We start from the raw sequence: 57,671 nt of genomic DNA on the forward strand, positions 1-57,671 counted from the left end.
ACCAGTCGGCGCGCGAGCTCGAGGTGACTCTCCACCTCGCTTGTCGACCCGATGGCATAGGCCAGAAAGCGTGCATTCTGCGCCGACGTCTCCTGCCTGGCCCCCTCGGCGATGTTGGCCGGAATGGATGATGCCGCGCGGCAGAGCTGATTCCTGAGCCCCGGGGCCCGGGCGGCGGGGAGCGCCCGCGTGATCAGGTGCACTCGCACCGCGACATCCATGGCGCGGTGCCACACCTGCAGGTCGTGGTAATCGTGCATGGCGCAGCGTAGCGCCGTCTGATCGTGGTCGCGTAACCGGATTGCCGCGGCGCGGGCTCAATTGACGCACGGGGGGAGGCGGGGGGCGGTCGGTACGTGGCAGAGGGGGAACCGTACACCTCACACTGCACACCTCAGACGGCAGACGGCAGACGGCAGGAACCACAGTGCGCAGACAGCAGGCATTTGGAAGAGGCGGGCGCGCCCGCTGCGCGGCGCGCCCGATGTCCTTGGCAGTCAGGAGATCGGCGGCGGCGCGCAGCGCCTGCCGCCGCGTTGTTCTTCCGCATCCCTGCCCACTGCCCACTGTGGTTCCTGCCGTCTGCGATCTGCAGTTCGTATCGCGCGGGCAGCAGACGCAGACGGCAGACGGCAGACGGCAGGAACCACAGTACGCAGACAGCAGTCATTTGGAAGAGGCGGGCGCGACCGCTGTGCGGCGCGCCCGATGTCCTTGGCAGTCAGGAGATCGGCGGCGGCGCGCAGCGCCGGCCGCCGCGGTGTTCTTCCGCATCCCTGCCCACTGCCCACTGTGGTTCCTGCCGTCTGCCGTCTGCTGGTCGCACCCCGCAAGCAGCAGGCAGCAGGCAGCAGGCAGCGGGCAGCAAGCAGCAGGCAGCAAGCAGCAGGCAGCAAGCAGCAGGCAGCAAGCAGCAGGCAGCAGGCTGCTGCCTGCCTGCCGCAGACTACACCGCCCCCTATCCCTCCCCCAACGCCTGCACCACCTCGCGGATGATGGTGGGGTCCGTGCCGCGCGCGTGCACCTGATGCACCGTCGAGCGCTGCACCAGCTCCCGCACATGCGGGCCGCGAACGCCGCCACCGGCGAGGATCGTCAGCCGGTCGCCGGCGCGCTGCCGGAGCGCCGACAGGGTGGCGGCGCCATCGAGCGCCGTGGCCGCCTGGCCGCTGGTCAGCACATGCGTCACCCCGGCGTGCATGAGCGTGTGCAGCGCCGCGAAGGGGTCGGGGGTGCGGTCGAATGCGCGATGGAAGGCCACGGCCATGGGGCGCGCCAGCTGCGTGAGCGTCACGAGGTGCTGCAGGTGCACCGTGTCGTCGCGCTGGAGCGGCCCCAGCACCACGCCGTCCATGCCCAGCGTGCGGGCGGTCACGATGTCGTTCGCCATCACGTCGAGCTCGTCGTCGTGATACACGAAGTCGCGTGAATGCGGCCGGATCATGACATGCAGTGGCACGCGGAGGACATCGCGACAGCGCGCCATGAGTCCCAGCGACGGCGTCGTCCCACCGTCACCGGGGCCGCACAACTCGATGCGTCCGGCTCCCGCCTCCTGCGCGGCCACCGCCGTGTAGACGGAGTCGCAGCACGCTTCCACCAGCACGGTGCCGAAGGACGGGACGGGGGGAGGGGGAGGGGGAGCCGGGTGAGAGGGCGTGGCGGACATGGGGGCGCACTCAGTGCGCGGAGGCGGTGGCGGACTTGGGCGATGCCGACGGGCGGAACAGGACGAGGAAGACGGCGAAGACCACGAGGGCACCGATGGCGGCCGTCTGCCAGATCTGCAGCCAGTCGTGCGACGGTGCCCCCGCGGCGGTGGTCGTGGCGTACCGGTTCACCACGCTGCCCGACACCGACGCGCCCACGAAGTACCCCACGCCGTTGGTCACCAGGTTGAGGAACCCCTGCGCGGCGGCGCGAATCGTGGGGCCGGCGCGCTCATCGGTGTAAATCTGCCCCGCCACGAAGAAGAAGTCGTAGCAGATGCCGTGCAGCAGGATGCCGATGTACACGAGGGGCATCACCGGTGTGCCGCCGCCCGTGCCGTAGCCGAAGGCGAAATAGCGCAGCCCCCAGGCCAGCATGCCCACGAGCATGATCCACTTGATGCCCAGCTTCCGCAGCGCGAACGGCAGCAGCAGCATGAAGCCGATCTCGCTCATCTGCCCGAACGTCTGGATGAAGGCCGGCTCCGGGGCGCCGATCTCGTTGAGATACGGATTGGCGAAGGCGTAGTAGAACTGCAGCGGGATGCAGAGGAAGAACGAGCCCAGCGTGAAGATGAGGAAGTCGCGGTGCCGGAGCAGCTGCAAGGCGTCCAGCCCCAACGCGTCGCGCACGCTGAACGGGGCGCCCGCGGCGCGCGGTGGCGTCGGGGGAAGCAGGAAGGCGAAGAGACCGAGCGCCACGGAGCCACCCGCGGCCAGCAGCATGGGCAGGTTCGACTTGTCCGCCTGCAGGACCTTGCCCACCATGATGCCCGCCGCAATCCACCCGATGGTGCCCAGCACCCGGATGAGCGGGAAGTCGCGCGCGGAGTCGGTGATGTGGTGGAAGGAGATGGAGTTGGTGAGCGACAACGTGGGCATGTAGCAGAACGCGTAGGCAAGCAGGAACAGGTAGAACCCGCTCCACTCGGTCTGCTGCGCCATGAGGTACATCATGCCGCCGCCGACGAGGTGCAGCATGGCGAGCAGTTTCTCCGAGGAGAAGAAGCGATCGGCCACGATGCCCATGAAGAAGGGCGAGACCACCGCGGCGATGGCCGTCGCGCCGTACGCCGCCCCGATGTTGGTGTCGGAGAACCCGCGGGTCTGCCCGAGGTACGTGCCCATGGTGACGAACCAGGAGCCCCAGACGAAATACTGGAGGAACATCATGACCGACAACCGTGCCTTCGTGCTCATCTACGACAGCTCCCGGATACGAACGTTGCGGATCGGTGCCTGGGTACCGTGCGCCGGCGTGGCGGGCACGACGTGGCGGGCACGACGTGGTGCTCACGGCGGGGTGAGCGGGGCGGGCTGTGGGCAATGCTATGTCCCGTACCGGGAAGGCGGAAGGCGTCACACGGCCGACCCGCCGGGGTACGGTCGGCACCCGCGGACCGGACCCCTGTTTCGGGTCCGGTGTCCGGCCGGTAATTTTCCGGAATGACTCCGTCACTACCATCCGACCCCAGCTATCCCATTGGCCGCTTCGTGCGGCGGGACGTGTATGCCGACGCCGACCGTGCGGCACACGTGGCGCGCATTGCCGCGCAGCCGGGCACGCTGGCCGCCATGCTCGACGGGTTGGATGAGCACGACTTCGCCGCGCCCTATCGCCCCGGCGGCTGGACGGTGGGGCAATTGGTGCACCATCTCGCCGACAGTCACCTCAACGCCTACATCCGCGTGAAGCTGGGGCTTACCGAGCAGGAGCCCACCATCAAGCCGTACGATCAGGACGCGTGGGTGCAGCTCGCCGACGCGTCCACGTTGTCACCGCACGTCTCCGTCGCGCTTTTTGCCGCCACCCACATTCGCCTGCACACCGTGCTGGTGTCCATGCGGGCCGAGCAGTTCGCGCGCCGCCTCGTGCATCCCGAGAATGGCGTCATGACGCTCGACCAGGTTGCGGCCATGTATGCGTGGCATGGTGACCACCATCTGGCGCACCTCGAGCAGTATCGCACGTACTACCGCGCCGCGCGCGGCTGACGACGGCGGCCAGGCGCACGACGGCTGCGCACCGCTCCGGCAATGCGCGCGGGCTCAGTTCGGTGATTCGAAAATGCGCCCGACGTCGCCCACCGCGGCCACGCCGCGCGAGCCCGGCACCCCGAAGAGCGCGTAGATGATGCTGCGCCACGGTGCCGCGAGCGGGCGCCACTGCACGCCGTTGTAGCGCAGCACGGTGCCACTGTCGCCCACCGCATACACGTCGGTGGGACCGCGCCCCCAGAGCGCCCGCAGATCGCGCGCGGTGGGTTTGGGAAAGGCGCGCCATGCCACGCCATCGAAGCGCAACGCCACGCCCGAGTCGCCCACCGCGAACACGTCGTTGGCGGCTGTGCCCCACACGGCGCGCAGGCGACTCTGCGTGGGCACGGCCACACTCTGCCACCGCCCACCATCGAAGCGCAGCATCGTCCCCGAATCGCCCACGACCCACACGTTGGCCGGGTCGGTGCCCCATGCCGCGCGCAGGAAGCGCAGCGTGCCACTCTGCTGCGGCGTCCACCCACTGCCGTTCGAGCGCAGGATGGTGCCGCGCTCCCCCACGATCACATGCTGACCGCCGCCGCTCCACACGCTGCGCAGCACGCCGCGCGTGGGCGACTCGTCCACGCGCCAGGCCGACCCGTTGTAGCGCAGAATCGTCCCGGTGTCCCCCACCGCCACGATGTCGGACGCGCTGTTGCCACTGATGCCGTACAGGTCGAATGCGGAGGGGACGCGTTCGGGGCGCCACGCCGTGCCCTGCCGCCGCAGGACGGTGCCGCCGAAGCCCACGGCGAACATCGTCTCGCCGGCACCATACACGCCGAGCAGCGGCGGGTCATTGTTGTCCACCGTCGCCGTGGCACTGGCTCCCACGCCGCGCAGCGTGACGATTGCGCCGTACCAGCCTGCCAGTCGCAGCGCGCCATCACCGCGCCGGGTGATGGCGCGCCAGTTGGCACCAAGCCCCACCGACAGGGCGCGCCAGCTGGTGCCGTCGAAGTGCCAGGTGGTGCCGTTGTTCCCCACCGCATACACATCGTTGAAGGCGCGGCCCCGCAGGGCGAACAGGTTGGCGCTGCCAGGGGTGGGCATACGCTGCCACTGCACGCCGTCGAAGCGCACGACGGTGCCCTGCGTGCCCACGGCAAACACGTTGCCGGCACTCGTGCCCCACACATCGAAGAACGGCACCGACTCCGGCACCGCTTGCCGCAACCAGCTCGTGCCATTCCAGCGCAGAATGGTGCCGTTGTTGCCGGCGACGAACACGGTGGTGCTGTTGGCACCCCAGATCCCCCACAGCTCGTCGGTCACACCACTGGCCATGGCATCCAGCCGCGTCCCGTTCCACCGCAGGATGGTCCCACGGTCGCCGGTGATGAAGATCTCGGTCTCGCTCAGCCCCCACACCTCGAGCAACGTCGAGGTGACCCCCGTGTCGAGCCGCCGGAACGTGGTCCCGTCGCTGCGCAGCACCACGCCGTTGCTCCCCACGAACCAGAGATCGGTGGGCGAACTCCCCCACACGCCCACCAGCGTTTCGGTGATCCCGGCGTCCACCTGCTCCCACGGGCCGTCGTGGCGGGAGCGCAGGATGCCACCGTTCTGCCCCACGGCCCACGTGGTGCCCGCACCGTCGTCCCACACCCCCAGGAAGGTCACATCCGACACACCGGCGCGCGCCGCGCGCCACGTGGTGATGTCGGGCTGCTCGCTGGTCACCGAGACCGACACCAGCGCCGACAGCGGGCCGTTCACCCCCCGCACGTTGGCGGTGATGCGCGCACTGCCAGGCGCCACGGCGCGCACCACGCCGGTGGCGTCGACCGAGGCCACCGCCGGGGCATCGCTTCGCCAGTCCACCGCCGGCGCGTCCACCAGCACGCCGGCCGCATCGCGCGCCTCCAGCTGCAGCGGCTGTGTCACCCCGGCCGGCAGGTTGAGCGATGCCGGAGACACGAGCAGCGAGGCCACACGCCCATCGCGCGGGGCCGATTCGGTGGGGGCACCATCGCACGCGCCCAGCAGCACCAGCAGGCACAGCTGCCACCACACGGAGCCCCACTCGCCAGCTGGCCATCGAGCGAACGACGTGCGACGGCGCCGCCACCGGGCATGGCGCAGGCGCTGTGAAATGGAAACGGCGTGCATGTCGGGAGCCTACTCGCAGCGCCCCAGCGGGCGCAACGCCCGGCGGGTATGCTTCCTGATTGTCCCATCGCGTGTCTCCCCACCTCCTGCCCCGCGCACCCATGCTCCGGTCCATCCTCCACACCGGTTGCGGTGCCGTCCTGCTCGCCGGGGCGGCCGGCCCGCTTGCCGCGCAACCCGGCGTGCCGCGCACCTCACCCCCGGCGCCGTCGTCGGAGATCTTCCTGGTGCCGCTGACGGGGAGGGGGGCGGCGCTGGCCGCCGGTGCCCCGCGCAACATCACGAACCGCGACGGCTACGACAATCAGCCGGCCTTCTCGCACGACGGGCGCGCCCTCTTCTACACGTCGACCCGCGACGATGCGCAGGCCGACATCTACCGGTTCGACATCGCCAGCGGCCGCAGCGTCCGCGTCACGCGCACCGCGCCGGAAAGCGAGTACTCCGCCGCTCCCACGCCCGATGGCCGCGCCCTTCTCGTCATTCGGGTGGAGCGCGACTCGACGCAACGGCTGTGGCGGGTGCCTCTCGATGGCAGCGCCGAGCAGGTGCTCTTCCCGGAAACCCGCCCGGTGGGGTACTTCGCCCAACCGACCGACTCCACCTGGGTCCTGTTCGTGCTCGGCACGCCGGTCACGCTGCACCTTGGCGCGAAGGGCACCGGCCGTACCGAGGTGGTGGCACGCAACATCGGCCGTTCGCTGCATCGCATCCCCGGCACGTCGCTGGCCAGCGTCGTGCAGAAAGGCACACCGCCGTGGCAGCTGATGGAGTTCGATCCGGTGGCGCGCACCTTCACCGCACTCGTGACCCTTCCACCTGGGAGCGAAGATGTGGCCTGGATCGATGGCCGCACCGTGCTGGTCGGTAGCGGCAGCAGGCTGTGGCGCTGGACGCGCGGTGATCGTGGGTGGACCGCGTTGGCGGACTACGCCGGGAGCGGACTCGGCCACATCACGCGGCTTGCGGTGAGCCCCGACGGATCCCTGTTGGCGCTCGTCGCCGATCCGGCGAAGTAGTCGTCGCGCGGCGGTGCCTCGTGGGCCTCAGCGCGCGCGCGCTGGAGCCTGCCAGCGGCAATCGCCGGCGTCGAAGGCGGCGCGCAGCTCCTCGCGCGGCACCCAGCCGGGCGACGGCGTGCATCGGCCACGCGGATCGATGGCGAGGTCGAGCGGCAATGGGGGCGCGGTGATCGTCCCCGCGGCAATGGGCTCGCGGGCGCCGGTGGCCTCCACGCTCCACAAGCCGTCATGGTACACCCGCAGCCGCAGCGTTTCGCGCCGCTGCATCGCCAGCGTTCGCGCACTGTCCACGACAGCGGTCATGTCATGCGCGCTGGCCGCGCGTTGGGTACCGCGACGTGTGACCTGACGCGAGAGGAGCAGGGCCCCGGCAATCGCCACGATTGCCACGGCCACCAGCACCTCGGTCAGCGTCAGGCCAGCACGCCGGGCCCTGTGCACTTACTTCTTGATCAGCGGCTGCACGGCCGCCGGCACGGCCACGGCTTCGTTCGTCACCGTGTTGAACTCGGCGCTCTTCACCGTGAGAATCATCTTCTGCGGGCCGGTCGTCATCTCGGTGCGCGTGGCCACCTTGAGCGGGCCGAACTGCTTGTAGTCGGCAATGATCGAGCTCGTGGACATCTTCCCCATCTCCGAGTCGAGCGTGGCTTCGGCGCCGATCTGCAGCCCGCTGGCCAGCGAGAAGTAGTTCCACGACTCGTTCCCGGTGTCCTTGCGCACCAGCTTGATCTTGTAGGCCTTCTCGCCCGCGAAGTCGACCACGCCTTCGTTGGTCATCGCGCTGAACCGGTCAGGCGAATAGAGCATGCTGGCCACGAAGTCGGCCTGCTCCTTGGCCTGCGCGAGCTCCTTGCCTTCCAGCAGGCGCGCGCCCTGCATGGGGTTCACCGACCACGCCACGGTGCCGTCGGTCCCCGAGAGAATCTCGCCCAGGCCGGCAAGGCTCATCTTCATGGACTGCTTGTTGGGCGCCATCACGTACATCTCGAGATCGGCCGTCATGCCCGCCGCCGTGATCTCCATGGCCCCCACCTGCTTCATGGACGTGATCTTCATGATGGCATCGCGGCCACCGATCGCGGCCACGTGCTTGGCCAGCACGTCGGCGGCCGGTGGGAGCGGCTGGGCCTGAACGGCGGGCGCCGCGAAGAGCAGCGCGGCGGTGGTGATGGTGCGAACCGCTGACTGAAGGAACATTCGGGAATTCTCCGAGGTGAGCGCCTGTCGGCGACAAGAGGGATGGCGGTGGGTGGGGTGATCATGCGTGCGTTGAACGCATGAACTATATCAAGGCACCGGCCGCCGCGGTGCCTGACGGGTAACCCACGTGATGGCGGCATCGAGCGCCGGGTCTCGGCCGTCGAGCAGGGCCCGCCGATCGGGGGAAACGAGCTGGTTTGGTGTCACCCCGTCTCCCTCCACCGGTTTCCCGTTGGCGCCAATGAAGTTGGCGATGGCGTGATACAGGATGTCCCCGTTGGGTAGCCGTTCCGGAACGGAGGGGAGTGCCTGTCCGGCCGACTGCGTGCCGAAGACGCTGGCCCGCCCGAGCCCCTGCAGCCCGCCGGCGAAGATCTCCGTGGTGCTGGCCGACAGGGGGTCCACGACGAGCGCGAGCGGACCGCGAAACGGCGTCACGGCACGAAGCCGCGTGTCCACACGGCGGGGGTTCGCCATGAAACGCATGGTGCCGCCGCGCTGCACCATCTCCCCGATCGCCACCGCGCTATCGAGGAAGTGCCCGGCGAAGCCCATGGACATGCCGCCCACCCCTCCCGGGTTGCCCCGCACATCCAGCACGATCGCGTCTGCACCGCGCAGCGAGTCCACCGCCGCGTCGAACTGCGCGGCCAGCACGGGCATCCAGATGTTGAAGCGGATCACGCCGATCGTCCGGCCGTCGCGCTGCACCCGATGCCAGTCGAGCGCCGCGGCAAGCGGCGGCAGGTTGCCGAACTTGGTGATCGTGCCGCGCTCCGCCCCGTACGTCAGGGTGAGCGGGCGCGCGGTGGAGCGCGCGTCGCGGAACCCCACCGTGATGGTGTCGCCCGCCTGACCGCCGAGCGCCATGGTGGTGCCCTGCCAGGCAAACAGGGCGCGACGCCGCGGCTCGAGGCTTTCCGGCAACAGCGCCAGCCGAGCCGCTGACGGGCACCCGCGAACCGACTCGACTTCCCACCCGGTGCGGACCCCCGCCTGCCACGCCGGTCCGCCGGTGTCGATCGACGTGACCAGCATGGCCGACCCCACCAGGCGCGTATCGAAGCCCAGCGAGCCGCTGGCCCCCTGCCGCGCGGCGCCGTCACCACGGCCCATGGTCGCGTCCGACACCTCCTGCGGGATGATGGAGAAGTGCGACTGCCGCAGACGCGACACCATGTCGGCCAGCACGAGCCGCAATTCGCCGCGCGTGCGCGCCGCCGCGGCCCGGGGACGCAGCTCGTCGCGAACCGCCTGCCAGTTCACCCCGTTGTAGGTGGTGTCCCAGTGGGTGCGCCGGATGATCGTCCAGGCACTGTCGAAGGTGACCAGCGCGTCCGCCGCCGGCGCGGAGGCCAGCGACGAACCGTCGGTTGCTGCCCCGCCTCCGCACGAGGCGGGCAGGGCGGCCGCGCCGCCGGCCGACCGCCCGGCGCCCACGCAGCCGGTCGCCAGCACGAGCACCAGCGAGCAGAACAAGAAAGTCTTCACGAAAGTGGAAATGGGTGTGGGGTGTAACCGTCTATTTTCAGAAACAACCGGCCGCTGCTCTCGCCGCCGCCATGTGCAGCACATTACCATGCATAGCTGCCCCTCCTCTTCACGCGCCTTCTCCGGTTCCCATGTCCGCTCGCCTGCACGCGCTGCACGCCGCTGGTCAGTCCCTGTGGCTCGACTATATCGACCGCACCATGCTTTCCAACGGGGATCTGGCCCGCCGGATTGCCGAGGATGCCCTCACCGGCATGACCTCGAACCCCACCATCTTCGAGAAGGCGCTGGCCGAGGGTGCCGCGTACGACGCCCAGCTGGCCACCTTGCCCTCCGCGCTGTCCGACCGCGACGCCTTTTTTGAAGTGGCGGCCACGGATGTGCGTCAGGCCTGTGATGCCTTCCGCACGGTCTACGACCGGACGCAGGGACTAGACGGATTCGTCTCGCTGGAGGTTTCACCGGATCTCGCGCGCGACACCGCCGGAACGGTCGCCGAAGCGCGCCGGTTGTGGGCCAGCGTGGACCGCCCCAACCTCATGATCAAGGTGCCGGGCACGCCAGAAGGCGCCGAGGCCATCCGGCAGCTCATTGCCGACGGCATCAACGTGAATGTCACGTTGCTCTTCTCGATCGAGGCGCATGCGCGCGTCATCGAGGCCTACCTGGCCGGCCTGGAAGCCCGCGCCGCCGCCGGCCTGCCCATCGACCGCATCGGTTCCGTGGCCAGCTTCTTCGTGAGCCGCGTCGACTCGGCCATCGACAAGCAGTTGGGCGTCCTGGCCGCCGCCGCCCCCGAGCGCGCCGAGGCGCTGCTGGCCCTGCAGGGCAAGGCCGCCATTGCCAACGCCAAGCTCGCCTATCGTCTGTTTCAGGCGTCGTTCTCTGGCGCGCGGTGGGCCGCGCTCAGCAGCCGCGGTGCGCGCGTGCAGCGTCCGCTGTGGGCCTCCACCAGCACCAAGAACCCGGCGTATCGCGATGTGATCTACGTGGAGGAGCTCATCGGTCCCGACACGGTCAACACGCTCCCGCCCGCCACGCTCGAGGCGTTCCGTGATCACGGCGAAGTGCGGGCATCGGTGACGGAGTCGGTGGCCGAAGCGGAGCGGTCGCTGGCGGCGCTCGAGGCGCACGGGGTGTCGCTCCAGTCGGTGACCGACACGCTGCTCGCTGAGGGGCTCGCCTCCTTCGAGCAGTCGTTCGTGACGTTGCTGGCCGGACTGGCCCGCAAGCGCGCGGCGCTCGCGCCGGCCGCCTCCTGATCTCCCCACTCCCCCGGTTCCCTTGGCCACCACCACGCCCGACATGTCCATCTCCCGCACCGGCCCCGAACGCGCCGCCTCGCCTGCGGATGACCACGAGACGATGACCAGCACCTTTCAGCGTGCGCACGTGCCGCGCACCAAGATCGTCGGCACACTCGGTCCGGCCAGCAACACGGCCGAGGCCATCCGGACGCTGGTCGACGCCGGCCTCGATGTGGCCCGCATCAACTTCTCGCACGGCACGCACGAGCAGCACGCGCGCACGATCGCCATGGTGCGCGCGGTGTCGGACGCCGCCGGACGCCCGGTGGCCATTCTTGGCGATCTGCAGGGGCCGCGCATTCGCATCGGCGCGCTGCCCGCTCCCCGGGAGCTGGAAGTGGGCGGCACCGTCGTGCTCGTGCCCGAGGAGGTGGCCGCGGGAGACGAAATCCCCATCACCTACGCCGATCTGTGCCATGATGTGAACACCGGCAACCGCGTGCTCATCAACGATGGGCTTTTCGAGCTCGTCGTCACGCGCGTCGAGACGCCGCGCGTGTGGTGCACCGTGGTGCACGGGGGAACGCTCACCAGCAACAAGGGCATGAACCTGCCCGGCATTGCCGTGTCGGCTCCGTCGCTGACCGACAAGGATCGCGCCGATCTGGCCTTCGCCGTGGCCAACGACCTTGACATGGTGGCGCTCAGCTTCGTGCGGCGCGCGCAGGACATCGATGAGCTGCGCGCGCTCATTCCCAGGACGATGCTGGTGGTGGCGAAGATCGAGAAGGATGTGGCGCTCGAGAACATCGAGGAGATCATGCGGTCCACCGACGCCGTCATGGTGGCGCGCGGCGACCTGGGGGTGGAACTCCCGTTCGAGGAAGTGCCCATTGCCCAGAAGCACATCATCGCCACGGCCAACCGCATGGGGCGTCCGGTGATCACCGCCACGCAGATGCTCGAGTCGATGATCGAGAATCCGCGTCCCACGCGCGCGGAAGCCAGCGATGTGGCCAATGCCATCCTCGATGGCACGGACGCCGTGATGCTGTCGGCGGAAACGGCGGCGGGGCATTACCCGCGCCTCGCCGTGGAAGCGATGCGCCGCATCATCCGGGAAATCGAGACCAGGCCGCGCCCGGGCGCCAGCGCGCGGCTCGAGCGGCGCGTCGTCAGCGGCGTGAACATCGAGGAAGCGATCGCCGCGGCCACCGTGGCGGCCGTGCGCATGCTCGATGCGCCGCTGGTGGTGGTGTTCACGAAGAGCGGCTTCACCGCCCGCATCGTGTCCTCGCACCGTCCCAGCGTGCCCATCCTCGCGCTCACCGACGAACCACGCGTGTGCCGCCAGCTGGCGCTCGTGTGGGGCGTGGTGCCGCGTCTCGTGCCCACGGCACGCGGGTACGATCACATGGTGGCCATGGCCCTGCGCGAGGCGCTCGACCTCAATCTGGTGACCAAGGGCGACCGCGTGCTCGTGACCGCGGGCGTGCCGTTCGACGTGCCCGGCACGACCAACCTGCTGAAGGTCGAAACGGTCTGACCTGACGTCGCGACCGGCGACCGGCGTGCGCCTCACGTTCCTCGGCACCGGCACGAGCTTCGGCGTGCCGCAGGTGGGCTGCGAGTGTGCCGTGTGTACGTCCACCGACCCGCGCGACCGGCGCACGCGCTGCGGGGTGGTCATCGAGGCGGCCAACGGCACGCGCCTGCTGGTGGACACGCCGCCCGAGCTGCGATTGCAGCTCGTGGCGGTCGGCATCGCCACCGTCGATGCCGTGCTCTTCACGCACGAGCACGCCGACCACATTCACGGCATCGACGATCTGCGCGCCATCACGATCCGACGCGGGGCCCCGCTCCCCTTCTACGCGGAGCCTCCCACCTTCGCCACGCTGCAGGCGCGCTTCCCGTACATCTTCGATGCGGCCTTTCGTCCGCTCCTCGGCACGACGCGTCCGGAGGGGGTGCTCCACCCCATCACCCCCGGGACGGCCTTTCGGGTGAATGGCACGTCGGTGCTGCCCATCGCCGTGCCGCACGGACGCGCCTCGGTGGTGGGTTTCCGCGTGGGCAATCTGGCCTACATCACCGACGCCAAAACGCTCCCCGACGAGGCGCTGGCCAGTCTTGTCGGCGTGCAGGTGCTCGTGCTCAACGCCCTGCTGCGGACGCCGCATCCCACGCACCTTTCGATCGCCGAAGCGGTGGACATGGCGCAGCGCGTCGGCGCCGCCCGCACCTACTTCACGCATCTCACGCACGACAACTTCCACGCGCAGCTTGCCGCCGAACTGCCTCCCGGAATCGCTCCGGCGCACGATGGTTTGGTGGTGGACCTGCCGGAGCCTTGATCATGGCACTCTCCTTCGATTTCACGAACATGATGGCCGGCGTGCTGCCGCACGGTGCCGGCATTGCCGAACGCGAGTGGCACGATGCCGCGGCCACCTTTGCGCGCGCGCACGCCGCCGTGCATGCGCGCACGGGCGACCTCGGCTTTCTCACCCTTGCCACCAACGAGCCGCTCCTGGCGTCGTCGCTCGCGGTGGCCGAGCGGGTGCAGGGCCGGTTCGACGATGTCCTCCTGCTGGGCATTGGCGGGTCGGCGCTGGGGCCCATCGCCTTGCGCACCGCGCTCTGTCCGCCGCGCTGGAACGAACTCACCGCGGCGCAGCGCGGGGGGCGCCCGCGGCTGCACGTATTGGACAACGTCGACCCGGCGACCATTGGGGCCACACTCGATCGGCTCGATCTCACGCGTACGCTCGTGCTCGTGGTGTCGAAGTCGGGCGGCACGGTCGAAACCATGGCGCAGTATCTCATCGTGCGCGACGCCCTGGCGCAGGCCGTGGGCGAGGAGGCGGCGCGCGAACATCTGGTGCTGGTGACCGATCCGCAGGTGGGCGCGCTGCGACGCATCGCCCGTGACGAGGGGATCGCGGCGGTGGAGATCCCGGCCAACGTGGGCGGCCGTTTCTCGGTGCTCTCGCCCGTGGGCATTCTGCCGGCGGCGCTCATTGGCGTCGACGTGCGGGCGCTGCTGGCCGGTGCGGCGCACATCACGGCCCAGGCGCAGGGCACCGAGCTCGCCGGCAACCTCCCCGGCGCCTTTGCCGTCCTGCAGTGGCTGGCCGACACGCGGCACGGACGATCGGTCCAGGTGCTCATGCCCTACGCGGATCCGCTGCGCGATCTCGCGCTCTGGTTCGTGCAGCTCTGGGCCGAATCGCTGGGCAAGATCCGCCCCGATGGCACCTCGGTGGGCCCCACGCCGCTACCGGCACTCGGGGCCACCGACCAGCACTCGCAGGTGCAGCTCTTCATGGAGGGGCCGCCGGACAAGACGGTCACCTTCGTGGCTGTCAGCGGGCGCACCAACGACGGTCGCATTCCGGCGCGCCACGCCGATATCCCCGAACTCGGCTACCTGGGCGGGCACACGCTGGGCGAACTCATCGATATCGAACAGCGGGCCACGGCGGGGGCGCTCGCGGCGCGCGGCCGCTTCAATGCCACCATCCACATCGACCGCATCGACGCCTGGCACCTCGGCGCACTCATGCAGCTCTTTGCCCTTGCCACCGCGTACGCGGGTGAACTGTACGGGGTCAATGCGTTCGACCAGCCCGGGGTGGAGCTGGGCAAGCAATTCGCCTACGCCATGCTGGGGCGAACCGGGAGCGAGGCGGCGCGCTCGGAGTGGGATGCGCTCCCCAAACCCGACCCGCGCTTCATGATCACGCCGGCCGTGTAACGCCGGCGTCGGCGCACACCCGGACGAGGCCCGGACGCCCTCGCCCGCGGGAAACACGATGGCAACTCCGGCATCGGGCTTGCCGGCACCGTTCATAGAGTGGGAACTTACAGCGGACCCCAGTTCAGCATTTCCACCCCCGACGATCGCTCATGTCCGATTCGACGATGACCCCGGCTTCGCTGCTCGGCGGCGCCCTGACGGTTTCCGACGGTGTACTGCGGGTGCATGACGCCGCCGTGCTGGCCACCTCCCAGTTCGACACCCTGGTACACGAGGCGGTGTTCGGTGCCACCGAAGCCGAGCGCGATTTCGCCCGCTGGGTGATCTGGGAGATCGGTCAGCAGGTGGGCGTGCGGCCGGCGTCCATCCACGAACTGTACGTGGCGCGCGGGGCGGGCAAGTGCGGCGGGTTCACCGTGCCGGCCATGAACATCCGCGCCATGTCGTACGATACGGCGCGCGCCGTCTTCCGCACGGCCATCAGGCTCGAGGCGGGGGCCTTCATCCTCGAAATCGCCCGCTCGGAAATCGCCTACACCGAACAGCGTCCGGCCGAGTACGTCACGGTCATGCTCGCCGCGGCGCTGCGGGAAGGGTTCCGCGGGCCGGTGTTCATCCAGGGCGATCACTTCCAGGTGAACCACAAGAAGTACGCCGTTGATCCGGTCACCGAGGTGAACGCCGTGAAGGCGCTCGTCACCGAGGCCGTCGCCGCCGGCTTCTACAACATCGACGTGGATACGTCCACGCTCGTCGACCTGAGCAAGCCCACGCTCACCGAACAGCAGCGCCTCAATTACGAAGTGTGCGTGGACATCACGCGCTTCGTGCGCGCGGCGGAGCCGGCTGGCGTGACCATCTCCATTGGTGGCGAGATCGGTGAAGTCGGGACGGAGAACAGCACGCCCGAAGAGCTCGAGGCCTTCATGGAAGGGTTCAACGCCACGCTCGCGGCGCAGGCGCCCGGCATGGCGGGGCTGAGCAAGATCTCCGTGCAGTCGGGCACGTCGCACGGCGGGGTCGTGCTCGCCGACGGCACCATCGCCGATGTGGCGCTCGATCTCGACACGCTCGAGGTGCTCTCGAAGCTGGGGCGTGACCGGTACGGCATGGCGGGCGCGGTGCAGCACGGCGCGTCCACCCTCCCGGACGCGGCGTTCAGCAACTTCCCCAAGCGCGAAACGGCGGAGATTCACCTCGCGACGAACTTCCAGACCATGATGTTCGATCACCTGCCGCCGGAGCTGCTGCAGGAGATCTACGCGTGGCTCGACGTGAACGCGAAGGACGAGCGCAAGGCCACCGACAGCGACGCGCAGTTCTACTACAAGACGCGCAAGAAGGCGATCGGCCCCTTCAAGAAGACGCTGTGGGCGCTGCCGGTCGAATTGCGCGAGAAGCTCGGCGCCGCGTACGACGCCAAGTTCACGTTCCTCTTCACCCAGCTGGGTATCGCCGGCACGAAGACGTACGTGGAGCAGTTCGTCACCATGCCGGAACAGCACCGTCCGCTCCCCACGGGAGCGTCCACGATCATCGCGGCGCCGGACGATGCGGATCTTTCCGACTGAGTGACCGGTACGGACTGGGGGGCCGCAGGCAGCACGGGCTGCCTGCGGACAGCCTACGGAGCCCGGGCGGGGCTCCTCACTCGCTGGAGGTCATATGGCTCGTGATTACGACGACGACCGCGTGGTCGTGATTGAGAAGGACAGCAACAACGGCGTCGGACTCCTGCTGCTTGGGCTCGCGCTTGGCGCCGGGGCGGCGTTGCTCTTTGCTCCGGCCAGTGGTCGCGAGACCCGCGAGCGCATTTCGCGGGAGGCGCGGCGCGCCGCGCGTCGTGCAAAGGACGTGACCGACGAGTTCGGCGACAAGCTGGCGGGCCAGGTGGAGCGTGCCCGTTCAGGGGTGGATGAGCGCCTGGGGCGCGCCCGTAACGCGGTGAACAGCCGTGTCGATGCCGTGAACGAGGCGGTGTCGGCCAGCCGCGATGCGGCACGTGAGGCGCGGGCCGACATCGAGCGGGCGGTGGCCAACAGCAAGCGTGCCTACGCCGACGGTCGTCGCGCGTATTCGGAACGGGCCTCGCGCTCCGGCATGTCGGGGGAACCCGGCCCCATGGCCGACGATCGCGCCCCGCGCGGCGGCGCGGAGGGCCATGCAGACGGGTCTGCCGACGACGCTTGAGTCGTGGTGGGACATCCTCCGCCGCGTCTGGAATCAGGCGGCGGAGGACAACGTCCCGTTTCTCGCGGGCGGGCTGGCGTTCAACATCCTGCTCGCCCTCGTGCCGTTCGTGCTGCTGCTCATTTCGGGGCTCTCCTTCCTGCTGGGCAGCGAGCCGGCAGAGGCCGCCGTCACCGTGACGCGGCTCATCGAACAGCTGCTCCCCAATGAAGCGCCGAGCGCCGGCGACCTGCTGCGCGGCGTCGTGACGGAAGTCCTGAGTACCCGTGGCACCGTCACCATCTACTCGGCCATCATCTTCGCCTGGTTTTCCACGCGCCTTTTCGGCTCGTTGCGCAGCGTCCTGGCCCTCATCTTCGACGGGACCGACCGCAGCATCGTGGCCGGCAAGCTGTTCGACTTCCTCGCCACCATCGTGGCCACGGTGGCGGTGGTGGTGTACGTGGTCTTCTCGGCCTATCTCGACCTGGCCACGACCCGGGGCTTTGCGTTCCTGCGCACCGTGGGCCTGCAGCGCGACGCCATGTCGGGGCTCGAGTACGTGGTGGGACGCCTGCTGGCCGTATTGCTCGTGTTCGCGCTCTTCTACGCGTTCTATCGCGGTTTGCCGCGCCGGCGTCCCAGCGTGCAGGTGGCTGCGGTGGCCGCGCTCACCGCGTCCATTCTGTTCGAGATCGCGCGACACGTCTTCGCCCTGGCCGTGGGGGCCGCGAATCCCGCCTCGCTGTACACCGGGACCATCGCCGCCATCGTGGCCGTCGTCTTCTGGACCTACTACAGCGCGTTCCTCTTCCTCCTTGGCGGCGAAGTGGCGCAGGCCTACGATCTGCGTCGCGCCGAGCTGGCGGCGCTGCGCGACGGCGACGCACGCGCCACTCGCGTCCGCCCCCGGTAAGCGCGCCGATCCCTCTCACCATGCCGATGTCCGTCCTCGTATCTCCCGCCACACCGCTCGACCTGCGCAGCGACACCGTCACGCGTCCCAGCACGGCCATGCGGCAGGCCATGGCCCTCGCCGAGGTGGGCGACGATGTGCTCGACGGTGACCCTACCACGGCGGCGCTCGAAGCGTGGACGGCGGCCGCACTGGGCAAGGAGCGCGCGCTCTTCTTTCCCAGCGGCAGCATGGCCAACCAGGCGGCCATCTGGGTGCACACCACGCCAGGTACCGAGGTGCTGTGCGACGCCGAGTCGCATGTGTATCACTGGGAGATCGCCGGCGCGGCGGCGCTGTGCGGCGTCCAGTGCCGACCCGTGCGCGGCGAGTCCGCGGTGTTCCGGGCGGCCGATCTGCGCGCGCACATCCGCACCCCCAGCATTCACGCGCCGGAGCCGTCGCTGGTCTGCCTCGAGAACACGCACAACGGGGCGGGGGGCGTGGTGACGTCGGTCGAGGAGATGCGGGACATCCAGGCCGTCGCCCGGGAGCACGCCCTGCCCGTGCACCTCGATGGCGCACGCCTCTGGAACGCGGCCACTGCGCTGCAGCGCCCACTCGCGCACCTCGCGGCGTGCGCCGATTCGGTCATGGTGAGTTTCTCGAAGGGGCTGGGCGCTCCCGTGGGAGCCTGCCTCGCCGGCAGCGCCGACTTCATCACCCGCGCCCATCGCGTGCGGAAGCGCTTCGGCGGGGGCATGCGGCAGAGCGGCGTTCTCGCGGCCGCCGCCCTGCACGCCGCGCAGCATCACTACGACCGCCTGGCCGAAGATCATGCCAGCGCCCGCTACCTGGCGCAGGTGGTTGACGGCGCGGGGCGCGCGCGGGTGGTGGCGCCCGATACCAACATCGTGATGATCGACCTGCCGCAGCCGCGGGCCGCCGCCGTGGTGGCACGCGCGCGTGAGCGTGGCGTGCGCCTTACCGAGTGGCACCCGGCCCGCATCAGGGCGGTCACGCATCTGGACGCACCGGCGGGCGCGGTAGCCGAAGCGGCGGCGCTGCTGCGGCAGACCCTCGAAGAGGTGCTGGCCTAGTACCATTTGGCGTGCGTGTCGGCTAACTTCTACGGGCTCCGGGTCCCGGAGGGCGCCAGGCCGCCAAATCGGTCAGGACCCCGAAGGTAGCAGCCGCACGTGGATTCTGACGTCGCTTCGTCAGGCCCGGAGCACTGCGCGCAGGAGGATTCGCTGGTCACCAGCGGACCTCCTGCGCGTTTTCGTCGGGGGGAGCCGTGCCGTCGCGCCGGGCCGGTACCGCTTAGATTGCGGCCATGTCCCTCGCTCTCGCCCGCAAGTACCGACCGCGGAATTTCGCGACCGTGGCGGTGCAGTCGCACGTCGCCAACACCCTCAAGGGGGCCATCGCGCGCGGGCGTGTTGCCCATGGCTACCTGTTGTGCGGGCCGCGCGGCACGGGCAAGACCACCCTGGCGCGCGTCCTGGCCATGGCGCTCAACTGTGAGCGCCGCGGGGAGCCCGAACTGCAGGGCGAACCCTGTGGGCAGTGTGCCAGTTGCCAGCGCATCTGGAGCGGCGCGGCCTCTCTCGATGTGGTCGAAATCGACGCCGCCTCGAATGGTGGTGTCGCCGACGCCCGCGACCTGCGCGAGCGGGCCATGTACGCGCCGTCGGGTGACGACCGGTACAAGGTCTATATCGTCGACGAAGCGCACATGCTGTCGCGCGATGCCTGGAACGCGCTGCTCAAGGTGCTCGAAGAACCGCCGCCGCGCGTGGTGTTCGTCTTCGCCACCACCGAGTCGCAGAAGGTGCTCGGTACCGTCGTGTCCCGCCTGCAGCGATTCGACCTCAAGCGCATCGGGGCCACCGAGATCCGTGAGCGGCTCGCGGCCGTGCTCACCGAAGAGGGCGTGCGCTTCGAGGACGAAGCGCTCGGCATGATTGCGCGCGCCGCCGACGGTGGATTGCGCGATGCCCTGTCACTCACCGACCAGGTGCTGTCGCTCGGCGAAACCGCCGAGGTGACCGCCGACCGCGTCACGGTGGCGTTGGGGCTGGTGCCCGACGACGAATACGTGGCGCTACTCGACCTCATCCTCGAGCGCCGTGCCGGCGACATCTTCGCGGCCGTGCAGCGCCAGGCCGACGCCGGCGTGGATTTCGTGCTGCTGCTGGCCGGTTTGGGACGCACGCTGCGCGCCCTGCTCGCGATGACCATGGGCGGGGCACTTCCCGACATGTCCGAACGGCTGCGGGCGGCCCTGCAGGCGCGCACGGGGCGCGTCTCGGCGGGTGATCTCGTGCGCATGCTGCACGCCCTGCTCGAAATCGAACCCATGTATCGCAAGAGTGGCCAGCCTCAGTTGCTGCTCGAAACGCTGCTGGTGCGCTTCGCCCTGCTCGATCGCACGGTCGAGCTGGAGGAAGTGCTGAAGGGCTTCGGCGCAGGTGGCGGTGACGACCCGCCGCCGCGGCGCGTGGCGCATGACGCACGGGTCGCGTCGGCGTATGCCATGCCCCCGTCTCCACCCCCGGCCGTTGCGCCGGCGCTGGCGCCTGCGCCCGCGTTCATTCCCCCGGCGCCGTCACAAACGGCCACGCAGCATGCGGCGGCCGCGGCGGCGGCGGCCCAGCAGGAGGCGGCGCAGCGCGCCCCCGCCGCGACGGTGCGGCGAGCGCAGGGTGGCGCGCCCACGGTGGAGCAGGTCAAGGCCACCTGGCCGCAGGTGACGACCGCAGTCCGCAGCAGCGGGCGCGGCATGGTGGCCGAAGCCCTGCAGCGCCTCGTGCCCGTGGCCGTAACTGCCGATGGCGTGGTCACGCTGTCTCATGCGGCGGGCGATGACACCTTCGCGATGCCCGTGGAGCGCGCGCGCGCCGATGTGCTGGCCGCATTGCAGGCACAGCTGCCGGGGGTGCACGGCTTCACGTTGCAGCCAACGGCGCCCGTTGCGCCAAGTGGTGCCCCAGCGCCGCGCGCCGCTGCCAAGCGCCTGACCGCGCACGACGTGCAGCAGCAGCGCACGGAACAGATCGCCGCCAAGGATCCCTTGCTCGAGGCGGCGGTGAAGGCCCTGGACCTCGAGCTGTTGGACTGATTTCAAGGCAGGGAGCAGGGAGAAGGGTGTCAGGATGAAGGGAGCAGGAGCCTTCATCCGTCCCCTGAGACCCTTCCCCCTGCTCCCTCCCGTGTCATAGAAACCTCTCCGAGTACCCCGATGGATATCTTCAAGATGCTGGGCCAGTTCAAGGACATGCAGGCCCGCATGCAGACGATGCAGGACGAGATGGCGCAGCGCACGTTCAGCGCACTCGCCGGCGGTGGCATGGTGACCGCCGATGTCGACGGCAAGATGCAACTCAAGCGTATCCAGATCGATCCCGCCATCATGGCGGACAAGGACATGGTCGAGGATCTGATCGTCGTGGCCGTGGCCGAGGCGCAGAAGAAGGCGGCCGACGCCATGCAAATGGAGCTGCAGAAGGTAACGGGCGGCATCGACCTGCCGTTCAAGCTGCCGTTCTGATTCGCCTCGCGTGTCCGTCATCGACGAGCTGACCAGCGAGCTGGCGCGGCTGCCCGGCATTGGACGCAAGACGGCCTTGCGCCTCACGTACCACCTGCTGCGGCAGCCGGCCGCGCAGAGCCGCCGTCTGGCCGAGACCCTCGTGGCGCTGACGGAGCGGGTGCGCCCCTGCGACCGGTGCTTCAACCTCACGGAACAGCCGCTCTGTCCGCTCTGCGCCGATCCCCGCCGCGAAGCGACGGTCCTCTGCGTGGTCGAGGAGGCGAGCGACATTGCCTCCATCGAACGGGCCGGGGAGTTCCGTGGCCTGTACCACGTCCTGGGGGGGCGGCTGTCGCCCCTCGATGGCGTGGGTCCGGATGACCTGTCCATTGGCGCGCTGCTGGCACGCCTCGGGCCGGAAGGGGTACAGGAGGTCATTCTGGCCACCAACCCCTCCCTGGAAGGGGAGGCCACGGCCCTGTACGTCCAGCGCCAGCTGGCCGGTGGGGCGGTTCGGGTCACCCGCATCGCCCGGGGGCTCCCGGTGGGCGGCGATCTGGAATACGCCGACGGGGTGACCATTGCGCAGGCGCTCGCCGCGCGGCGGGAAATGCTCTAGAACCGGGCGGGCACCGCCCATCACCACGTCAACACCCCCGGGACCCGGGGGGCACAGGGGAAGCGCCGATCGTGCGTTCGCAGCGAGACAGCGGGTGGCAGGCCGCCGGCAAGGTGGGAATCGGGCTGGTCGTAGGGGCCGCCGTGGGGCTGGTCGGGTGGAGTCTGGCCCAGCGCCGTCACCGCCGGAGCCTCTTCCATCCCGACAAGCTGAAACGGCTCGCCGCCCTCGGTTACCTGCGGGCTCACCCAAGCGTTGATAGTGCGCGGCTCCTCCGCGATTACCTCCAGTGGGAGCCCCACCCGTTGCTGCGGCGTCGCGCCCGTGGGGTTCTGCTCCGGACGGAGCGGGCGTTACGTTCCTAGAAGCGCAGTCTCGGATTTTCGGTCGGGCATGCCATATTCATGTCACGTACCCGGCAACTCGTCTCCTGGTCACCGGCAACTCCTGCATTCATGCCCATTGGCGCCGCCACCTGGTCGTTCACCGAGGACGACTTCGGGGCCATCACGATCACCCTGCAGCGTTTCCTGTACGACGCGAAAGCGCGCTGCGCGCTGCTCGTCGACCGCAGCGGGCAACTCGTCGCCACCGTTGGCGAACCCCCCAACTTCGATGCGACCGCTTTCGCGACGCTGACCGCCGCCGACTTCAGCGCCAACGACCAGCTCGCGCGTCTGATCGGCGAAAGCGATTTCAACGTGCTCTTCCATCAGGGGGAGCGCGAATCGATGTATCTCGCCGACATCGCGCGCCGCGTCATCCTGGTGGTGCTCTTCGACAACCGGACCACTCTCGGCCTGGTGCGGTTGCGCATGAAGGGCGCCGTGGACGAACTCACGCGCATTTTCGAGGGGGTCTTCGCGCGCGGGAACGCGCGTGATGCGGCGCCCCCCGGCTTCCTCGCCGGTGCCGAAGACGAGATCGACCGCTTGTTTCAGTAAAGGGGCAAGCTCATGTCGATGATCAACTATGCGTCCCGCGAGATCAACTGCAAGATCGTGTTCTACGGTCCCGGTCTCGGCGGCAAGACGACCAATCTCGAGTACGTCTACGGCAAGGTGTCGCCAAGCACGCGCGGCAAGCTCATCTCGCTGGCCACGGAAACCGAGCGTACGCTGTTTTTCGATTTCCTGCCGGTCGACCTGGGAACGATTCGTGGCTTCAAGACCCGCTTTCACCTCTATACGGTGCCAGGGCAGGTCTACTACAATGCGTCACGCAAGCTCATCTTGAAGGGCGTGGACGGGGTGGTGTTCGTCGCCGACTCACAGACCGAGCGTGCCGAAGCCAATCTCGAGTCCATGCAGAACCTGTATGACAACATGGCGGCCTACGGGTACGACCTCACCCGCATGCCGTTCGTCATCCAGTACAACAAGCGCGATCTTCCCAACGCGGCGTCGCTGGCCGATCTGCAGGCCATGCTGAATCCTGGCTGGGAGGTCACGGATCCGTCGCGGATGCGTCCGCTGGCGGATCCATTCCGCCCGGGTGAGTATCTGGTGGGCCAGTTGCCCACCGGGGAATGGGTGGAGCGTGTACCGTACTTCGAAGCGGTCGCCGTTACCGGCGATGGCGTCTTCGACACTCTCAAAGCCGTTTCCAAGCTGGTGCTGAAGACGCTCGCCTGATCATCCACGGCGAGCGCTGCGTGCGCCGGCGTCCCGGTGACGGATTCCCGCCAACCCGACCGTCGAGTGAACCTTCCCAACGCAATCACCGTGGGCCGCATCGCCCTGACGCCGCTGATTGCGTGGTTGCCGTTCACGACCTCGTGGTCCGCCCGGTTGTTTGCGTTCGTGCTGTTCCTCATTGCCGCCGTCACCGACTACTGGGACGGCCACCTGGCACGGTCACGCAACCTCGTCACCGACCTCGGCCGCCTGCTCGATCCGCTCGCCGACAAGATGCTGCTGCTGGCGACGCTCATTCCCATGTACCTGCTGCAGCGCCACCACGCCTTCGTGGAAGCGAGCGACGCGGTGTCGAGTCCGTTTCTCTTCGAACTGCCCTTCGGCAGGGTGTCATTGCCGCTGTGGATCGTGCTCGTGGTGCTGGGGCGCGAAGCCTTCATGACGGTGTTCCGGCAGATTGCCGCCCGCCGCGGGCTGGTCATTGCCGCCATCGGTCCGGCCAAGTGGAAGACCACCTTCCAGAGCATCTGGCTCGGTGCGGCGTACTTCTGGTTCTTCGCGAGCACGCTCGCCGAGCATCGCGGATGGCTCGCCGATGGCGCCTGGCGCGCCTTCGCCCTGTTCAACGGCTTCGTGGGCGTGCTCAGCATGGTCGGTGCCGTGGCGCTGACGCTCTACTCCCTGTGGCTGTACATGCGCCGCTACGGTTGGCAGGTGCTCCGCGCGGCCTAGGGCCGCGGGAGGCGCGGAGCAGGGGAGACACTGCTCGTCGGAGGCGCGGAGCCGCGGAGGCACGGAGTGCTACGGGACGGTGTGGGTGTTGATCACGCGGTCGATGCCTTCCTTCATGGTCGAGAGGCCGAAGTTGAGGACGAGCCCCACCTCGAGCCGGGTGAAGCGCAGATAGGTCAGCAGCTGCCGTCGAAACATCGCCGAGTGTCGCTCGCAGGCCTTTACCTCCACGACGACGGCGCGATCGATGAGCAGGTCGATTCGGAAGGCCTGATCGATTCGACGTGAGCGATAGGTCAGCGGGAGCACAACCTGCCTGGCGACCGTGTGGCCGCGTCGTTCAAGCTCGTCCGCCAAGAGCATCTCGTATGTCGATTCGAACATCCCAGGGCCGACATCCCGATGCAGTCGTACGGCCGAGTCGACGATGGATGCCGTGACCCCCACATGATGGATGATCGCTGCCATGCCGCACGCTATGGCAAGGCGTCAGTCTGGCGTCAGTCTCCGTGCCTCCGGGGCTCCGTGCCTCCGACGAGCGATTCCCCGCCCTTCACGCCAGCAGTTCAACGACCCGGCGGTCGCTAGATTTCGGCCATGAATCTGGAGATCGTCACTATCGGCGACGAGCTGCTGCTCGGCTTCACCATCGACACCAACGCCGCGCAGCTGGCGCGTGAACTGGCGGCGCTTGGCGTGCGCATCGTGCGGCGCACGACCTGCGGCGACGATGCGGAGAGCATTCGGCAGGCGGTCAGCGATGCCCTGGGGCGCACCGGGGCGGTCATTACGACAGGCGGGCTCGGGCCCACGGCCGACGACATGACGAAGCCGGCCATTGCCGCGATCTTCGGCAAGGGGATGCGCTTGGACACCGGCATCCTCACCGCGCTGCGTGAACGCTGGCGGAAGCGCTTCGGCCATGACCTGCCGGTGAGCAACGAGCAGCAAGCCATGGTGCCGGAGGGGTGCACCATTCTCCCCAATCGGCATGGCAGTGCCCCCGGGATCTGGCTCGAAGATGCCCAGGGCCGGTGGGTGATCATGCTCCCTGGCGTTCCGCGGGAGATGCGCGGAATGCTGGCCGACACCGTCGTGCCCACGCTCCGCGATCGGCTCCCGGTGGGCGGCCCGGTCATTCGCAGTCGAACGTTGCGCACCGCCAACATTGCCGAGTCGGCGCTGGCCGACCGGCTGGGCGAACTGGCGCGTGGCGTCAACGGTCTGTCGCTCGCCTATCTGCCGGGGGCGGACGGCGTGGACCTCCGCCTCACCAGCTGGGACCGCGACGCGCGGGCCACCACGGTGGCGCTCGATGAGGCCGCCGCCCTCGTGCGGAGCAAGGTGTCACGCTATGTGTACGGCGAGAACGACGACGATCTGGCGGCCATCATGCTGGCCGAGTGTGCCGCCCGGAATGCCACCGTGGCCGTGGCGGAGAGCTGCACGGGGGGCATGCTCGGCATGCGGCTTACCGCGGTCCCCGGTTCCAGCCGTACGGTGCTGGGGGGAACCATTGCCTATGCCAACGCGGTAAAAACCCGTGAACTCGGGGTGTCGGCGGCACTCATCGACGAACAGGGCGCGGTGAGTGAGCCGGTGGCGCGAGCCATGGCCACCGGCGTGCGGCTGCGCTTCGGCAGTACCATCGGCCTGGGCATTACGGGCATCGCGGGGCCGGACGGCGGCACGCCGGAGAAACCGGTCGGGACCGTATGGGTCGCGGTCGATCTGGATGGTGACGTCCACGCCGTGCGCGCCGTGCTGCCGGGAGACCGGCACGAAATCCGCTGGAGAGCGGCACAGCTGGCGCTGGACCGGCTGCGCAAGGCATTCCTGCGGGAGCAGCAGTCCGAAGGCTGGACCGCCCGCGGGTGACATCCACACATTCCATCATCACCGGATCACCGGTTTCCGCAACTTCGGGCAGGCCCATGCGTAGAGCCTGCACCGCCGCGCCGGCCACCGCCGCCGCGGAGCACCCTCGCTGCATCTTCCGACCATGACCGATCCCATGTCGACCGCTGACGAGAATCTGGATGCCACGCTCGATCCCCATGCGCCCGCTGCGGCGTCGGCCGAGCCCATGGACGACCGGCAGCGCGAGATCGAAGAGCTGAAGGACAAGCATCTGCGGCTGGCCGCCGAGTACGACAACTTCCGTCGCCGTGCCGTGAAGGAGCGGCAGGAAGCCGGTTGGCGGGCGCAGGGGGAGGTGGTGCGTGGGCTCATCGACGCACTCGATGACCTGACCCGCTTCGCCAACGTCGATCCAACCACCGTCGATGCCACCACGGTGGTGAACGGTGTCATCCTCGTCGAAAAGAAGATCTTCAAGTCGCTCGCCGGCCACGGATTCGAGGTCCTCGATCCCACGGGGCATGCGTTCGATCCGGCGCTGCACGAAGCGGTGAGCACGGCCCCCGCCGCGCGAGCCGAGGAGGACGGGCAGGTGGCCGTATGCTTCCAGTCCGGCTACGTGATCAACGGTCACGTGCTGCGCCCCGCGCGCGTCGTCGTGAAGCAGTGGACCGGCGCGTAAGCTGATCGCGTGCGCTGATCGCGTCCGCGATCGCGCGCGCTCTTCTCAGGCCTCAACGTACAGCATGGCCAACGGCACCGATTTCTACGCAGTCCTCGGGGTCTCGTCTTCCGCCACGGCGGACGAGATCAAGAAGCAGTACCGGCGACTCGCGAAGCAGTACCATCCCGACACCAACCAGAACGATCCCAAGGCCGCCGATCGCTTCAAGGAGATCTCCGAGGCGTACAACGTGCTTGGCGACGCCGAGAAGCGGAAAGAGTACGACGACATGCGTCGGCTGGGTGCCTTCGGCGGCGTGGGGTTCGGGGGCGCGCGTGCGTCGCGACCGGGCGCCGGCGGAGCCTCGCGCGGTCCGGGTCAGGCGGGTGCCGGCACCTTCACCGATTTCGATGTGGGGGGCATTGGCGGCCTCGGCGATCTCTTCTCGTCGATGTTCGGCGGCGCGGCGGGCGCACGCAACGCCCGCTCCCGCAGCAGCGAAAAGGGGCAGACCATCGAGCAGACGGTCGAGGTCCCCTTTCGTATCGCCGCGGCCGGCGGCAAGGTACCCGTCGAACTCGAGGTGAACGAAGAGTGCGCCATGTGCCGCGGCAGCGGTGCGGCCCCCGGCGCCCAGATCAAGCCGTGTGGCGAGTGCAGCGGTCGCGGCGTGATTTCCTTCGGACAGGGGAGCTTTGCCGTGAATCGCCCCTGTCCGGTGTGCATGGGGCGCGGCAGCGTGCCCACGGAACGCTGCGGGACCTGCCGTGGTACTGGAGAGGCACGGGCGCGTCGCACGGTCAACATTACCGTGCCGGCGGGAGCGGAAAGCGGCAGCAAGGTGCGCTTGCGCGGGCAGGGGGGCAAAGGCGCGGCTGGCGGACAGGCCGGTGATCTGGTGATCACCTTCTCGGTGCTTCCCGATCGCTTCTACAAGCGCGATGGGCTCGATCTCATCGCCACGGTGCCCATCAACATCGCGCAGGCCACGCTGGGCTCGCGCGTGAGCGTGAAGACCCTCGACGGGAAGAAGGTGGCCATCCGCATTCCCGCCGGCACCTCGGCGGGGCGCCGCTTCAAGATCGGCGGTCAGGGGATCGAGAAGGAGGGGAGGAAAGGCGACCTGCTGGTGGAAGTGACCATCACCGTACCGGAGAGCCTCACGGAGGCCCAGGAGAAGGCGATGCGCGATTTCGCGGAAGCGAGCGGGATGAAGTACTGATGCGCTCCTCGTGCGCCGTAGCCCTGGTGGTGCTGTGTGCCGCTGCGGCGCCGGTCGTGTACGCGCAGGAGATGCCGGCTCCCGTGGCTCCGGTGCGCGAGACCCCGAGCGCCTCGGGTACGCGCTGGCAGTTCGACCAGTGCATGGGCGGCGTTACCTACGGCGCGCCACTCAAGTGGGCGTTGAGCTACGGCATGGGGTGGGTGCGCGAAAGTGAACAGCGCACCTGGTGCTTCCTGGGCGCGGGGAAGGTGGGGTTTGGCGGGGCCAGCTTCAACGTGGGGCTGGCCAACTCCATGGGCCACCTCGGGAGCGGCGTGGCCATCACCGGCGGGGTCCTCCGCACCTTCAACGATCCCATGGGCGCGCTCGCCAGGCGCACGTATGTTGGCGGGAGTGTGCATCTGTGGCCGCTGCTCGCGCTGGGGGGGGAGGTGGGCTACTACACCCGCGTGGGCACCGACCCGGCCGGGACGACCCGCCGGCGCGGCCTCATCACCTGGTCCACCGGGTTCGGGTTCTAGGGTGCTGGTGGCCGAGGCACATCATCGCCCAGGCCACGCCGATCTCGGCCCTCCGCCCCTGATTGGCGCCGGATAGCGCGCCACCGTAGGTTGGCGCCCATGTCGGACACCCGCCCTTCTCCGCTCCGGTCCACCGGCGTCCAGGTGTCGCTGGGCCTTGTCGCCGGGCTCACGCTGGGTTTGCTCCTTTCCCGCGAGAGCGCCCCGACGACGTTCCTCAGCGGCTTGCTGGCCACGCTCGACGTGGTCGGCACCGCATGGATCAACGCCGTGCGCATGACGGTGATTCCGCTGGTGGTCCCGCTGCTGATCGTGGGAGTGGCCGGTGGCGACGACCTGAAATCGACCGGTGCCGTTGGTGCCAAGGCCTTCGGGTGGATGCTGCTCCTGCTCGTGGCCTGCGCACTCTTTTCGGCCACGGTGTCGAGTCTGTGGTTCGAATCGCTGGTCCTCGATCCGGCGGCCACCACGCGCCTGCGGGAATCCGCCAGGATCGATGTGCCAACGGCCGATGCGCTGTCGGTCCGTACGTTCCTCCTGTCGCTCATTCCGCTCAATCCGATCAAGGCGGCGGCTGATGGGACGCTGCTGCCGGTGGTGCTCTTCACCCTGCTGTATGCGTTCGCCCTTGGCCGGGTCGGTGAGGCGCCGCGCGCGGCGCAGCTCGCCTTCTTTCGTGGCATGTCGGACACCATGCTCGTGGTGGTGCGCTGGATCCTTGCCCTGGGCGGCATCGGCATCTTCGCCCTGGCCACCGTGCTGGGGCAGAAGCTGGGCACCAATGTGCTGGGCGCCATCGGCTTCTACTTCATGGTGAACATCGCCCTGCACCTCGTGGCCACGGCCGGGATCTACGTGATCATTGCCGTCACGCGCCGAGTCCCGTGGCGTGATTTCGCGCGGGCCATGGTTCCGGCGAGCGTCGTGGGCATGGGCACGCGCAGTTCGCTCGCGAGTCTCCCGGCCATGGTGAAGGGAGCAACCGACGTGCTCAGGTTGCCGCCCACCGCCACCGGCTTCGTGCTGCCGCTCTGCGCCAGCGTGTTCAAGCTCACGAGTGCCATCTACTGGGTGGTGGGCGCCCTGTTCATCGCCAAGCTGTACGGCATCGATCTCAGCACGGCGAATCTCGCGCTCGTTGCGGCGTCGAGTGTGGTGCTCAACTTCAGCACCCCCGGCATCCCCAGCGGTGGCATGCTGCTGCAGGTGCCGCTCTACTCGAGCATCGGGCTGCCCGTGGAGGGGATCGGCATTCTCATCGCGCTCGATACGCTGCCGGACATGTTCAAGACGTTGCTGAACGTCACGAGCGACATGTTCGTGGCGGTCATGACCACGCCGCGGGAACAGCCGAAGGACTCGCGCGCCTGACGGCGCGCGTTTGGTTCACACGGGTGGAAGCAGGAGGAAGGCCGTCAGGAGGAGGGAGGACGCGCCTTCTCCCCGCCCCCTGATCCCCTTCCTCCTGCTCCCTTCCTTGCAAGACAAAGGGCGCGCCACCGGCGCGCCCAAATCATCCCGCAAGCAGCGGTAACCGCCGGCTCGGCGCCGCGCGCATGCCGCGCTCGATCACCCCGCCGCCAAGCACGAGGTCGCCGTCGTAGATCACGAGCGACTGCCCCGGCGAAATGGCCTGAATGGGTTCGTCGAGCGCCAACTCCACGCTGCCGCGGTCGAGTCGCACGATGGTGGCCGGCGAAGGCGCAGCCCGGTTGCGCACCTGCACCTGCACGGTGCTTCCCTCGGCCGGCGCATCGTACAGCCAGTTGAGCTCGCGCGCCTCGAGACCGCGTCCCAGCAACGCCTCGCGCGGGCCGATCACCACCGCGCGCTCGGCGGGCACTATCTCCACCACGAACATGGGCGCGCCGAAGCCACCGGGCAGTCCCTTGCGCTGGCCGATCGTGAACTTCGCGAAGCCATCGTGTTCGCCCACCACCTCGCCACTGGCGAGGCGAATGGGACCACGCTGCAGCGCCGGCGCGTCGCTGCCGAGGTGCTCGCGGATCACCCGCACATGATCACCATCGGGCACGAAGCAGATGTCCTGACTTTCGATCTTCTCGGCGGTGCGCAGGCCGAAGCGACGCGCAATCTCCCGGGTCTCGGCTTTCGACTGACCGCCAATCGGCAGCACGAGCCGGTCGAGTACCCCACGGTCGATCCCCCACAGGAAATAGCTCTGGTCCTTCGACGGGTCCATGCCACGCCGCATCACGGCACCGTCACCCAGACGACCCATGCGCGCGTAGTGGCCGGTGGCCAGCCAGCGCGCATCGATGGCGTCGGCCTTGTCGAGCAGGTCACGGAACTTCGTGAACGTGTTGCAGCGCACGCACGGGATGGGGGTGTGTCCGCGTGCGTACTCCTGCACGAAGTCGTCGAGCACATCGTGCCCGAAGTGGTCGACGAGATTGGTGACGTAGTGCGGGATGCCCAGCGTCTCGCACACGCGTCGCGCGTCACTGGTGGCATCGAGCGAGCAGCACGGCCGGTCGGGCACGTCGGCCCCGTCGCCGTGCAGCTTCATCGTCACGCCCACCACGTCGCATCCGGCATCCACAAGCAACGCGGCGGCCACGCTCGAATCCACGCCGCCGCTCATGGCCACGAGGACGCGGTCGCCCTTCTGGGGCACGAGCGGGGGAGTCAGGGACGTGTTCATCGACTGTTGGAGGACGCGCCCACACGGAGCTCGCCGAGGATGGTGAGGGCACAGAGCGCCACACTGCTTGATCTTGAACTCCGTGTCCTCACCATACTCCGTGATCTCTGTGCGTACGCGTTTCTCAGAACTCCACCGTCTCGAACACCGGCGCATTCTTCACGCCGCGTGCCTTGTCGGCGAGCGTCGCCAGGACATCCACCGTACGCGTGACGCATTCCGGCGTGCTGAGACAGCCGAGTGACAACCGCAGCGCCGCGTTCGCGAGTTCGGGAGCGACACCCATGGCGCTCAGGACGTGGCTCGCCGACACGCTTCCGCTCTGGCAGGCGCTGCCGGCGCTGCAGGCGATGCCGCGCAGATCGAGCGCCATCAGGAGCGACTCGCTGTTGGCACCCGGAATGGACACGTTCACGACATGCGCCGCGCGCGGGGCATCGACGCCGTGAATCACCACGTCGGGGATGCGTTCGCGCAGCCCGGTCTCCAGCGCCGTGCGCAGCGCCAGCAGTCGTGCCTGCTCGGCGTCGTGTTCTGCCAGCACCAGCTCGGCCGCCGTGGCGAGGCCAATGGCGAACGCTACGTTCTCCGTGCCGGGGCGACGACCACGATCCTGCGAGCCGCCATGGAACATGGGCTCGAGCGGCGTGTCGCGCCGGATGAAGAGCGCCCCAATGCCCTTGGGGGCGCCAATCTTGTGCCCGCTCAGGGTGAGCAGGTCGAACGCCTGCGTCCGGGCGTCAATGGCCACCTTGCCGAACGCCTGGACCCCGTCCGTGTGGAACACGGCCCCCACCGACTTGGCCTGCGCGGCCAGCGCGGGAATGTCCTGAACGACCCCCACCTCGTTGTTCACCCACATCACGCTTGCCACCGCGACCCGCTCGTCGAGCAGGGTCGCGAAGTGCTCAGCATCCACCAGCCCACTCCCGTGCACTCGCACCAGGCGCTCCTCGCCTCCCTCGTGCACGACCTGATGCACCGCCGCCAGTACGGCCTTGTGCTCGATGGGCGTGGAAACGGCCGCCGTACGCCCCTGGGCCTTGAGGGTGCGATACACCCCCAGCACGGCGAAGTTGTCGCCCTCGGTGCCGCCCGAGGTGAAGCACACTTCGTCGGGGTTCGCACCGAGGCATGCGGCCATGCGCTCGCGGGCTTCATCCAGCGCCACCCGCGCCTCGCGCCCCCAGCGGTGCACACTGCTGGGGTTGCCGAAGCGGGGGCCGAAAAATGGCACCATGGCGGCCATGACCTCGTCGCGCACCGGCGTGGTGGCGGCGTGGTCGAGGTAAATGGGGGAGTGCGGCATTGTGGCAAATTAAGGGGGGCGGGAGGTGAGGACTATCGCTCACCTCCGGCGGCCGGCTGTCCGACGGCCGGAACGGCGGGTGGTCGGGTGGTCTGACGGTCGGTGGACCGAGGTCGGATGAATGCCCGAGTTCCGAGGCCGGAAGTCCTCCGAAATCGGAGGCCGGGGGCGTCGCCGTCGGGGAACCCACGGGGAAGCTGCTCGGTAGCATGACCTGAGCACGCGGCTCTCGGAATACCGCCCCGCCCCTGACGTAGTAGCCGGACTCGGACCTCCGAGGCCTTCGGAATTCGGATTTCGGGCATCCATCCGAACTCTTGTCATCCGGCCTCCGATTGTCCGACCTCCGAAGCGGCCCGCCACCTCTGCATCCAGTCCATCGGATTTCCGAAGGTCTCCGTGTTCTCCACCTGCATTCACTGCACCGGCGATCTGGGCCGCAACGAGGCCTTCGAGACCTTTCCCGTGGGCTCCAGGCTGGCCTACGACGGCCGGCAGGGGCGCCTCTGGGTGGTGTGCCGTGGGTGTGGCCGTTGGAACCTCTCGCCGCTCGAAGAACGCTGGGAGGCCATCGAGGCCATGGAGGCGCGCTTTCGCGATACCCGGCTGCGGGTGAGCACCGACCACGTGGGGCTGGCCCGCCTGCGGGAGGGCATCGACCTCATTCGCATCGGTGAGCCACAGCGGCCGGAAATGGCGGCGTGGCGCTATGGCGATCAGTTCGGGAAGCGTCGCCAGCGGCAGCTGCTGGTTACCGGGGCGGTGGTGGGGAGCGCCACGGCCATCATCGGCGGGGTCATCGCCCTGGGGGCCAGCGTGGGCAGCTTCGCCGGGATCTATGCCAATGGCCAGCTCTGGGACAGCCTCATTCACGGCCGGCAGAGCAAGTCCATTGGCCGCGTAGCGCTGCCCGACGGTCGTCTGGTGGAGTTGCAGCGTCGGCACGCCCGCATGAGCGCCTTCGTGCGCGAGAGCAGCCATTCACCGCTCCAGTTGCGCGTCGAGCATGCTGCGGGCTCGAGTATCGTCACGGGTGACGACGCCATGCGCATTGCCGCCCGCCTCATGCCCACGGTCAACCGCTTCGGCGGCTCGCCCAAACAGGTACAGGAGGCCGTTGAGTTGCTGGATGAGGCAGGCGATCCCTACGCGGTGCTGCTGCAGGTACAGCGGCGCAGCGGCTGGGTGCCCGGCCACGATGAGTGGGGCAAGGGCAGTTTCTGGGAAGGAAAGAACAACCGGAAGATGGTGCACAAGATCCCGGGGGCCCTGCACACGCTCGCGCCGCGCGACCGCCTCGCCATTGAAATGGCGTTGCACGAAGAGCAGGAACGCCGTGCCATGGAGGGGGAACTGCAGCTGCTCGAGCAGGCATGGCGCGAAGCGGAGGAGATTGCGAAGATCGCCGACGACATGTTCACGCCGGCTGCGGTCGAATCACGTCTCGAGACGCTGCGAGGGAAGAACGCGTCGGAGCCCACGGCGTAACGGAGACACGGAGACACGGAGACCTCATCAGCTTTTTCGGTAGTTCTCCGTGACTCCGTGACTCCGTGGCTCTGTGGCCTCCGACGAGCAGTTCTCCCCGCCTAGCCCCGCACCACACTCCGTAGCAGGGCCCGCACCGGCGCCGCATCGGCACCGTGCACCGCGAGCGGCGGCGCCAGCAGCTCGTACGCACCAACCGGCACGTCGCGCAGGTCGAGGTTCTCCAGCACGAAGGCGTTGCGCCCCAGCAGCGCGTGGTGCACATCGAGCGTCTTGCTCTCCCGCCGGTCCACGCTGGGCGCGTCCACGCCCCACAGTCGCAGCCCCTGATGGGCCAACCACTCGGCGGCATCGGGGGTCAGGCACGGCCAGTCGGCGGGAAACGCGCCGCTTGCCACCGTGCAGCCCGTGCGAAGCAGCACACGCAGCGGCACGATGCCGCCCAGCAGATCGATCACGTGCATGACCTCGAGATCCTGCGTGATCGGCCAGTCGGAGGGCAGCGTCACCACGCGAGCCGGTCCCACGAAGGCCTCCAGTTCGAGGGCCTCCGACCCCGGCCACGCCGAGTGCACGTGCAGCGGGGCATCGGCGTGCGTGCCCACATGAAAGCTCGTGGTAATGGCCGCGAGGTTCACGCTCTCGCCGGTCTCCCGCCGGCAGGTCCAGCCGCAATGAAAGGGCTGGTCACCCGGCCACTCGGGGGTGGCCTGGCTCAGGGGAATGGAGATATCGTGCAGCATGGGCGGCCGGGTCCGGTCAGAAGGTGGAGACGCCCAGTGACGTGACGTCGGACACGGCCATCGTTTCATCCGTGAAGAACGGCTCGCCGTACCGGGTGCGGATGAGTGAGCCGTAGTGGGCAGCGTGATGGCGCACGATGTCGTACAACGGCTCGCCATTCGGGTACACCTCACCGGCCTGCGTCAGCCCGTCGAATTGCGAGCCATACACCCTGATGGCCTCCAGCTTGCGCTCGAACTGCGCGCTGATGTCCACCACGAAGGTGGGCTTGGTGTAATCCTCGCGGTACGTGATCACGTGCAGCAGCTTGAACGGACGGAACGCGTCGTGATCACCGGGGGCATACTTGCGCAGCCCCGCCAGGAAGCAGGCGTCGCGTACCAGTTCGGTGGTCCGACGATGATCCGGATGCCGTCCGCGTGGCGCGGGGGCAATGACCACCCGCGGCCGCAGCCGCCGAATGACCTGAACCAGCGCGGCCCGCGTCTGCTCGTCGTTGGTGATGCCGGCGTCGGGCAGTCCGAGGTTCTCGCGCACGTGCACGCCCATGAGTTCCCGCGCCGACTCGGCTTCCTGCGCGCGCAACGCCGCCGACCCGCGCGTCCCCATTTCTCCCTGCGTGAGGTCGACTATGCCCACCCGCTTGCCGTCATCAACGGCCTTGATGAGGGTGCCACCGCAGGTGAGCTCCACGTCGTCGCGATGCGGTCCGATCGCCAGCAGGTCGAGTGTCATGCCGAAGCATGCGTGATGCGCTCACCACACGCCAGCGTCACGTCGGTCTGGCACCGCTGGTGAGCGGATCCACTACGCACATGCTTGTCCGCGCGACCCCGGCCGTTGCCGGAGGTGCCTCGCAGCCGTACGAGATGTCGCCACCGCCCCTCCGGCCTCGGACCGCCGAGGACTTCCGGCTTCCGACCTCGGACATGAACCCGGCCTCCGACCTCGGGTCATCGGAGAATCCGAACATCCGAATAGTGCCGCCCAGTTACCCCGCGCGCGCCAGATACGCCGCCACGCGCTCGGCGACCTGCTGTCCGCTGGCCACGCAGTCGCCCACCGATACGCCGTTGCGGTAGTTCCCCGACAGGTAGAGTCCCGGATTCTGCGCCTCCGTGGCGTCGGCCGCATCCTTCACGGCCTGATACCCCACCGTGTACTGCGGAATGGCGCGCGACCAGTACACGTGCTTGGCGAACACCGGCTCGCCCTGCACGCCGAGCAACTGCCGCAGGTCGAGCAGGACGCGCTCCACGAGCAGGTCCGTGTCTTCGCGCGCGCGCTCGGCTTGACGCGCGCCACCCACGAAGCAGGTGATGGTGACGCAATCGTCCGGGGCGCGCCCCGGGAACAGCGACGAGCTGAACAGCGCCCCCAGCAGTGTGCGTCGTTCAGTCGCTGGAATGAGCACGCCGAACCCGTCCAGCGGGTGCTGCACATCGGCCCGGAGAAACCCCAGTGTGAGTGTGCTCACGGGCGGGTACTCCACGCGCTCGATGGGCGCTGAGAAGCGGCGCATGGCGGCCGGCAGCTCCATGGCGGCCAGCACATGCGCGGGCGTCGCCATGACCACGGCGTCCACCAGCCGCGAGCGAGAGGCGCCGTCCTGGCCGGCATCCACCACCCAGCGCGCATCCTGGCGATGGACCAGCCGCACCGGGCATCCGAGGCGCAACGTGCCCGCAAGCGAGGCTTCGAGCGCGTCGGTGAGCGTCTGCATCCCATCGACGAAGCTGATGAGCCGTGCGCGGGCCGGCGGCGAGGACATGAGATGCCCCGTGTTGCCGTCGGTGGCGCGTTCGCTCGCGCCGGGCTGCTGCCGACGCTGCGCCATGAGCCCCTTGGAAAGCGAGCCGTACTGGCGTTCGAGCTCGGCCACCCGCGGGAAGGCGTGGGCCATGCTCAGCGTTTCCGGATCACCCGCGAAGATCCCCGAAATGAAGGGATCCACGGCGTAGTCAAGCACCTCCCGTCCAAGTCGGCGGCGGACAAAGCTCGCGATCGACTCGTCGCTGTCCTGCGTACGGGTCCGCACGAGTGGCTCGAGCAGCACCCGCAGCTTTGCCTTGAGCGAGAGCAGGGGCGTGCCCAGCATGGCGCCGGGCGTGAGCGGAAACGGCAGCAGCCGCCCATCGCGCACCACGTAGCGGCGATTGGCGCCGGGAACGGCCTCCACCACGTCATTCGTGAGGTCGAGCTGCTCGATGAGCGCCTCGACCGGACCGGAGGTGACGAACGAGTTGGGGCCATGCTCCGCCAGAAACCCATCCGCATGGGTGGTGCGAATGGCGCCACCGGCATGCCCGCTCGCTTCGTAGAGCGTGACATTGACACCGCGCCGGCGCAGTTCGTACGCCGCCACCAATCCGGTAATGCCCGCGCCGACGACGGCAACGGAGCGGCTCTCGCCCCCCTCGCCCTCAATCGGCGGCACGTGGCCGACCCAGTCTGCGAGCACCCGCATGGTTCACGCTCCAGCGACGTCCGTAACCCAGTCGCGTGGCTCGAGCATTGCCAGAAGCCGCGCTTCGAAGGAATCGGGGGAATAGCGGGGGGCGTACTGCCACATGGCCAGCGGCGGGAGACTCATGAGCACGCTCTCGACGCGTGCATTCGTTTGCAGGCCGAAGGTCGTACCCCGATCATGCACAAGGTTGAACTCCACGTAGCGGCCGCGCCGCACGAGCTGGAACTCCCGCTCCGCTTCGCTGAACGGTTCATTCCGGCGCCGATCGACGATGGGCTCATACGCCTGTCGCAGAACCCGGGCCACATCGGTCACGAACGCCTGCGTCGCGTCATGGTCGAGGCCATAGCCCTCGGTGTCGGCGCGCAGATGATCGAAGAAGATGCCGCCCACACCGCGCGCCTCGTTGTCGCGGTGCGTATTCACGAAGTACTCATCGCACCACCGCTTGAAGGCGGGATAGAGCGCGGGATGGTGCCGGGCGCACATGTCACGCAGCGCCATGTGGAAGGTGCGGGCGTCACTTGCGTGCGGATAGAACGGCGTGAGATCGGTGCCCCCACCGAACCAGCAGTCCGTGATCTGGCCGGCCTCGTCGGTGAGCTCGAAGTAGCGCACGTTGAGGTGCACCGTGGGCACCTTCGGGTTGCGTGGGTGCACCACGAGGCTCACGCCTGTCGCAAAGAAGTGCGTGCTGCCGGTTGCCGCGCCGCGGCCGCCCAGACGGGCCGCCGCCGCCGGCGGCAGCACCCCCATCACCGCCGAACGGTTGATGCCGGCCTTTTCGAACGTCACGCCGTCGGTCATGACGCGCGCGACGCCGCCCCCGCCGCCGGGACGCTCCCAGCGATCCTCGGTGAAGGTCCCGCCCCGATCGAGCCGGCCGAAGAATGACGTGAGCTCATCGTGCAGCCCCGCGATCCAGCGGGTGATGTCGCTGCGCCGATTGCCGCTGGCGGGCACGGTCGGCGCGTCCTCGAGCGGAGTCGCCACGGTCACGGGACCTCCGCGAGTTGGCGGAACGGCGCGCTCGCCTGATATGCCGCCACTCGTTCTTCAGTCCACTCCCATTCCTTCACGGCATTGATGAACGCCCGCGCGTGGTCGGGCTTCATGTCGGGGAGGATGCCGTGGCCGAGGTTGGCCACATGTCCCACAGGCCCGAAGCCGGCAATCATCTCGTGCGTGCGACGGCGGATTTCGGCGGGCGGAGCGTACAGCGCGCAGGGGTCGAGATTGCCCTGCAGCGCCACGTTGAACGGATCGGTCTGCCGACGCGCGTCCTGTGGCGCGGTGTGCCAGTCGACCCCAATGGCATCGGCCTGCGTCGCCGCGGCGATTTCGCTCAGTGCCCATCCGCCACCGGGGGCAAAGACGATGACGGGTACACCCGCTTCACGGGCCCGCAGCGCCGCCTTGGCCAGGTAGGGGAGGGAGAAGGTGCGGAACTCGTCGGGGCCCAGCGCGCCGGCCCACGATTCGAACAACTGCACCACCTGGGCCCCCGCCGCCACCTGCGCCACGAGAAAATCGCCCACCGCCGTGGCCAGACGATCGAGCAGCGCGTGCGCGAGGGCCGGCTGCTCGAAGAGCATCTTCTTGGCCACCGCGAACTGCTTGGTGCCCTTGCCTTCCACCATGTACGCCGCCAGGGTCCACGGCGCCCCGGCAAAACCAATGAGCGGCACGCGACCGTTGAGTGCGCGACGGGTCATCCGCAACGCCTCGAGCATGTAGCCGAGCTGATCTTCCGGATCGACTGCACGCAGGCGCTCCAGATCCTGCTGCGAACGAATCGGGGACGGGAACTGCGGCCCGACGCCCTCATCGAGCGTGAGGTGCATCCCCATGGCCTCGGGGATCACCAGGATGTCACTGAAGATGATCGCCGCGTCCACTCCCACGAGATCGATCGGCTGCAGCGTGACCTCCGTGGCCAGCTCGGGCGTGCGGCACATCGTGAGGAAGTCGCTCTTCGCGCGCACGGCGCGGTACTCGGCGAGATACCGTCCGGCCTGGCGCATCATCCACACCGGGGGGCGCTCGACGGATTCGCGGCGCAGCGCGCGCAACAACAGGTCGTTCATACAGAGGGGAGTAGCGGGCTCGGAAAGCCCGGGTGAACTCGGGCTGCCGGGAGCCGGGCAACTCGAATGCCAAAGGTATACGGCGGCGCGCGACCGTGCGGCCGGGCGCCACCCGCAGGGTCAGCCGAACTGGCGGGACGCGACCAGCGGCGCAGCTTCGTGGGCTGCCGCGACCGGCGATGGCACCGTGGCCGGGGAACCGGCCGGGACCACGCGCGGCCGTACCCGAGGCGCCGGAGCGGCGGGGGCTGGCGGCGTCGGGGCGGGAGCGGCCACGGCCCGGTGCGTGCCGCTGCGGCGCGTGTCCGTGGCCCCGGCGCCGCCGCTGGGCGCAAACATCTCGAGCAGCATCATCGCGTGCTGGTCGAGCGGCTCCCCGCGCTGCACGGCACGTCGGAGCGCCGCCATGGGGCCGGCAAGCAGCTTGGCCACAATGCGCGAGGCCGCCTTCTCGGCGACGCTGTCGTCCTTCGAGTGGAAGGCCACTTCGCGGCGGGCCACATCTTCCAGCGCGGCCCGCAGCGGCTGGATGGCGTCACGCGCGGGCATCGTGGCCAGCCATGCCATGAACGCGTCGGTCTCCCCGGCGCAGATCGTTTCCGCGTGCGGCACCGCATCCCGGCGCATCGTTTCGGCCGACAGCAGCGGCTGGTGCAGCGTATCGAGATCGATGAGCGTGATGCCGCTCTCGGACGTCACCGCCGGGTCGATGTTGCGCGGCACGCTGAGGTCCATCATGAGCAGGGCATAGCCGGTGGCCGCGCACGCCTCGCGGGCGCGGTGCAGCGCTGCCGCCTCGATTACCGGTACCTCGCTGCCGGTCGCCACGATCACCACGTCGGCCATCGCCGCTTCCACATGCAGCGCGTCCCAGGTGGAGGCGCGGCCGCCTACCATGCCGGCCAGGCTCGCCGCATTCTCGTAGGTACGATTCACCACCACGATGTCGCGGGCGCCCAGTTTGTGCAGCTGCTTGGCAGCGCGCGCTCCGGTCTTGCCGGCACCGATCACCACACAGCGTGCGTTTTCGAGATTGCCGAAACGCTGCGAGGCGGTAATGGCCGCCTCGGCGCCCACGGAATTGCGCCCCGCCGTGAGCGACGTTTCCGTCTGCACCCGCTTGCCGGCGCGGAGCGCCGTTTCGAACAGGCGATGCAGCACCGGGCCTGCCGCCTGGCCACGCGAGGCACGCTTGTACGCCGCCTTGAGCTGGCCCAGGATCTGCCCGTCGCCGAGGACCTGCGACTCGAGACCGGAGGCGATGCGAATGACATGCTCGGCAGCGTCACGTCCCTCGCGGCGCGTGGCCGTGGTGAGCAGCTGGTCGCCCTCGGTGCGCGTGCGCATCCAGCGGCGCGCCAGCACCTGCACGGAGCGCTCGATCACCTGCGGCTCGTCGCTGTCGACCCACGCGTACAGCTCGGTGCGATTGCACGTGGAGATGAGCGCGGATTCGGTGATCACTTCGGTGCGCGCCGTGCGGTACAACTGCGTGAGGCGCTCCTCGGAGAGATGGAAGCGCTCACGCGTGGCCACATCGGCGTGGCGGAAGTCGATGGCGATCGAGATCAGCATCGGGGAGGGGATGCGGAGACGGTGATCAGGCGGGCGCGAGCCCGGCCAAATGCGCCAGGTTCTTGAAGAAGATCCGCACGTGCGACATGGGCTTCGCCCGCACGAGCTGTTTACGCATGTAGCCATCGAACGTCAGCTGCTGGACGTCCCGGTCCCGGCAGATCGCCACGAAGCGCTCACGCCGGTTGTCGGTGGTGTACCAGAAGCTCTGCATCACGTCGAGCACGAAGAACACCGGGCCATGCAACCGCATGAAGCGGCGGCGCGCCTGCTTCAACGCCGACGCCTTGCCGGTCTGCAACGCCTCTTCCACGGCGTCCGCGGCAAGCCGGCCGCCGGTCATCGCGTAGAAGATGCCTTCTCCGCTGGCGGGCGCCACCACCCCGGCGGCATCGCCGGCGACCACCACGTCCCGGCCGTTGTCCCAGCGAGGGAGCGGCTTGATGGGGATGGGGGCGCCTTCCCGGCGGATGGTCTCCAGCCGGTCCATGCCGGTGTCCGCCCGCAGGCGCGCCACCGCTTCCTTGAGGCCGAAGCCCTTCTGCAGGGTGCCAGTGCCAATGGAGGTGGTGGCGCCATGCGGAAACACCCAGGCGTAGAAATCGGGGGACAGCGGCGCGTTGTAGTAGACATCCACACGATCGTGGCCGAACACCTCGCTGTCGGTGACCGGCGACTTCACGATCTCATGGTACGCGAACACATGCTTGGCCTTGTGCGCCCCGGGGATGCATTGCCGGGCGATCGGGGAGAGCGCCCCGTCGGCACCGATCACGTAGCGCGCGCGCACCGTGCGCACGGCGCCGTGGCGCGACCGCCCCTCGGTATACGAAAGCGTCGCGATGCCGCTGGCGTCGCGGGAGAACTGCGTGAATGCGCCCGTACGGCGCACGGCTCCCGCAATGGCCGCCCGCTGGCGCAGCCACTCATCGAACACATCGCGGTCGACCATGCCCACGAAGCCGTCACCCACCGGGATATCCACCTTCTTGGCCGTCGGTGAGATGACCCGCGCGGTGTTTACCCGCGCCACCAGCAACGACTGCGGAATGGAGAAATCACGGAGCAGCTGGGGTGGCACGGCCCCGCCGCACGGTTTGGTGCGCCACGCCCGATCCAGCAGCAGCACCTTGCGGCCGGCGCAGGCAAGCTCGTGCGCGGCCGTGGCACCGGCCGGACCGCCTCCCACCACGACCACATCGAACAGTTCCCCGTCCTCGTACGGGACCCCCCGCTCGAGCTGGGTCAGATCATCCTGCTGGTCGCCGCTCTGTGCACGCATGAGACTGGCCTCCGTGTGGCTCATTGGATTACCGCCGACAGCATTTCGCCGCGTTGCTGGAACACCTCGTTGGCGCGCTCGCTCGACGCGCTGCGCAAGGCCAGCCACGCCGACGCCGCAAAAAAGAACGCCTGCACCCCGAAGACCGCCAGATACCCACGGACCGGGGAGTCGAAGACGGCGCGGGCCAGATCGACGCCGGCCGCGCCGGACATGGTGCCCACCGCGTAGGCGAGCGCCTGCGCCGCGCCGAACACCCCGAGGCGCAACCCCGCGCGGCCGTCGGACTTGTCGCCCGTGAGCGCCATCATGGAGCCGATCGCGCCAATGGCGAACACCCCGTTGGCGATGCCGAGCAGCACCACGACCAGCGTGAATACCGGGACGCTGAACAGGCCGGGCGACGCCACCAGCGCCAGATACGTGACCGCCGAGGCCGCGCATCCGGCCGCCGCCCAGTGCCGCAGCTGCCCGGTGCGCGAGGCCAGGAGCGCGGCGAGAATCATTCCCGCCAGCACCCCGCCGTGGTGGGCTCCCGACAGCTTCGTGCTCTCCCCCGGCGTCATGCCGAACGCGACGCCGGCAAAGGGCTCGAGAATGAGATCCTGCGCGCTGTAGGCGAACATCGCCAGGAAGATGAACCCCGAAAACAGTCGGGCCGCCGGCTCCTGCCACACGGTGCGCACGGTGTGGCGGAACGACGCGTGCCCGCGCGCCGCTGCCCCGGCGGGCATGACCGGGCGCAGCCCCTTCTCCACGCCCAGCGTGGCCAGCCACGACACCAGCAGCCCCACCCCGCCGATGCCGCCGGCAATGGCGATGAGGCGCGTGAACGAGAAGGGATCGAGCAGGGAGCCCGAGGTGGCCGCCGTGATGATGATGCCGACGATCATCAGAATCCACGTGATGGCCGCCGCGCCGGCGCGTTGCGAGGGACGCGCCCGTTCGCTCATGAGCGCCAGCAAGGGGGTGCCCGACGCGCTGACCCCCGCACCCAACAGCATGCTGGCGAGTGAGGCCAGCACCACGCCCAGCACCGGATGTTCGGCCATGACCGGCACGCTGGCGGCCACGCCAACGCCACCGACGGCACACACCGCCATGCCACCCAGAATCCACGGTGTCCGGCGCCCGTGCCCGTCGCTGTCATGACCGAGACGGGGACGCAGGTACAGCTGCACCGCGAAGTGCAGCGCCACCAGCAGCCCCGGAATGAGCGCCGGCAGCCCGAGTTCGACCACGATCACGCGATTGATGGTGGTGGTGAGCAGTACCACCACGGCGCCGATCGCCGCCTGCACGAAACCGAGGCGCGTCAGATGCCACCAGCTCATGCCCGATTCCGCCGCCGACGCGGCGACCGGCATGGCGGCCGATGACGGCGCCACGGCGGTGCCCATCAGCGGAGCCCCTCACCGAACGCGGTGATCATGGGGAGCGTGCGCACGGCAAAGGCCGACACCATCATGCCGCTCACGTAGAACGGCACGCCGAAGGCGCTGAGGTAGAGCGCCCGATCCACCGGCTTCTGCACGAACCACCACATGAGCCCCGCCTGAATGACGGCGAGCACACCGATGGCGATGGCGAAGCCGGGGCGCCCCCACGTAACCAGCAGTCCGATCACGACGCCCTGCGCCAGCAGCATGACGAGCGAGGCGACCCACCCGGCCCCCGTCGGGCCCAGCAGCACGGGGAGCGAGTTCACCCCCATCTGCCGATCGCCCTCGATGGCCTTGAAGTCATTGAGCGTCATGATGCCGTGCGCCCCGATGCTGTACAGCACGGCCAGCAGCAGCAGCGGGGTGGGCGGCAGCACATTGCCCAGCATGATGCCCGCGCCGGTGATCCACGCGAGCCCTTCGTAGGTGAAGCCAACGGCGGTGTTCCCGAGCCAGCCGTTGCGCTTGAAGCGCAAGGGCGGGGCACTGTAAGCCCAGGAAAAGGCCAGCGCCACGGCCACGGCGCCCAGCCCGAACCGGCCCAGGGGGAGTGCCCACACGACGCAGAGGGCACTCCAGAGGATTGCAATGGCCAGTCCCCACTGCCCAGGAATACGCCCGGAGGGAATGGGGCGGTTGGGCTCGTTGATGGCGTCGACGTGACGGTCGAACCAGTCATTCACCGCCTGGCTCGAGGCACAGACCATCGGTCCCGTCAACCCGATGCCCAACGCCAGCGTCCACAGGCGCTCCGCAGAGAGCGGCACGCCCGCGGAGATCGCTCCGCAGGTGAACGCCCACATCGGGGGAAACCAGGTGACTGGCTTGAGCAACGTCAGGACCGCTTTCGGATCCAGTCGTGCCGGGACCGTACGTTCTGAGTAGCTGACGCCCATAGGTGTCCAGTTTAGTTGACAGTGACCGTATGCGACAGAGCCCGCTTGACGTTTCCGCCTAATGGAAGGGCTCAGGGAAGTCCGGCTGCGCCGGTGGGGGCGGCGGTGTCGCTAGCCGCTCACATCCTCTTCCCGGTCGCCACCGGGGCTCACCAGTCGATGTCTTCGCAACTTCACGTACAGGCTCTGCCGGCTCACCCCCAACACCTCGGCCGCCGACGTCCGGTTGTCGTTGGTGAGCTCGAGGGCGGCTTCGATGAAATGTCGTTCCACCAGGTCCACCGTGTCGCGCACCAGGTCGCGCAGCGACACGCGCCCCACGAGCGACGTGAGCTCTTCCACGGCGCGGGTGAGGTCGCGGGCACCTTGCGGGCCACTGGCCAGCCGCCGGCCGATATCGCGAATGGTGAAGCCGATGCACGGCTCCTCCCCTTCGGGCACCCAGACCGCCGACACCTCGACCTCGGATTGGTTGCCGTGGAGGCCGCGCGCGGAGGTCGCCATGAGCCGCACCACACCGTTCTTCCGCAGCATGCTGGTGAACACCGGAAAGTCGGCGCCGGGGCGTCCGATGTAGGTGGCCAGCGGGGTACCGCGCACCTGCTCTTCGCTCGCCAGCTCCGTGATATCGAGGAACGCCCGATTGGCCGTCAGGATGACGCCCTCGAGATCGGTCACCACGAACGCATCGGGGGAGCGCTCGAGCAGGTCGAGCAGCCGCGAGGGCGAGTTGGCGCCGCTGCCGCCGCCCGCCGGCAACTCCGCCGGCGAAAAGCGCACGAGGAGCAGCGTCGCCTGCTCCTGTCGGAAGCAGGACGCGGACGCGTGGACCGCCCGCCCGCCATGCAGCGTGAGGCCAATGTCGCCCGACCGGCCGGCACTGCGCGCGGCTCCCAGCAGATCCTCGAGCGCCCGCGCCGCCGTGGCATCCATGCCCAGCGGAAAGACGCGGCCGATCAGCCGGTCGGTAGGTTCGCCAAAGAGCTGTCCCGCGGCGGCGTTGGCGTCGAGCACCTTGAGGTTGGTCGCGTCGAGCACGAGAATGCCGTCGCTCGCCAACTGAAAGAGCAGGCGGTAGCGCGTTTCCACATGACGCAGGCGCCAGTAGTCACGCTCCATCGCCTGCTGGGCTTCCACCAGCCGCTGCTGCAGCGCCGACACGTGTCGCATGTCGCGCCCCACCGCCACGAGGCTGCCGTCACGCCCGAGCTTGATCGTGGTGTACGACACGGGCACGTCCATGACGTCGCCCATGAGGTGATTCACCTGGCGGCGCTTCGACACTCCCTGATGGATCGCTTCCTTGAGCAGCGTGTCGATCTTGCCGCGCGAGTCGCCCGACACGGTCTCGTTCCACGGCCGGCCGATCCACTGGGTGGCGGTATCGAACTGCGTGTCCCCGCCGCCCATGAGGGCCACGTCGCGGATGACGCCGGCCCCATCCATGACAAGCGCAATGTCCCCGGCCACCGCAAGCAATGAGGCAGCCGAGCGGGCATCGAGCTCGCCGATGGCGGGGTTATTCGCGTCGAAGGGCTTCACGGAACTGGCCATACTCGCCAAGCCCCTCCGTCCGATGCGCTTCCGGCAGTCCCGCCCGCGCCGCCGTCAGCAAGGAACGCGCAATGGCCGGTGCCTGACGGGCATCCGACGCGATCGCGTTGGCACCGACCTGATCGGCCAGTGACGGATCGTCGGCGAACAGCTGTCCGCCAACCATGACCTGCACGTTCGTGTTGCGCGAGGCCTGCTTGAGCCGGCGGATATCGCGACGCAGGACGGACAGGCGACTTTCCGTGCCGACCGAGAAGCCGATCACGTCGTACCACTCCGTGGCGACCATCGACAGCAGGTCACTTTCCGTCCACGGCGCGCCCACGAGCACCCGCCACCCGTCGCGCAGCAGGAACTCGCCCACCATGATGATGCCCAACGTGTGCTGCTCGCCCGGCACGCAGGTGAGCAGAATGTTGCCCACCGGCTCCGCATGCCCCGACTCGGCCAGGAACACCTGCGACAAGTCACGCAGCAGCCGCTGCATGCGTCCGAGCGCCACCGTCACCTCGACGAAATCGCACTCGTCGTTGTCCCACATGTCGCCCAGCCGGCGGGCAGAGGGGGCCAACAGATCGAGATAGACCGCCTCCACCGTGGCCCCTTCGGCGAGGACGGTGCGCACGAACTGCGCCCCGCGGCCGTCGTCCGGGCTGCGCACGGCCGCCACGAACGCCTGCACGTCCCCTTCCGAAAGCACGCGGGCGGCGGCCGCCGCCATGGCCGGCGAAACCGGCCCCACGCGGTGGCTCGTCATCAGGCGCGGCACGAGTTCGTTCTGGATGGTCCGCTCGAGGCGCTCGAGGCGCTCGAGCCGCTCACTGCGGCGCTGCGAAGTAAGGTGGTCCATGGCATCGGGGTGGGATCCCGGGCCTCGAGTCACCGTGGGGAAGCCGATGGCAGCTGGCTGGAGAGGCGCGCCGGTCATGACGCGAGGACTCCTTGGCGCAATGGCGTGGTGAGATGGGCCCTGGTGTGCGGGCACACCATAACGAAAGCACGGCGATTATGGTACCACATGGTCCAGTTGTCAAGAAAAGTGTACGTCAATTCTTCTTGACAACTACCCGGTCCGATCACACCTTCTGCTCATCTGGGCAGCGAACCCCCGGAAGAGACGGCTAGATGACTGTTGTGCCCCATCCCAAGACGGCCGCGACTCCAGCGGCCGCCGATCCTCGCGCGTCGGCACCCACCGTGCGCACGGGTCTGTATACGCCGGAAGAGCGGAAGCGCCGCGACGAGACCAAGTGGACACTCGTGCAGGGAATCCTTGCACCCGTCCAGTTTCTCGTCATGGGCGTGTCCGTGTTCCTGGTGCTGCGCTACCTCCGGACCGGACAGGGACTCGAGGCGGCCCACCTCTCCATTGTCGTGAAGACGCTCGTGCTGTACACCATCATGGTGACCGGCGCGATTTGGGAGAAGGTGGTGTTCGGCCAGTACCTGTTCCACGAGTCCTTCTTCTGGGAAGACGTGGTCAGCTTCTTCGTGATTGGCCAGCACACGGCCTATCTCGTGGGGCTGTATCTGGCGTGGGATCCCCGCTTCCTGATGTGGATGGCGCTGGTGGCCTACGCCGCCTACACCGTGAACGCCATCCAATTCATCCTCAAGCTCCGTGCCGCGCGGCTGCAGGAAGCCGCGGAAAAGGCCGCCCGGGCTGTCGAGGTGCAGGTCGCATGAGCACGGCCGTCGAGCTGCCCGTCATCCGCGAGCGTGGTCAGCGCGAGGTCTTCTGCGGCCTGACCGGCATTGTCTGGCTGCATCGCAAGATGCAGGACGCCTTCTTTCTGGTGGTGGGGTCGCGCACCTGCGCCCACCTGGTGCAGTCGGCGGCCGGCGTCATGATCTTCGCCGAGCCGCGCTTTGCCACCGCCATCCTCAGTGAACGGGATCTGGCCGGCCTCGCCGACGCCAACGACGAACTCGATCGGGTGGTGCAGCAGCTGCTCTCGCGGCGTCCCGACATCACCACCCTCTTTCTGGTGGGTTCCTGCCCGTCGGAAGTGATCAAGCTCGATCTGGCGCGCGCGGCCGAACGCCTCAACGGCCAGTTCATGCCGCGCGTGCGCATCCTCAACTACAGCGGCAGCGGCATCGAAACCACCTTCACGCAGGGGGAAGACGCCTGCCTGCGCAGCATGGTGCCGCACCTGCCGGAGAGCCGCACGACCGAGCCGTCGCTGCTCGTGGTCGGCACCGTGGCCGACGTGGTCGAAGACCAGTTCGCGCGCATGTTTGCCAAGCTCGGGGTGGGGCCCGTGCACTTCTTCCCGCCCCGGCGGGCTCGCGAGCTGCCGCCCATTGGCCCCAATACGCGCATCCTCCTCGCGCAACCGTTTCTCGGCGACACCGCGCGCGCGCTGGTGGCTCGCGGAGCCACGCTGTTGCCGGCGCTGTATCCCTTCGGTGTCGAAGGGACCACCGCCTGGCTGCGTGCCGCGGCCGACGCCTGGGGCGTGAACCCGGCGCACTTCGACAGCAGTGTGGCCCCCAATGCCGAGCGGGCGCGTGTGGCGCTTTCGCGCTATCGCGCGCAGCTCGAGGGCAAGCGGTTGTTCATGTTCCCCGATTCCCAGCTCGAGATCCCGCTTGCCCGCTTCCTGTACGAGGAGTGCGGCATGGCGCTCGTCGAGGTGGGCACGCCGTACCTCGACAAGCTGCTCATCGACGCCGAGCTGTCTCGTCTGCCCGCCACGGCGCAGGTGAGTGAAGGGCAGGACGTGGAAAAGCAGCTCGACCGGTGTCGCGAGGCGCACCCCGATCTCACCGTGTGCGGTCTGGGGCTCGCCAATCCGCTCGAGGCCGAGGGGCTGCGCACGAAGTGGTCCATCGAACTGGTCTTCTCTCCTGTGCACGGCTACGAACAGGCCGGCGATCTGGCCGAACTCTTTGCGCGCCCGCTCGATCGGGCGCAGCGACTCGCGGTGTGAGGCGGCCATGGAACTGACGCTCTGGACGTACGAAGGTCCGCCGCATGTGGGGGCAATGCGTATCGCCACCTCCATGAAGGGCGTGCACTATGTCTTGCACGCTCCTCAGGGCGATACCTACGCCGACTTGCTCTTCACCATGATCGAGCGGCGTGATCGCCGCCCGCCCGTCACGTACACCACGTTCCAGGCGCGCGATCTGGGTGGCGATACGGCGGAGCTGGTGAAGACGTCGGTGCGTGAGGCGTATGAGCGGTTCAAGCCCGATGCCCTGCTGGTGGGCGAATCGTGCACGGCCGAACTCATTCAGGATCAACCGGGCTCACTGGCGCAGGGGATGTCGCTGCCGGTGCCGGTCGTGCCGCTCGAACTGCCGGCCTACAGCAAGAAGGAAAACTGGGGGGCCAGCGAGACGTTCTATCATCTCGTGCGCGCCCTGCTGCAGCCCATGGCCCCGCCGCCTGGCACGACGCGTGAGCCGGTGCGGGAGGTGGTGCGCCGGGAGAACCGGCGTCCGCGCGCCAATCTGCTGGGCGCCACGGCGCTGGGCTTCCGCAACCGCGACGACGTTCGGGAAATCACGCGGTTGCTGCACGACCTCGGGGTGGACGTGCACGTCTGCGCGCCGCACAACGCCACGGTGGCCGACATCCGGCGCATCCCCGAGGCGGACTTCAACATCGTGCTCTACCCGGAGGTGGCCGACACCACGGCGCGGTGGCTCGAGAAGACGTTCCGCATGCCCACCGTGAAGACGGTCCCCATCGGCGTGCTGGCCACCCGCGAGTTCGTGCAGGAGATCGGCACGGTCACCGGCCTCGACGTGCAGCCGCTGCTCGACCACGAGCGCGCCGGCACGGCACAGGTGGATGCGAGCCGCTCGCTGCTGCCCTGGTACTCACGGTCGGTGGACAGCACGTACCTCACCGGCAAGCGGGTCTTCGTTTTCGGCGACGCCACGCACGTGCTGGCAGCGGCGCGCATCGCGCGCGACGAACTCGGCTTCCAGGTGGTGGGCATCGGTACGTATTCGCGCGAATTCGCGCGGCCGGTGCGCGAATATGCCGCCAGCATCGGCGTCGAGGCGCTCATCTCCGATGACTACCTGGCGGTGGAGCAGCGGGTGAGCGAACTGGCGCCCGAACTGGTGCTCGGCACGCAGATGGAGCGCCACATCGCCAAGCGCCTTGGAGTGCCCTGCGCGGTGATCTCGGCCCCCATCCACGTGCAGGACGTGCCGGCGCGGCACTCGCCGCAGATGGGCTTCGAAGGCGCCAACGTGATCTTCGACACGTGGGTGCATCCGCTCATGATGGGGCTCGAGGAACACCTGCTGCACATGTTCCGCGACGACTTCGAGTTCGGCGACGGAACCTCGCCGTCGCATCTGCACAACGCGGCGCCCAAGGCGGTGCCGGCGACCGGGCCGGGTCGGACATCCCCCGATGCGTCGGCCACCTCCTTCTCCACCGCCACGCCCGCCGGGACCCACGAGATCGTGGTGCCCGAGGCGGCGAGTGCCGTGGGGCTTACCGAGGAAGAGGGCGAAGCGCCCGCCCCGTCATCCGCCCAGCCCGCACCGGTGACGAGCACGCAGTGGCTGCCACCGGCAGAGGCGGAACTCAAGAAGATTCCGTTTTTCGTGCGCGGCAAGGCGCGCCGCAACACCGAACGGTATGCCCTCGAGCACGGGATCGCCGAGATCACCGTGGATACCCTGTACGACGCCAAGGCATTCTATGGCCGCTGACACTCGCACTCCCGAAATGCGCGTCTGCATCACGACGCTGGATGCTCACCTGGCCGACGCGTTCGAACGCGCCAAGCAGGGACTCAAAAGCATCCCGGGATTGCACGTGTCCATGCACATCGCGGCCGACTTCGGCACCGATCCCACGGCCGCCGAACGCGCGCGTCAGGACATCGCGAAAGCCAACATCGTGGTGTGCACGCAGCTGTTTCAGGAGGAGTACGCCAACGAGGTGCTCCCCGCCGTGCTCGCGCGCCGTGCCGAGGCCGATGCGGTGCTCTGCGCGCTGTGCACGCCGGAACTCGTGAAGTGCACCCGGTTGGGCAAGTTCGACATGTCCGGCGGCGAAAGCCGGTCGCCCTTCTCCCCCATCTCGCTGCTCAAGAAGCTCCGTGGGTCGCGAGGCGACGGCAAGAGCAGTGGCGAGCGGCAGATGAGCGCCCTGCGCACGCTCCCCAACCTGCTCAAGTTCATTCCGGGCACGGCGCAGGACGTGCGGGCGTATCTGTTGCTCATCCAGTACTGGCTCGCCGGCAGCGACGAGAACATCGAACAGATGATCCGCTACGCCGTCGATCGCTACGCCGCCGGCCCGCGGGCGAAGTTCAGGGGCGCGCTCAAGCCCGCGCAGCCGGTCACCTATCCCGAAGTGGGACTCTGGCACCCGGCGCTCCCCAATCGCGGCATCACCGAGGCGCTTGCGGCGCTCCCCGCCAAGGCGCAGCACCGCGGGACGGTAGGGCTGCTGGTGGGGCGTTCGTACCTGCTCGCCGGCAACGTCGCGCACTATGCCGCGGTGGTGGACGCGCTCGAGGCGCGGGGACTCAAGGTGGTGGCCGGCTTCTCGTCGGCGCTCGATGCGCGCCCCGCGATCAGCAAGTACTTCGTGGATGCGCGCGGACACGCCACCATCGATGCCATGATCAACCTCACCGGCTTCTCGCTGGTGGGCGGACCGGCCTACAACGATTCGGTCGCGGCGCAGGCGGTGCTCAAGCAGCTCGACGTCCCGTACCTCACCCTGCAGACACTCGAGTTCCAGACGATCGAGGAGTGGCAGCGCGATGCGCGCGGGCTCAACCCGCTGCAGGCCACGCTGCAGATCGCCATTCCCGAACTCGATGGGGCCATCGTGCCCACGGTGTACGGGGGCAAGGGGCAGCCGGTGGAAGGCAAGCCAGCCGCCTCCGAGCCCATCCCGGAGCGCATCGAGCGCGTGGCGGAACGGGTGAGCCGGCTGGTGACGCTGCGCCGGAAGGCGCGGGGCGAGCGCAAGGTCGCCATCATCCTGTTCAACTTCCCGCCCAACGCCGGCAACACCGGCTCGGCGGCGTATCTCGCCGTCTTCCCGTCGCTGCAGCGGGTGCTCGCCGAAATGAAGGAGGCGGGGTACACCGTCGACCTGCCCGGCAGCGTGGATGAGTTGCGGGAGCGTATCACGCAGGGCAATCGCGAGCAGTTCGGCGCGCCGGCCAACGTGCACACGCGCATCCCCGTGGACGATCACGTGCGGCGCGAGAAGTATCTGAAGGAAATCGAGAAGACGTGGGGCCCCGCTCCCGGCCGACAGCTCGCCGACGGGCAGAGCATCCAGGTCATGGGCGCCATGTTCGGCAACGTGTTCGTGGGGGTGCAGCCCAGCTTCGGTTGGGAGGGTGACCCCATGCGCCTGCTCTTCGAGGGCGGGTTCGCCCCGACGCATGCCTTCAGTGCCTTCTATCGCTGGCTCAAGGAGGACTACCGGGCCGACGCGGTGCTGCACTTCGGGACGCACGGCGCGCTCGAGTTCATGCCCGGCAAGCAGTCGGGACTCGATGCCACCTGCTGGCCGGAACGCCTCATTGGCGACCTGCCCAATGTGTACCTGTATGCCTCCAACAACTCGTCGGAAGGCACGCTCGCCAAGCGTCGTGGCAACGCCACGCTGGTGTCGTACCTCACGCCGCCGGTGAGCAACGCCGGGCTCTATCGGGGTCTGGCCGATCTCAAGACGAGTCTCGATCGGTGGCGGCAGATGGACAGCGGCCGGGCGGCAGATGCCGACCAGCTGCGCACGCTCGTGCAGCAGCAGGCGGCGGCGGTGGAGCTGGCGAAGGCCGAGCCGGCATGGACGCCCGAGGAAACCGACGCGCGCATCGCCGAGATCCGCGAACGGCTGCTGGAACTGGAGTACAGCCTCATCCCCACCGGGCTGCACGTGGTGGGTGAGCCCATGACGGCCGAGGCACGCGTCGAAATGCTCATCGAGATGGCGCGCTCCGGACGTCCCGAGGTGGAGTTGCCGAGCATCGGGGAAACGGTGCTGGCGGGGCACGGCGACAAACGCACCGATGATGTGCAGGGTGCGGCGGTGGAAGCGGTCGTGCGGGCCGCGGTGCAGGCGCTCGTGGAGCAGGGCGACCTCCGGGCGGCGCAGCAGGCCGGGCGCGCCGAGGCCAAAGCGCACGGCCTGCGGCTCAACAACGACCAGCAGTTCGATCAGCATCTCGCGCTGCTGGCCGGCTACGACGCGGCGCTGCGCGAAGACCGTGAAGTGGACGGCGTCCTGCGCGCGCTCGACGTGCGCTACGTGGAGCCGGCGCCGGGCGGTGACCTGTTGCGCAATCCGCAGGTGCTGCCGTCGGGGCGCAACATCTACGGCTTCGATCCGTATCGCGTGCCCAGTGCCGCGGCCATGCTCGAAGGGCGGGGACGCGCCGAGCAGCTGCTGGTCAAGCACCGGCAGGAAACCGGGGAGTTCCCCGAGACGGTCGCCGTGGTGCTCTGGGGCACCGACAACATGAAGAGCGAAGGCACCCCGCTGGCGCAGGTCATGGCGATGATGGGCGTGGTGCCGCGCTTCGACAGCGTGGGGCGCCTCACGGGGGCCCGCTTGCTGCCGCTCGACAGCCTCGGTCGGCCGCGCGTGGATGTGGTCATCACGCTGTCCGGCATCTTCCGCGACCTGCTGCCGCTGCAGGTGAAGCTGCTCGCCGAAGCGTCGCTGCTGTGCGCGAAGGCGGAGGAAGATCCCGAGAGGAACTACATCCGCAAGCACGTGCTGGAGACGATGCGCGACACCGGCTGCACGTTGGAGCAGGCCTCGCTGCGCGTCTTCTCCAATGCCGACGGCGCCTACGGGTCGAACGTCAACCTGCTCATCGAGACGGGCAAGTGGCAGGATGAGAACGAACTGGCCGACCTGTTCGTGCAGCGCAAGGGCTTTGCCTATGGTCCCGATGGCAAGCCGCAATCGCAGTCGGCGCTCATGAAGCGCGCCCTCGGCAAGGCCACGCTGTCGTTCCAGGGGCTCGATTCCGTGGACCTCGGCGCCACCGACATCGACCAGTACGTGGAGTCGCTCGGCGGCATGACGCGCGTCATTGCCCAGCAGAACGATGGCAAGGCGCCCGCCGTGTACGTGGGTGACTACGGGCAGGGGCAGGGCAAGGTGCGCACGCTCAAGGAGCAGGTGGAGCTGGAATCGCGCACCAAGATGCTCAACCCCAAGTGGTACGAGGCGCAGATCCAGTACGGCTACGAAGGCGTGCGCAACATCACCGGCCATCTCACCACCACCCTCGGCTGGTCGGCGACCGGCGGCAAGGGGACGGTGCCGCAGTGGGTGTACGCCGAGGCCAGCAAGACCTTCGTACTGGACGAGGAGATGCGGAAGCGCATCGCCGATGCCAATCCGGATGCGGCGCTGGGCATTGCACAGCGTCTGCTGGAAGCGAACGACCGCGGGTACTGGCAACCTGATGACGCCACGCTGGAGGCGTTGCGGGATGCGGCGGCGGATCTGGAAGATCGCCTTGAAGGTGTGTACGCGGCATAACCTGTAGCACCCCCACTCCCCAACGGGTAACGCAGCATGGCAACAATGAAACTCCCCATCGTGGACGCGCTCGGCGACGGCGACGGCTCCCTGCAGGTCCATCTGGACGAGAACCAGAAGATCGAGGGGGCGCTCGTCATTGCCGTGTATGGCAAGGGCGGCATCGGCAAGAGCACCACGTCGAGCAACCTGTCGGCGGCGTTCTCGAAGCTGGGGAAGCGCGTCCTGCAGATCGGGTGCGACCCGAAGCACGACAGCACGTTCACGCTCACGAAGAAGATGGTGCCCACCGTCATCGACGTGCTCGAAAGCGTGGACTTCCATGCCGAGGAGCTGCGGCCGGAAGACTTCATGTTCGAGGGCTTCAACGGCGTGCAGTGCATCGAGGCCGGCGGCCCACCGGCGGGGACCGGCTGTGGCGGGTACGTGACCGGCCAGACGGTGAAGCTGCTCAAGGAGCATCACCTGCTCGAGGACACCGACGTGGTGATCTTCGATGTGCTGGGGGACGTGGTGTGCGGCGGATTCGCGGCCCCGCTCCAGCACGCGCACTACTGCCTCATCGTCACCGCCAACGACTTCGACTCGATCTTCGCCATGAACCGCATCATTGCGGCCATTCAGGCGAAGTCCAAGAACTACAAGGTGCGACTGGGCGGCGTGGTGGCGAACCGCTCGCGCGAGACGAACGAGATCGACCGCTTCAACGCCGCGGTCGGCCTCAAGACCATGGCGCACTTCCAGGATGTGGACGCCATCCGGCGCAGCCGGCTCAAGAAGTGCACGATTTTCGAGATGGAGCCCACCGAGGACGTGGTGAAGGTACAGCACGAGTACCTCGAGCTGGCGCGCAAGATGCTCGAGGATGTGGTGCCGCTCCCAGCGGCACCGCTCAAGGATCGCGAAATCTTCGACCTCTTGGGATTCGACTGATGGCTCCGACCGTGAACAACTCCCCGACTCCAGGTCCGTCGTTCGAGGGAACGCCGCTTGGGGGTTCGCACGCCGCATCGGTGTCGTACCGCGAGCGGCGGGCCTGGATCGGGGAGTATTTCGACCGCACCGCCGCCGACGCCTGGAAAGCCCTCACCTCCGATGCGCCGGTGTCCCGCGTGCGCGCCACGGTGCGCGCCGGCCGGGACCGCATGCGCCACACGCTGCTCACGTGGTTGCCCCCTGATCTGCATGGCAAGCGGGTGCTCGACGCCGGCTGTGGCACCGGGACGGCCTCGATCGAGCTGGCTCAACGGGGGGCCGAGGTAGTGGCCATCGATCTCTCCCCCACGCTCGTGCAGCACGCGCAGGAGCGGGCGGAGGAGGTGGGGATCGACGACATCGATTTCCGCTCCGGGGACATGCTCGACCCGTCGCTCGGGCACTTTGATTACGTGGTGGCCATGGATTCCATCATCCACTACGAACTGGAAGACATGGTGAAGGCGCTGGCCACGCTGGCGCCGCGGGTGAACGAACGCATGCTCATCACCGTGGCGCCGCGCACCCCCATGCTCACGGTGATGCGCGCCGTGGGGAAGCTCTTCCCGCGCTCCGACCGTTCCCCGTCCATCGTCCCGGTGTCCGAGAACGCGTTCCGCAAGGCGCTCGCCGCCGAGCCGGTCCTTGACAGCTGGGGGATGGTGGGCACCAGACTCATTGAATCCGGGTTTTACCGATCGATGGCGATCAATCTGCAACACGCCACGCTGGGTGCCCGTGGCACGCGGCGGGGCTGACCGACACATGCCGAAGCACCGGGAGGACGCAGGATGGACGTGATGACATGGGGGCTGGTGGCTGCCGCCGCCGTGGGGGGAGGGGTCTGGTATGCGGCGTCGCGCAAGAGCGAGGTGCCGTGCACGGTCGACCTGGAGATGACCCACGACCATTTCCACGCCCACGTGGATCTGAAGGGGGTGGAGGTCGATCCCGGCGACGAGGTGCTGGTGCGCAACACGCCCAACCGGATCGCGTTTGGCACGACCACCACGTTCGAATCGAGCGCCGAAGTGAAGCGCGCGAGCTGGCTCAAGCGCCAGATCGTGAAGCTCACCGGCGGCACCGAAATTCACGAACTCTACGAAGTCGGCTTCGAAGGCTGATCAGACATGTACTCCACCGAGACTGACGTACCCGTTCGCGCGATGAAGCCGGTGAACGAAACGACGAAGGCGGCCCAGCAGGACGCCATCCTCAACCCGCGCTTCTACACCACCAATTTCGCCGAAATCGACGCCCTCAAGATCACGCCGGAGAACCGGCGGATGTGGGATGAGATTCTCGCGGAGTTCCGGCGCGATCCCAACAAGGATCACTTCAAGCGCAACGCCGAGTTCGACCAGGACTTCTCCGACATGGACCCGGCGCTGCGTGAGCAGTTCATCGAGTTCCTCACGTCGTCGGTGACGGCCGAATTCTCGGGGTGCATCCTGTACGCCGAGATCAAGAAGCGCATCAAGAACCCCGACGTGCGCGAACTGTTCGGCTTCATGAGCCGCGACGAGGGACGCCACGCGGGCTTCATCAACCACACGCTGAACGATTTCAACGTGGCGGTCGATCTGAGCTTCCTGACGAAATCCAAGAAGTACACGTACTTCCAGCCCAAGTTCATCTACTACGCCACGTACCTGTCGGAAAAGATCGGCTACGCGCGCTATGTCACCATTTATCGCAACTTCGAGAAGCAGCCGGACAAGCGGTTCCATCCGATCTTCAAGTGGTTCGAGAACTGGTGTCTCGACGAATTCCGCCACGGGGAGGCGTTCGCGGTGCTCATGCGCTCGAATCCGCAGTTCCTCGAAGGGGTGAACAAGCTGTGGATCCGTTTCTTCCTGCTGGCCGTCTTCTGCACCATGTACGTGCGCGACCACGCCCGGAAGCCGTTCTTCGACTTCATGGGCATCAACGTCGACGAGTACGATCGCAGCGTGATCACGCTCACGAACCTCATTAGCCGGCAGGTGTTCCCCGACACCATCGACACGGAGAGCGAGGCGTTCTGGGGGCTCATGCACAAGATGTGGCTCAACACCGACGCCATGCGGAAGGCCGAAGCGCAGGGCGGCGGGGTGTTCACGAAGATCAAGGTGACGGCCCTCAAGGTCTCCAACGGGCTGACGTTCCTGCGCCTGTTCCTGCAAACGCCGCACCGTCAGCCGCTGCCGGCCGACGTGCGCATGCAGCCGGTGTGGTGATGTCGGCGCGAAAACCGG

51 protein-coding genes and 1 other RNA gene are annotated in these 57,671 nt (G+C 68.4%); 31 read left to right on the forward strand and 21 right to left on the reverse strand.

Annotation, left to right across the window (positions count from 1 at the left end):
- The 3 genes from LW840_RS15780 to LW840_RS15790 all read right to left on the reverse strand — a co-directional run.
- On the reverse strand, window positions 1–260 hold a 260-nt coding region (locus tag LW840_RS15780), incomplete at its 3' end, for a four helix bundle protein (RefSeq protein WP_291277341.1).
- 698 nt (window positions 261–958) lie between these two features.
- Window positions 959–1,669 (reverse strand): copper homeostasis protein CutC, encoded by a 711-nt coding sequence (locus tag LW840_RS15785; RefSeq protein ID WP_291266841.1) that lies wholly within the window; start codon window positions 1,667–1,669, stop codon window positions 959–961.
- A 10-nt stretch (window positions 1,670–1,679) separates the two neighbouring features.
- Entirely contained in the window at window positions 1,680–2,909 is a 1,230-nt protein-coding gene (locus tag LW840_RS15790; protein WP_291261274.1) for a nucleoside permease, read from the reverse strand.
- A 246-nt stretch (window positions 2,910–3,155) separates the two neighbouring features.
- Here LW840_RS15790 and LW840_RS15795 point away from each other — a divergent pair, with 246 nt between their 5' ends.
- Window positions 3,156–3,704: a YfiT family bacillithiol transferase gene (locus LW840_RS15795; protein ID WP_291277342.1), complete on the forward strand. Its 549-nt coding sequence runs from the start codon at window positions 3,156–3,158 to the stop codon at window positions 3,702–3,704.
- Window positions 3,705–3,758: 54 nt separating this feature from the next.
- On the opposite strand, the gene LW840_RS15800 is transcribed toward LW840_RS15795, so the two are convergent.
- Window positions 3,759–5,861: an Ig-like domain-containing protein gene (locus LW840_RS15800; RefSeq protein WP_291277343.1), complete on the reverse strand. Its 2,103-nt coding sequence runs from the start codon at window positions 5,859–5,861 to the stop codon at window positions 3,759–3,761.
- A 101-nt stretch (window positions 5,862–5,962) separates the two neighbouring features.
- Here LW840_RS15800 and LW840_RS15805 point away from each other — a divergent pair, with 101 nt between their 5' ends.
- The gene (locus LW840_RS15805) at window positions 5,963–6,880 is read left to right on the forward strand and encodes a hypothetical protein (RefSeq protein ID WP_291266845.1); all 918 of its coding nucleotides are present in this window, start codon (window positions 5,963–5,965) and stop codon (window positions 6,878–6,880) included.
- 27 nt (window positions 6,881–6,907) lie between these two features.
- On the opposite strand, the gene LW840_RS15810 is transcribed toward LW840_RS15805, so the two are convergent.
- From LW840_RS15810 to LW840_RS15820, 3 genes are all read right to left on the reverse strand, one after another.
- A complete protein-coding gene (locus tag LW840_RS15810) occupies window positions 6,908–7,324 on the reverse strand; it encodes a prepilin-type N-terminal cleavage/methylation domain-containing protein (protein ID WP_291266846.1) in 417 nt (138 codons plus the stop codon).
- Window positions 7,325–8,083 (reverse strand): hypothetical protein, encoded by a 759-nt coding sequence (locus tag LW840_RS15815; protein ID WP_291266847.1) that lies wholly within the window; start codon window positions 8,081–8,083, stop codon window positions 7,325–7,327.
- Between the two features lie 90 nt (window positions 8,084–8,173).
- Window positions 8,174–9,577 (reverse strand): S41 family peptidase, encoded by a 1,404-nt coding sequence (locus LW840_RS15820; RefSeq protein WP_291277344.1) that lies wholly within the window; start codon window positions 9,575–9,577, stop codon window positions 8,174–8,176.
- 131 nt (window positions 9,578–9,708) lie between these two features.
- On the opposite strand from LW840_RS15820, the gene tal reads away from it, so the two are divergent.
- From tal to LW840_RS15895, 15 genes are all read left to right on the forward strand, one after another.
- Window positions 9,709–10,839: a transaldolase gene (tal, locus tag LW840_RS15825; RefSeq protein WP_291277345.1), complete on the forward strand. Its 1,131-nt coding sequence runs from the start codon at window positions 9,709–9,711 to the stop codon at window positions 10,837–10,839.
- A 43-nt stretch (window positions 10,840–10,882) separates the two neighbouring features.
- Window positions 10,883–12,370 carry a pyruvate kinase gene (gene pyk, locus LW840_RS15830; protein WP_291277346.1) on the forward strand — a complete coding sequence of 496 codons (1,488 nt, stop codon included), beginning with the start codon at window positions 10,883–10,885 and terminating at the stop codon, window positions 12,368–12,370.
- Between the two features lie 25 nt (window positions 12,371–12,395).
- On the forward strand, window positions 12,396–13,181 hold the full coding sequence (locus LW840_RS15835; protein ID WP_291277347.1) for an MBL fold metallo-hydrolase: 786 nt from the start codon (window positions 12,396–12,398) through the stop codon (window positions 13,179–13,181).
- 2 nt (window positions 13,182–13,183) lie between these two features.
- The gene (locus tag LW840_RS15840) at window positions 13,184–14,584 is read left to right on the forward strand and encodes a glucose-6-phosphate isomerase (protein WP_291261399.1); all 1,401 of its coding nucleotides are present in this window, start codon (window positions 13,184–13,186) and stop codon (window positions 14,582–14,584) included.
- Window positions 14,585–14,736: 152 nt separating this feature from the next.
- A complete protein-coding gene (locus tag LW840_RS15845; RefSeq protein ID WP_291267061.1) occupies window positions 14,737–16,158 on the forward strand; it encodes a class II fructose-bisphosphate aldolase in 1,422 nt (473 codons plus the stop codon).
- Window positions 16,159–16,252: 94 nt separating this feature from the next.
- On the forward strand, window positions 16,253–16,777 hold the full coding sequence (locus tag LW840_RS15850) for a YtxH domain-containing protein (protein WP_291261397.1): 525 nt from the start codon (window positions 16,253–16,255) through the stop codon (window positions 16,775–16,777).
- Entirely contained in the window at window positions 16,749–17,672 is a 924-nt protein-coding gene (locus LW840_RS15855; RefSeq protein ID WP_291261396.1) for a YihY/virulence factor BrkB family protein, read from the forward strand. Before LW840_RS15850 ends, LW840_RS15855 begins: the two co-directional genes overlap by 29 nt.
- A 26-nt stretch (window positions 17,673–17,698) precedes the next feature.
- Window positions 17,699–18,751 carry a GntG family PLP-dependent aldolase gene (locus LW840_RS15860; RefSeq protein WP_291269176.1) on the forward strand — a complete coding sequence of 351 codons (1,053 nt, stop codon included), beginning with the start codon at window positions 17,699–17,701 and terminating at the stop codon, window positions 18,749–18,751.
- A 37-nt stretch (window positions 18,752–18,788) separates the two neighbouring features.
- Window positions 18,789–18,885, forward strand: an RNA gene (ffs, locus tag LW840_RS15865) — signal recognition particle sRNA small type.
- A 102-nt stretch (window positions 18,886–18,987) separates the two neighbouring features.
- Window positions 18,988–20,775 carry a DNA polymerase III subunit gamma/tau gene (dnaX, locus tag LW840_RS15870; RefSeq protein WP_291267063.1) on the forward strand — a complete coding sequence of 596 codons (1,788 nt, stop codon included), beginning with the start codon at window positions 18,988–18,990 and terminating at the stop codon, window positions 20,773–20,775.
- Window positions 20,776–20,895: 120 nt separating this feature from the next.
- Window positions 20,896–21,204 (forward strand): YbaB/EbfC family nucleoid-associated protein, encoded by a 309-nt coding sequence (locus LW840_RS15875; protein WP_291267064.1) that lies wholly within the window; start codon window positions 20,896–20,898, stop codon window positions 21,202–21,204.
- Window positions 21,205–21,214: 10 nt separating this feature from the next.
- The gene (gene recR, locus LW840_RS15880) at window positions 21,215–21,805 is read left to right on the forward strand and encodes a recombination mediator RecR (protein ID WP_291262529.1); all 591 of its coding nucleotides are present in this window, start codon (window positions 21,215–21,217) and stop codon (window positions 21,803–21,805) included.
- A 404-nt stretch (window positions 21,806–22,209) separates the two neighbouring features.
- On the forward strand, window positions 22,210–22,749 hold the full coding sequence (locus tag LW840_RS15885; RefSeq protein ID WP_291277348.1) for a roadblock/LC7 domain-containing protein: 540 nt from the start codon (window positions 22,210–22,212) through the stop codon (window positions 22,747–22,749).
- A 12-nt stretch (window positions 22,750–22,761) separates the two neighbouring features.
- Window positions 22,762–23,439 (forward strand): ADP-ribosylation factor-like protein, encoded by a 678-nt coding sequence (locus LW840_RS15890; RefSeq protein ID WP_291269177.1) that lies wholly within the window; start codon window positions 22,762–22,764, stop codon window positions 23,437–23,439.
- Between the two features lie 66 nt (window positions 23,440–23,505).
- A complete protein-coding gene (locus LW840_RS15895; protein ID WP_291277349.1) occupies window positions 23,506–24,174 on the forward strand; it encodes a CDP-alcohol phosphatidyltransferase family protein in 669 nt (222 codons plus the stop codon).
- A 69-nt stretch (window positions 24,175–24,243) separates the two neighbouring features.
- On the opposite strand, the gene LW840_RS15900 is transcribed toward LW840_RS15895, so the two are convergent.
- Window positions 24,244–24,642 carry a GxxExxY protein gene (locus tag LW840_RS15900; protein ID WP_291267066.1) on the reverse strand — a complete coding sequence of 133 codons (399 nt, stop codon included), beginning with the start codon at window positions 24,640–24,642 and terminating at the stop codon, window positions 24,244–24,246.
- A 129-nt stretch (window positions 24,643–24,771) separates the two neighbouring features.
- On the opposite strand from LW840_RS15900, the gene LW840_RS15905 reads away from it, so the two are divergent.
- The 5 genes from LW840_RS15905 to LW840_RS15925 all read left to right on the forward strand — a co-directional run bounded on the left by LW840_RS15905 (window position 24,772) and on the right by LW840_RS15925 (window position 29,815).
- The gene (locus tag LW840_RS15905; protein ID WP_291267067.1) at window positions 24,772–26,052 is read left to right on the forward strand and encodes a competence/damage-inducible protein A; all 1,281 of its coding nucleotides are present in this window, start codon (window positions 24,772–24,774) and stop codon (window positions 26,050–26,052) included.
- 124 nt (window positions 26,053–26,176) lie between these two features.
- Window positions 26,177–26,716, forward strand: a complete 540-nt coding sequence (locus LW840_RS15910) for a nucleotide exchange factor GrpE (RefSeq protein ID WP_291267068.1) — start codon at window positions 26,177–26,179, stop codon at window positions 26,714–26,716.
- Window positions 26,717–26,780: 64 nt separating this feature from the next.
- Window positions 26,781–27,920: a J domain-containing protein gene (locus tag LW840_RS15915; RefSeq protein WP_291277350.1), complete on the forward strand. Its 1,140-nt coding sequence runs from the start codon at window positions 26,781–26,783 to the stop codon at window positions 27,918–27,920.
- Window positions 27,920–28,444: a hypothetical protein gene (locus LW840_RS15920; RefSeq protein ID WP_291277351.1), complete on the forward strand. Its 525-nt coding sequence runs from the start codon at window positions 27,920–27,922 to the stop codon at window positions 28,442–28,444. The genes LW840_RS15915 and LW840_RS15920 overlap by 1 nt, the downstream gene beginning before the upstream one ends.
- A 99-nt stretch (window positions 28,445–28,543) precedes the next feature.
- On the forward strand, window positions 28,544–29,815 hold the full coding sequence (locus LW840_RS15925; protein ID WP_291277352.1) for a dicarboxylate/amino acid:cation symporter: 1,272 nt from the start codon (window positions 28,544–28,546) through the stop codon (window positions 29,813–29,815).
- 142 nt (window positions 29,816–29,957) lie between these two features.
- On the opposite strand, the gene mnmA is transcribed toward LW840_RS15925, so the two are convergent.
- A complete protein-coding gene (gene mnmA / locus LW840_RS15930) occupies window positions 29,958–31,109 on the reverse strand; it encodes a tRNA 2-thiouridine(34) synthase MnmA (RefSeq protein WP_291277353.1) in 1,152 nt (383 codons plus the stop codon).
- Window positions 31,110–31,233: 124 nt separating this feature from the next.
- The gene (locus tag LW840_RS15935; RefSeq protein WP_291267072.1) at window positions 31,234–32,418 is read right to left on the reverse strand and encodes a cysteine desulfurase family protein; all 1,185 of its coding nucleotides are present in this window, start codon (window positions 32,416–32,418) and stop codon (window positions 31,234–31,236) included.
- A gap of 399 nt (window positions 32,419–32,817) precedes the next feature.
- Between LW840_RS15935 and LW840_RS15940 the strand changes: the two genes are divergently transcribed.
- A complete protein-coding gene (locus LW840_RS15940; RefSeq protein ID WP_291267073.1) occupies window positions 32,818–33,906 on the forward strand; it encodes a hypothetical protein in 1,089 nt (362 codons plus the stop codon).
- A 101-nt stretch (window positions 33,907–34,007) separates the two neighbouring features.
- Here the strand turns inward: LW840_RS15940 and LW840_RS15945 are convergent, their stop codons facing one another.
- From LW840_RS15945 to LW840_RS15995, 11 genes are all read right to left on the reverse strand, one after another.
- Window positions 34,008–34,649: a cyclase family protein gene (locus LW840_RS15945; RefSeq protein ID WP_291277354.1), complete on the reverse strand. Its 642-nt coding sequence runs from the start codon at window positions 34,647–34,649 to the stop codon at window positions 34,008–34,010.
- A gap of 16 nt (window positions 34,650–34,665) precedes the next feature.
- Entirely contained in the window at window positions 34,666–35,385 is a 720-nt protein-coding gene (bshB1, locus tag LW840_RS15950) for a bacillithiol biosynthesis deacetylase BshB1 (protein WP_291269182.1), read from the reverse strand.
- 256 nt (window positions 35,386–35,641) lie between these two features.
- Window positions 35,642–37,117, reverse strand: coding sequence for a protoporphyrinogen oxidase (gene hemG, locus LW840_RS15955; protein WP_291277355.1), 1,476 nt, complete (start codon window positions 37,115–37,117; stop codon window positions 35,642–35,644).
- A gap of 3 nt (window positions 37,118–37,120) precedes the next feature.
- Complete coding sequence (gene hemF / locus LW840_RS15960; protein WP_291262546.1) at window positions 37,121–38,119, reverse strand: oxygen-dependent coproporphyrinogen oxidase; 999 nt, start codon at window positions 38,117–38,119, stop codon at window positions 37,121–37,123.
- Window positions 38,116–39,207 carry a uroporphyrinogen decarboxylase gene (hemE, locus tag LW840_RS15965; RefSeq protein ID WP_291267076.1) on the reverse strand — a complete coding sequence of 364 codons (1,092 nt, stop codon included), beginning with the start codon at window positions 39,205–39,207 and terminating at the stop codon, window positions 38,116–38,118. Before hemE ends, hemF begins: the two co-directional genes overlap by 4 nt.
- 120 nt (window positions 39,208–39,327) lie before the next feature.
- On the reverse strand, window positions 39,328–40,782 hold the full coding sequence (gene hemA / locus LW840_RS15970) for a glutamyl-tRNA reductase (protein WP_291267077.1): 1,455 nt from the start codon (window positions 40,780–40,782) through the stop codon (window positions 39,328–39,330).
- A gap of 25 nt (window positions 40,783–40,807) precedes the next feature.
- On the reverse strand, window positions 40,808–42,064 hold the full coding sequence (locus LW840_RS15975; protein WP_291267078.1) for a geranylgeranyl diphosphate reductase: 1,257 nt from the start codon (window positions 42,062–42,064) through the stop codon (window positions 40,808–40,810).
- Between the two features lie 20 nt (window positions 42,065–42,084).
- The gene (locus LW840_RS15980; RefSeq protein WP_291267079.1) at window positions 42,085–43,464 is read right to left on the reverse strand and encodes a BCD family MFS transporter; all 1,380 of its coding nucleotides are present in this window, start codon (window positions 43,462–43,464) and stop codon (window positions 42,085–42,087) included.
- Window positions 43,464–44,402 (reverse strand): chlorophyll synthase ChlG, encoded by a 939-nt coding sequence (gene chlG / locus LW840_RS15985; RefSeq protein ID WP_291277356.1) that lies wholly within the window; start codon window positions 44,400–44,402, stop codon window positions 43,464–43,466. Before chlG ends, LW840_RS15980 begins: the two co-directional genes overlap by 1 nt.
- Before the next feature lie 111 nt (window positions 44,403–44,513).
- Window positions 44,514–45,956: a transcriptional regulator PpsR gene (gene ppsR, locus LW840_RS15990; RefSeq protein WP_291267081.1), complete on the reverse strand. Its 1,443-nt coding sequence runs from the start codon at window positions 45,954–45,956 to the stop codon at window positions 44,514–44,516.
- Complete coding sequence (locus LW840_RS15995; protein WP_291267082.1) at window positions 45,922–46,806, reverse strand: cobalamin-dependent protein; 885 nt, start codon at window positions 46,804–46,806, stop codon at window positions 45,922–45,924. Before LW840_RS15995 ends, ppsR begins: the two co-directional genes overlap by 35 nt.
- Before the next feature lie 347 nt (window positions 46,807–47,153).
- On the opposite strand from LW840_RS15995, the gene bchF reads away from it, so the two are divergent.
- The 8 genes from bchF to acsF are packed head-to-tail and all read left to right on the forward strand — an operon-like array spanning window position 47,154 to window position 57,653.
- Complete coding sequence (gene bchF / locus LW840_RS16000; protein WP_343213844.1) at window positions 47,154–47,642, forward strand: 2-vinyl bacteriochlorophyllide hydratase; 489 nt, start codon at window positions 47,154–47,156, stop codon at window positions 47,640–47,642.
- Window positions 47,639–48,892, forward strand: coding sequence for a ferredoxin:protochlorophyllide reductase (ATP-dependent) subunit N (locus LW840_RS16005; RefSeq protein ID WP_291267083.1), 1,254 nt, complete (start codon window positions 47,639–47,641; stop codon window positions 48,890–48,892). The genes bchF and LW840_RS16005 overlap by 4 nt, the downstream gene beginning before the upstream one ends.
- Window positions 48,893–48,899: 7 nt before the next feature.
- Window positions 48,900–50,642 (forward strand): ferredoxin:protochlorophyllide reductase (ATP-dependent) subunit B, encoded by a 1,743-nt coding sequence (gene bchB / locus LW840_RS16010; RefSeq protein ID WP_291277358.1) that lies wholly within the window; start codon window positions 48,900–48,902, stop codon window positions 50,640–50,642.
- Window positions 50,632–54,459, forward strand: a complete 3,828-nt coding sequence (locus LW840_RS16015; protein ID WP_291277359.1) for a magnesium chelatase subunit H — start codon at window positions 50,632–50,634, stop codon at window positions 54,457–54,459. Before bchB ends, LW840_RS16015 begins: the two co-directional genes overlap by 11 nt.
- A 45-nt stretch (window positions 54,460–54,504) precedes the next feature.
- Complete coding sequence (gene bchL / locus LW840_RS16020) at window positions 54,505–55,392, forward strand: ferredoxin:protochlorophyllide reductase (ATP-dependent) iron-sulfur ATP-binding protein (RefSeq protein ID WP_291262558.1); 888 nt, start codon at window positions 54,505–54,507, stop codon at window positions 55,390–55,392.
- Window positions 55,392–56,192, forward strand: a complete 801-nt coding sequence (gene bchM, locus LW840_RS16025) for a magnesium protoporphyrin IX methyltransferase (protein ID WP_291277360.1) — start codon at window positions 55,392–55,394, stop codon at window positions 56,190–56,192. Before bchL ends, bchM begins: the two co-directional genes overlap by 1 nt.
- Window positions 56,193–56,234: 42 nt before the next feature.
- A complete protein-coding gene (locus LW840_RS16030) occupies window positions 56,235–56,558 on the forward strand; it encodes a hypothetical protein (RefSeq protein ID WP_291277361.1) in 324 nt (107 codons plus the stop codon).
- 42 nt (window positions 56,559–56,600) lie between these two features.
- The gene (acsF, locus tag LW840_RS16035) at window positions 56,601–57,653 is read left to right on the forward strand and encodes a magnesium-protoporphyrin IX monomethyl ester (oxidative) cyclase (RefSeq protein WP_345780911.1); all 1,053 of its coding nucleotides are present in this window, start codon (window positions 56,601–56,603) and stop codon (window positions 57,651–57,653) included.
- The last annotated feature ends 18 nt before the right edge of the window (window positions 57,654–57,671 follow it).

The organism is Gemmatimonas sp. (assembly GCF_021298855.1).
Classification (GTDB): Bacteria; Gemmatimonadota; Gemmatimonadetes; order Gemmatimonadales; family Gemmatimonadaceae; genus Gemmatimonas.

Bases quoted from the DNA above. Each gene is read 5' to 3' on its own strand.
- LW840_RS15785 (WP_291266841.1), bottom strand. From the start codon at position 1,669: ATGTCCGCCACGCCCTCTCACCCGGCTCCCCCTCCCCCTCCCCCCGTC.
- LW840_RS15790 (WP_291261274.1), bottom strand. From the start codon at position 2,909: ATGAGCACGAAGGCACGGTTGTCGGTCATGATGTTCCTCCAGTATTTC.
- LW840_RS15795 (WP_291277342.1), top strand. From the start codon at position 3,156: ATGACTCCGTCACTACCATCCGACCCCAGCTATCCCATTGGCCGCTTC.
- LW840_RS15800 (WP_291277343.1), bottom strand. From the start codon at position 5,861: ATGCACGCCGTTTCCATTTCACAGCGCCTGCGCCATGCCCGGTGGCGG.
- LW840_RS15805 (WP_291266845.1), top strand. From the start codon at position 5,963: ATGCTCCGGTCCATCCTCCACACCGGTTGCGGTGCCGTCCTGCTCGCC.
- LW840_RS15815 (WP_291266847.1), bottom strand. From the start codon at position 8,083: ATGTTCCTTCAGTCAGCGGTTCGCACCATCACCACCGCCGCGCTGCTC.
- tal (WP_291277345.1), top strand. From the start codon at position 9,709: ATGTCCGCTCGCCTGCACGCGCTGCACGCCGCTGGTCAGTCCCTGTGG.
- pyk (WP_291277346.1), top strand. From the start codon at position 10,883: ATGTCCATCTCCCGCACCGGCCCCGAACGCGCCGCCTCGCCTGCGGAT.
- LW840_RS15840 (WP_291261399.1), top strand. From the start codon at position 13,184: ATGGCACTCTCCTTCGATTTCACGAACATGATGGCCGGCGTGCTGCCG.
- LW840_RS15845 (WP_291267061.1), top strand. From the start codon at position 14,737: ATGTCCGATTCGACGATGACCCCGGCTTCGCTGCTCGGCGGCGCCCTG.
- LW840_RS15850 (WP_291261397.1), top strand. From the start codon at position 16,253: ATGGCTCGTGATTACGACGACGACCGCGTGGTCGTGATTGAGAAGGAC.
- LW840_RS15855 (WP_291261396.1), top strand. From the start codon at position 16,749: ATGCAGACGGGTCTGCCGACGACGCTTGAGTCGTGGTGGGACATCCTC.
- LW840_RS15860 (WP_291269176.1), top strand. From the start codon at position 17,699: ATGTCCGTCCTCGTATCTCCCGCCACACCGCTCGACCTGCGCAGCGAC.
- dnaX (WP_291267063.1), top strand. From the start codon at position 18,988: ATGTCCCTCGCTCTCGCCCGCAAGTACCGACCGCGGAATTTCGCGACC.
- LW840_RS15875 (WP_291267064.1), top strand. From the start codon at position 20,896: ATGGATATCTTCAAGATGCTGGGCCAGTTCAAGGACATGCAGGCCCGC.
- LW840_RS15885 (WP_291277348.1), top strand. From the start codon at position 22,210: ATGTCACGTACCCGGCAACTCGTCTCCTGGTCACCGGCAACTCCTGCA.
- LW840_RS15890 (WP_291269177.1), top strand. From the start codon at position 22,762: ATGTCGATGATCAACTATGCGTCCCGCGAGATCAACTGCAAGATCGTG.
- LW840_RS15900 (WP_291267066.1), bottom strand. From the start codon at position 24,642: ATGGCAGCGATCATCCATCATGTGGGGGTCACGGCATCCATCGTCGAC.
- LW840_RS15905 (WP_291267067.1), top strand. From the start codon at position 24,772: ATGAATCTGGAGATCGTCACTATCGGCGACGAGCTGCTGCTCGGCTTC.
- LW840_RS15910 (WP_291267068.1), top strand. From the start codon at position 26,177: ATGACCGATCCCATGTCGACCGCTGACGAGAATCTGGATGCCACGCTC.
- LW840_RS15915 (WP_291277350.1), top strand. From the start codon at position 26,781: ATGGCCAACGGCACCGATTTCTACGCAGTCCTCGGGGTCTCGTCTTCC.
- LW840_RS15920 (WP_291277351.1), top strand. From the start codon at position 27,920: ATGCGCTCCTCGTGCGCCGTAGCCCTGGTGGTGCTGTGTGCCGCTGCG.
- LW840_RS15925 (WP_291277352.1), top strand. From the start codon at position 28,544: ATGTCGGACACCCGCCCTTCTCCGCTCCGGTCCACCGGCGTCCAGGTG.
- mnmA (WP_291277353.1), bottom strand. From the start codon at position 31,109: ATGAACACGTCCCTGACTCCCCCGCTCGTGCCCCAGAAGGGCGACCGC.
- LW840_RS15935 (WP_291267072.1), bottom strand. From the start codon at position 32,418: ATGCCGCACTCCCCCATTTACCTCGACCACGCCGCCACCACGCCGGTG.
- LW840_RS15945 (WP_291277354.1), bottom strand. From the start codon at position 34,649: ATGCTGCACGATATCTCCATTCCCCTGAGCCAGGCCACCCCCGAGTGG.
- bshB1 (WP_291269182.1), bottom strand. From the start codon at position 35,385: ATGACACTCGACCTGCTGGCGATCGGACCGCATCGCGACGACGTGGAG.
- hemG (WP_291277355.1), bottom strand. From the start codon at position 37,117: ATGCGGGTGCTCGCAGACTGGGTCGGCCACGTGCCGCCGATTGAGGGC.
- hemE (WP_291267076.1), bottom strand. From the start codon at position 39,207: ATGAACGACCTGTTGTTGCGCGCGCTGCGCCGCGAATCCGTCGAGCGC.
- hemA (WP_291267077.1), bottom strand. From the start codon at position 40,782: ATGCTGATCTCGATCGCCATCGACTTCCGCCACGCCGATGTGGCCACG.
- LW840_RS15975 (WP_291267078.1), bottom strand. From the start codon at position 42,064: ATGCGTGCACAGAGCGGCGACCAGCAGGATGATCTGACCCAGCTCGAG.
- LW840_RS15980 (WP_291267079.1), bottom strand. From the start codon at position 43,464: ATGGGCACCGCCGTGGCGCCGTCATCGGCCGCCATGCCGGTCGCCGCG.
- chlG (WP_291277356.1), bottom strand. From the start codon at position 44,402: ATGGGCGTCAGCTACTCAGAACGTACGGTCCCGGCACGACTGGATCCG.
- ppsR (WP_291267081.1), bottom strand. From the start codon at position 45,956: ATGGCCAGTTCCGTGAAGCCCTTCGACGCGAATAACCCCGCCATCGGC.
- LW840_RS15995 (WP_291267082.1), bottom strand. From the start codon at position 46,806: ATGGACCACCTTACTTCGCAGCGCCGCAGTGAGCGGCTCGAGCGCCTC.
- LW840_RS16005 (WP_291267083.1), top strand. From the start codon at position 47,639: ATGAGCACGGCCGTCGAGCTGCCCGTCATCCGCGAGCGTGGTCAGCGC.
- bchB (WP_291277358.1), top strand. From the start codon at position 48,900: ATGGAACTGACGCTCTGGACGTACGAAGGTCCGCCGCATGTGGGGGCA.
- LW840_RS16015 (WP_291277359.1), top strand. From the start codon at position 50,632: ATGGCCGCTGACACTCGCACTCCCGAAATGCGCGTCTGCATCACGACG.
- bchL (WP_291262558.1), top strand. From the start codon at position 54,505: ATGAAACTCCCCATCGTGGACGCGCTCGGCGACGGCGACGGCTCCCTG.
- bchM (WP_291277360.1), top strand. From the start codon at position 55,392: ATGGCTCCGACCGTGAACAACTCCCCGACTCCAGGTCCGTCGTTCGAG.
- LW840_RS16030 (WP_291277361.1), top strand. From the start codon at position 56,235: ATGACATGGGGGCTGGTGGCTGCCGCCGCCGTGGGGGGAGGGGTCTGG.
- acsF (WP_345780911.1), top strand. From the start codon at position 56,601: ATGAAGCCGGTGAACGAAACGACGAAGGCGGCCCAGCAGGACGCCATC.